Here is a 55,396-nt window from a genome sequence, read left to right on the forward strand (position 1 = left end):
AACGCTCGGCGCCCGCCAGGTACCGCTGCCACAGGTCGTCGTCGGAGGGTCTGGCGATGGCGACGGTGCATTCGGCGTCGGAGTCCCACCAGCTCATCAGTGCGCCGTCGACGTTGGTCGGGGCGAATGCGCGGGGCAGTTCGATGACTGTCATGGTGTCTCCCATCAGGCTGAAAACGTCACCGCTCCGGCGCTTCTGCTGCTCGCACAAACGCAAAGTGGTGCAGATTCAGCAATCTAACAAGCAAACCTCGATACCGCCAATGAACAGTAATAAGTACCGAGTAGCTAATATTTCGCGAAGATCTGAGCGACAATTCAACAGATCGGTGGTTAAGCCTGCTAATTACGCCTGCGGTCGCGGTCACGGCATCATCGCGTCATCCGTGCGCTAATCATGCGGGCCAGTGTGTTGACGGGCGTGGGCAACCTCGTCATCGAAGACGCCCCATGCCGTCGCCCGCCCACGTGACGGCGGACCTGCCGCCCTCAAGCCGGTCGTGATTCCGAACGCTTGACATTGACTCGAACATAGGTTCGAATTAATGGCATGCGGTGGGACGGTCAAGGCGTCAGCGTCGACGACGGCGCACTGCCCGGCCTGCAGCGCATCGGATTCGTCCGCAGCGTGCGCACGCCGCAATTCGAAGGCATCACCTTCCACGAAGTTCTGTGCAAGAGCGCGCTGAACAAGGTGCCCAACGCGTCCATGCTGCCGTTCCGGTACACCGTCAACGGCTACCGCGGGTGTTCGCATGCCTGCCGGTACTGCTTCGCCCGTCCCACCCATGAGTACCTCGACATGGACTGCGGCACGGACTTCGACTCCCAGGTCGTGGTCAAGACCAACGTCGTCGAGGTGCTCCGGCGTGAACTGCACCGGAAGTCGTGGCAGCGCGAGACCGTCGCGCTCGGCACCAACACCGATCCGTATCAACGCGCGGAAGGCCGCTACGCGCTGATGCCGGGAATCATCGAGGCGCTGGCGGACTCCGGCACACCGTTTTCCATTCTCACCAAGGGCACGCTGCTGAGGCGTGACCTTCCGCTGATCGCCGACGCGGCCAAGCGGGTCGACGTCAGTGTCGCGGTGTCGCTCGCGGTGGGAGACCCCGCGCTGCACAGGGACGTCGAGCCGGGAACGCCTACGCCGCAGGCGCGGCTGGGCCTGATCACCGCGATCCGCGATGCCGGCCTTGACTGCCATGTGATGGTCGCGCCGGTGCTGCCGAAGCTGACCGACACGGTCGAGCATCTCGACAATCTGCTCAACCAGATCGCCGCTGCGGGCGCGACCGGCGTGACGGTGTTCGGGCTGCATCTGCGGGGATCGACAAGGGGCTGGTTCATGTCGTGGCTGGCGCACTCGCACCCCGAGCTGGTCGCCGACTACCGGCACCTGTACCGGCGCGGCGCCTACCTGCCAGCCGAGTACCGAGACATGTTGCGCGACAGGGCGACCCCGCTCATCAACAAGCACGGTCTTGCGCCTGGCCGGCGATCGTTTCGAACGAGGGAGGCGTCCGCGGCCTTGACGGCCGACGTGGCTCAGCCCACTCTGTTCTGATTTCAGACTCGACGATCAGACTCGACGATGGAACTCAGCGCTTGTTGCGTTTGACCTCTTTGAACGGCACGCCGCGGTCGGCGGCCGCCTCGCGCGGGAACCCGAGCACCCGTTCACCGATGATGTTGCGGGCGATCTCGGTCGTGCCGCCACCGAGCGCGGCCGTCTGCCTCGACAGGTAGCGCTCACCGAACCGGAGCAGATCGTCGTCGCCTTCGACGACGCCGGCGCTGCCCGCAAGCGCGACCGCGGTGTCGAATCCCACCTGATGGGTCTCAGCGTGGGTTATCCGGATGATGGATCCCGCCGCCGGCGGCAACGAGCCGTCGAGCACGCCGTGGTAGACGTGGTCGATCAGGCGTTCCTGGACCGCCTTGTGCACGATCGCCCGACCGGCCCGCTCGCGGGCCCGCTCATTATCGGCCTGGCCCGTCGCCTCGAGAAGCCCGACCCAGTCGATCGGCACGTCGGTCTTGCCCTCGGCGCCGATCCCGCTGGCGAACTCCGAACCGCCGCCGACCGCGCGCCGCTCGTGATACAGCTGCCGGGACGCCACGTGCCAGCCCTCGTTGACTTCGCCGACGACGGCGTCGTCACCGAGTTCGAGGTTGTCGAAGAACTCCTCACAGAACTCGACCGAGCCGTTCACCTGTTTGATCCGGCGCAAGGTGATACCGGGACTGTTGATCGGAACCAGGAACATCGTCAGGCCCTCGTGCTTGGGCACGTCCCAATTGGTTCGGGCCAGCATCAGCCCGTAGTCGGCGGCGAAAGCACTTGTGCTCCAGGTCTTTGCGCCGTTGATCACCCATCTGTCGCCGTGTCGGTCGGCGCGGGTGATCACACCTGCAAGATCGGATCCGCCACTGGGCTCCGACAGAAGTTGCACGAGCACCTCGTCACCGCGCAGCGCGCCGGAGATGTGCTCTTTCTTCTGTTCTTCGCTGCCGGTGTCGAGAATCGTGGCGGCACAGATGGTGAACGTCGGTGTGTTGAGGATCATCGGCAGCTCGTAGGTCCGCGAGGCTTCGTCGAACGCCCGCTGATACTCGATGGGCAGTCCGAGCCCGCCGTATTCGCGCGGGAAACAGATGCCTGCGAACCCGCCGTCATAGAGCTTGCGTTGGAGTTCGCGGGCCCGCAGCCACGGCGCTTCCTCGCCGCGATCCGCGTCTGGCGGATCGGCCGGGTCGATGAGCGGCATGTTCTCGGCGAGCCAGATCCGTGCCCGATCGGCGAATTCACGGACGGATTCGGTTGTGGCGGGCGCCGACGTCGTCTCGGTCATGTCGGCTCCTCGCGCAAGCGCTCGTCGGTCATGTCGGCTCCTCGCGCAAGCGCTCGTCGGTCATCATGCGCTACTCGCGTCCGCGGTGAGCGCGTAGACGCGCAGATTGTGGTCCTCGGGTGTGCCGAACATCGAGCGGTCGAGCATGACCCGGCGCAAGTACAGATGCAGGTCGTGCTCCCAGGTGACGCCGATGCCGCCGTGCAACTGGACGCAGTCCTGCAGCATGGCCGGTGCATATTCGCCCACATAGGATTTCGCGACGCTGACGGCCATCTCCGCGTCGGGGGAGCGCCTGGCCACCTCCGCCACAGCTGCATTGGTGGCGGCCTTGCACGCCTCGAACCAGATCTTCAGGTCGGCGTAGCGGTGCTTGAGCACCTGATACGAGCCGAGCGGCCGGCCGAACGAGTGCCGGTCGAAGCCCCACTGGAGGGTGAACGTCAGCACGGCGTCGAGGATGCCGACGACCTCGGCGCACTGAAGTATCTGCGCGATCTGGGCCTGCCGGGAGATCATCTCCGCCGTCTGCTCCGCCGCGCCGACGGCCGCCGTGGCATCGATCTCGACGCCATCGAAATGCACACGGGCATAGCTCTTCACGAGGTCGACCGACCGCTGCGGTTCGACACGAACGCCTGGCGCATCCGTCGCCACGAGAAACTGCCTGACCGTGCCGTCGCAGTCCGCCACCACCAGAAGCACCGCGCTTTCGGCGGCCGCCTCGACGCGGTCCTTCGCGCCGTCGAGCCGGAATCCGGACTCGGTGGGCGTCGCTGTCACACCGGGATTCAACGGCGCCCATGGCTTGCCCGGTTCGTACACTGCCCACGATGCGACAAGCTCGCCGCTCACCAGCGATCCGATTGCGGCCTCGTGGTTTTCGGGCGCCTCGACGAGTCCGGCCAGCACGGTGCTGACCGGATGCAGCGGTCCTGGCGCGACGGTTCTGCCTGCGAGTTCGGCCACCACCGCCAGATCCTTCACGCCATTGCCCGACACGGAACCGCCGCCAAGCGATTCGGGTACGAGAAGGCTCGTCCAGCCGAGCTCGGCCGCCCGCCGCCACCAGGCGGCGTCGAAGGCGATACCGGCAGCGTGCAGTTCACGCAGCCGGCTCAGCGACGCTTCCTTCTCCAGGAACGACTGGGTGGTCGAGGCGAATAGCAGGACCTCGGGATTCGCGGCTTCGGTCACGGCTCGGTCAGGTCAGAACGAGGGCCGGCACGTCTGGCTTGTGAACGACCTCGTTCGGAATCTTGAAGAGGTCGATCATGTTGCCACCCATCACCTTTCGCTGACCCTCCTCGTCGAGGCCCTGCAGGTCGTCGACGAGCTTCGTCGGCTCCGCCAGGCCCTCGGGGTGGGGCCAGTCGGAACCGAAGATCACGCGGTCGACACCGCACAGGTCGGCCATCTGGGCGAAGTCGTCCTCCCAGAACGGCGCGACGTAGACGCAGCGACGGAAGGCCTCGATCGGATCCTCGAGGAAACCCTGCGGCATCTTCGAGTAGACACTCTTGAACTGCTTCAGCAGATAGGGCACCCAGTCCGCGCCGTTCTCGATCGACAGGATGCGCAGATCCGGGTTGCGGGTCAGCGCACCATGGCAAACCAGCGCCGCCATGGTGTCCTCGATGGGACGCTTGCCCATCGCGACCATCCGGAACGAGGTCGGCGCGAACGGCTTGAACTCATCGCCGGGCTCCCAGTCGTTCAGATACTCCGAATATCCGCTGTCTGAGGCGTGCATTGACACTGGGATCCCCGCATTGACGCAGGCGGCCCAGAACGGGTCGAACTCTTCCAGGCCCAGCGAGCGGGTGCCCCGGTAGCCGGGTACCGGCGCAGGCCGGACGAGCACGGTCTTGGCGCCGCGCTCCAGGCACCAGTCCAGTTCCTCGAGGGCGCGGTCGACGACGCCGAGGTTGATGACCGGCGTGGAGAAGATCCGGTTTTCGTAGTTGAACTGCCACGTCTCGTACATCCATTCGTTCAGCGCGTGAACGATGTCGAGGATCAGGTCGGGATCGTCTTTGAGGCGCTCCTCGACAAGGCTGGCCAGCGTCGGGAACATCAATGTGTAGTCGAGGCCGAGTGCGTCCAGGGCCTCCAGCCGCGCAGCGGGATCGCGGAATGCGGGGATCGCCTTCATCGGCTTGCCCATCACCTCGCGATAGCTCTTGCCGCCGCTGCCGTGCCGGAAATATTCCTCTTGAGCGCCGGGCCGGGCGACGACCTCGAACGTCGGGTTGGGGATGTAATCGCTGACCACGTTGCGGACCATGATCTTGGTGCGGCCACGGACGTCGATGTAGTCGATGACGCCCTTGCGGTGATCCGGCAGGAACTGCGTGAGCGCCTCTTTGGGCTCGTAGAAGTGGTTGTCGGCGTCGAACACCGGATACGGGAGCTGGCGGGCCGGCATATTCGCCTCCTGGAAGGCTCGTTGGGCTGGAGTGGTAATGACATTACCACTTTACGACCAGCGAAAACACTGCCCCTCGAGAAGGGCCCTTCTCGGCAGGTCAGGCGGGGTCGGCCGCGCCGAGGGCGGCCGCGCAGAAGTCGTAGATGTGGTCGGCTTCGACGGGAACGCCGCTCAGTTCGGCGCCGAGAAGGTGCAGGCGCATCGCACCGAGCGCCGACTGCATGATCAGGGCCGCCGTGGCGTCGACATCGACGTCCTTGCGAAACGACTCGTCGGCGATGCCGCGGTTGATGATGTCCTTGATCAGTTCGTGCACGGGGGAGAGCACGCGCGCGTACTCGCGCGGCAGCGCCTCGGCCAGGTGGTCGTTGTAGTAGGTGAGGCCGCGGTTGACCTTGTCCTGGGTTGTCGATTCCGCAGGCGTGCAAATCCGGTCGATCAGCATCCGCAGCGCGGCAACGGGCGGTAGGTCGGTGGTGTCCTCGCGCCATTTGCGCGTCGACTCGGACATGATCTTGTCGATCAGCGCGAGCAGCAACTCGTCCTTCGTGGAGAAGTGCTGGTAGAAGGACCGCAGCGACGTCTTCGAGCGTTCGACGACCTCGAGCACGGTGAAGTCGGTGCGGCCCGTTTCACCGAGGATCGCCAGCGCCGAGCGCATGAAGCGTCGCTCGCGGGGTTCGGTTTCGGCGCCGACCGCCTGACTCGGCCGCCCGCTGGACTTCGCCATGGTAATGACGTTACCGGTTCCGCGGGCGCTCGGTTACTGTTCCGTCCCATGACGACAGACTCAGCGCAGACGCAATGGACGGTGCAGGCACTGCTCGACCTGTTCGACGTGGCACCCGACGGTGAGAACCGCTTCATCGCCCAGACCGGTCCCGCAGGCGAAGACCAGCGTCAGGTCGTCGAGGGCACTCAGGTGCTTGCGCAGATGATCGTCGCCGCGGCCAAGCGATTCGCGGAAAAATCGGTGCGTTCTGTCTATGCGGTGTTCGGGCGCGCGGTGATAGTCGGAGCAGGGCCCCTCGAGTTGGAAATCGACGTTGTGGGTGAAGGCCGTTCGACCGCGACCGCGGTGCTGTCGGCGAAGCAGAACGGCAAGCGCTGCATCACCGCGACGATCCTCGCCGACGTGCCCACCGAAGACGTGATCCGGCATCACCTGCCCCGCCCCCAGGTGGCGGCACCCGCGGAGGCGAACGTTGCGGAGATGCCGATGGCGGGACGCCAATTGCGGTTGGTCGACGTCGTGGACGTGAACAGTCCCGACGAGGTGGGGCCGCCGGAGTTGTACGCCTGGCTGCACTACGACCCGATCCCGGACCGCGACGACCTCGCCAAGGCGCTGATCGCGTATTTCACTGGCCATCTTGGGATTTCGACGACGATGCGTGCGCACGAGGGCATCGGCACCAGCCAGGCACACCTGACGGTGTCGACCGCACCGATGACGGTGTCGGTCTCCTTTCACGAACCGGTCCGCTGGGACGGCTGGATCCTGTACACGCACGAGAGCACGCAGGTCGGCGCTGGCATGTCCTATGTCCGCGGCGCCGTGCACACCGAGGAGGGTGAGCTCATCGCGTCGTTCACCCAGGACGCGCTGATCCGGCCACTGCGTACCACGGACACCTCCATCAAGGAGCAGTCGCGGCTGTAACACGCGCAAAGCAGACCTTTACATATTCTCGTAGAAATGTCACGCTGTGGTGAGTCGCAGCCCGGACACCCGCTCGTCGAGATTGGACCCGCTATGTCGCCGCAGACTTACCGCACGCTCAAGCGCAACGATCCGAGATCGCAGTCGGCGCCACGGTCACCGGCGCGCGCCGGCACGGTGTTGCGGCACGAGATGACCGTCGTTGCATCCAGCGTCGCCGACGTCGTGACATCGGCAGGCGGTTGGCTGTACGACCGAAGGATGGCCGGCTGGCAGGTGAACGTTCTGGTCGCCGACCGCACCGGTGCACGCGCCCTGCAGATTCTCGGAGCGCAGGTGCTCGACCTTGGCGGAGACCTCGAGGCGATCACCGACGATCCCGACCGGGCCGCCACCGTCGCGGTCGCCGCCGACGTGTACTGCAGCGACGAACGGGTCCGGCGCTTCGTCACCACCTCGGACCGCCGTCGCGCCGAAGTGGCGCTGTGGGGCGACGCCGGGTCGCTCGGCGAGAACGTCAGCGCGGTCTCCTACCGGCTGACTACCGCCGCAAGGGTATTCAAGGCGCAGGCGTTGTTGGCCGCAGGCATCGGGGACGAACCGGTCTCGGCGACGGAACCGCTGTTCCGGTGCGGTGTCACCGCCCTGGCCCCCGTGGCCGCTAGATCTTGAGATAGCCCTTCTCCGCGGGGATTTGCGCCGCGGTCACCAGCGACGAGGCGTCGCTGGCCAGCCATACCACGATTTCGGAAACGAGATCCGGTGCTGCCAGCGAGTCGGTGGGCAGCGCGCCGGGCGAGAAGCTGTGGATGAAGTTCGGATGGTCGGCGAACATCTGCCACATCGACGCATCGTTGCCCATCGGGGTGTCGGTGCCGTACGGGTGCACCGAGTTGACCCGGATTGCGAACTCGCCCAACTCAACCGCGAGCGAGTTGGTCAGCCCGACGACGCCGAACTTGCTGGCGCAGTAGTGCCCGCAGCCGGGCACGGCCTTGACACCCGCAGCGGAGCTGATCGTGATGATGGACCCGCCGTTGCCAGCCTCGATCATCGGCGGCACCACCGCTTTGACGGTGTTCCACAACCCGGTCAGGTTGACGTCGATGACGTCCTGCCACTGCTGCGCTGAAATCTCCCACAGCCGACCCCAATTGAGCACACCGGCGTTGGCGACCACGATGTCGAGACGGCCGAACTGTTCGATTGCGCCGGAAACCACCCGCTGCTGGCCGGCGAGATCGCGGATGTCGACCTCCTCGGCGCGAACCTTGCGGCCTTCGCCCTCGACGAGGTTCACCGTCTCGGCGAGGTCGGCCGGTTCGGCAGGCGGGTAGCCGTTGTGCTCGGCGACCGGGCCGCAGGCGTCGACCGCGATGATGTCGGCGCCGGCACGGGCGAGCCGCACGCAATGAGAACGTCCCTGCCCGCGGGCGGCACCGGTCACATAGGCGACCTTCCCCGCCAGCGGCTTGTGTTCAGCCATGGTCGACATCGTGCGCGTGGTGAACGATGTCGTGCAAGTGGTAGACCGCGATCGACGCGACTGTGAACTGACTGCCGTTGCTTCGAAGTCCGCGCCGCGACCATGCGTCGAAGGGAACATGATCGTAGGTGTCCGCCACGGCCGCCGCCGCATCGGCGAGTTCCGATGTGACGACGGCCGGGTCTTGCGAGCGGTAGTCGTCCTCGATCGCGGTCGCGTCCTGATCCCAGTTGGCAAAACGCGGCTCGTCCTCGGTGAGCATGAGCCGGACGCGATCGTGAAAGATCCGGTGCACATCGCGGATGTGGCAGCCGTACTCCAGCGCCGACCACACCTCTGGCCGTGGCCGCACTCCGACATCGGCAGCGCTGAGCCGCCGCCGCCATTCGCCCGCGTCGGCGCGAATGCGGCCTGCGACATCGGTGTGGCTGACCAGCGAGGTGTCGAATCCGCATTCGGGACACTGGCGCGTGATGACCCAGGTCCAGTCCTTGGTATCGGGCTCGATCATGGCGTCAGTGTGACAGCCGCCTCACGGATCCGATCACCCGCGCCGGTGTCGATGGGGTCGCCGTGCCCGAAGCACGCCGTCGCAACGTCCAGCGCCGCCAAGCGCTTGAACGATGCGACCGCGCGCGCCCGATCCTGGTTGAAAACCCCGAGCAGAACCGATCCGACGTTGGCGATGGTGTCGCCCGCGAACAGCACCCCGTGTTCGGGTAAGTGCACCGCGATGCTGCCCTCGGTGTGCCCGGGTATCGCGAGGACGTGTGCACCGCCACCGAAGTCCAGCACGTCGCCGTCATTCAGCTCCAGGTCTACCGGGACGGGAGGAGCGACGGCAGGCAGGTCCGCCGAAACCCGTTCGTGGACGGGGACTTCCCAGTCTTCGAACGCGGGTGGCGGCATGGCGGCTTCGCCGCGGATGACGGCAGCATCTCCTGTGCCAGCCATCACAAGTGCCCCGGTCGACTCACGCAGTTCTGCGGCCGAACCGGTGTGGTCGACGTGGCCGTGCGTCAACACGATTCGGTCGATGCCGGGCACGGCGGCCGCGATTTCGGTGCCAGAGCCAGGCGCTCCGGTGTCGATCAGCGTGGCATTGTCGCCGTCGCGCCAGACGTACAGCTGCCAGCCGTTGACGCGCAGCATGGTCAGGTTCGCGGTGACGGTAAGTGATTCCATCTCTCAACGCTAGGTCAAGGGAACACACTGGGTCGGCGACTTCGCCCTCGGCGAACTTCGCTGTTGCAAAACAGATTTCGGCACCGACGTCTCTGCGAGCAAAATGCGCATAAGTCGGTGAATAGCGGTTATGCGGGTTGTGCGCACAAGCGAGCCACCGCGCCGTGAGAACCATAGCTTCGGTGCTACCAGTAACAGACACACACAGGAGCACACAGGAGCTTTAAATGAACACCAACACATCTCGTGGCCTTATCGGCTTCGTCGCCGCCCCCGTCACCGCCGCGGCCGTCATGGCGGGCGCATTGGGATTCGCCAATGTCGCCCATGCCGGCGTCACACCCGGCCTCAATGTGCACGCGTCCCGGATGATGCTGTCGCGGGAGTCCCTTGCGCAGCAGAAGCAGGTGCACGGTAAGAGCGCGGCTCCGTTGGATCAGCAGAGGCAGCAGGAGGAAAAGCAGTCCGATAGTCCCGCCAAGCAGGAAGCTTCCGAACTCAAGGGCGATCCGAAGGCTGAGCAGGTGAAGCAGACGGCGCTCAAGACGGTCGAGTCGCTGGCGAATGTCCAGCCGGCCGAGCCCAAGGCGCATACGTATGCGCTGAAGTCTCCGATCCACAAGCCGGTGAGTCTGATGCGCGCCGGCTTCTCACAGATGGCTCGATGAGAGCGCGCGACTCAGGTTTCCGACAGCGCCGCCCTGAGCACGTCGAGCGGCAGGCCGCCCAGATCCAATGCGCGGCGGTGGAACTCCTTCAACGAGGTTCCGCGACCTACCAAGTCGTCACGCAGCTGTTGCCAGATCCGCTGGCCGACCGCATATGACGGCGCCTGGCCCGGCCAGCCGAGGTAGCGGTCCAGCTCGAAGCGGAGGTTGGCCTCCTTCATCGCACTGTGCGCCTGCAGGAACACCCATGCCTTGTCGGCGTCCCATGTGCCACCGTCGGGGGCGGTCATACCGCAGTGCACGCCGATGTCGATGACCACGCGGGCGGCGCGGAATCGTTGAGCGTCAAGCATTCCCATGCGGTTGCCTGCGTCGTCGAGCCAGCCGAGCTCCGCCATCAGCCGCTCCGCATACAACGCCCAACCCTCGCCATGACCCGACACCCAGCAGCCCAGCCGACGCCAGCGGTTCAGCTGGTCGGCCAGCACGACGGCACGACCGATCTGCAGGTGATGGCCGGGAACGCCTTCATGGAAGACCGTGGTGGTTTCCTGCCAGGTGTGGAAGGTGTCGACGCCCGGCGGAACCGACCACCACATCCGTCCCGGCCGGATGAGGTCCTCTGACGGGCCGGTGTAGTAGATACCGCCGGTGTGGGTCGGTGCGATCATGCACTCGAGATTGCGCAGCGGCTCAGCGATCTCGAAGTGCGTGTGGGCCAGCGCATCGACGACGCGATCGGACAGTTCCTGCATCCACGCCTTCAGTGTGTCGGTACCCTCCACGACGTACCGCGGTTCCTCGTCGAGTCGGCTCAGCGCCTCGGCCACCGACGAACCGGGGTAGAGCCGATGGGCGATCGACTCTTGTTCGGCCACAATCGCTTCCAGCTGGCGCAGGCCCCATTCGTAGGTCTCGTCGAAATCCACCGCCGCGCCGAGATAGAGCCGGGAGTACAGCCGGTAGGCGTCGCGGCCGAACGCATCCTCGCCACGGGCATGCGGGCCGACGTCGTCGCGCAGCACGGCCGCGAGCCTGCTGTACGCGTCGGCGGCCGCCGACGCCCGCGCTTGCAGGTCGGCGTGCAGGACCTCGTTGCCGGGCGCCGCCTCGGCCACCATGTCGCAGAACAGCTGCTGGATCTGGCCCGCCTGCTGGATACCTCGGCCCACCTGTCGAACTGCGGGCGAATGGCCGGCCGCGACCGCTGCGCGAAGCGACTCGGCATAGCCCGCAACGCGATCGGGCACCCGGGACAGCCGCTCGGCGATCACCCTCCAATCGTCCTCGGTGTCAGTGGGCATCAGGTCGAACACGTCCCGCATCGACTGCAGCGGCGACGCGATCACGTTCAACTCACCGATGTCGAGGCCCGCATCGTGCAATTCGAGCTGGACTCCGAGTCGCTCCCGCATCGCGGCGAGTGTCACGACGTCGACGTCGTCATCCGCCGTGACGCCATCGAGCTCACGCAGTGCGCTGCGGGCGGCATCGGCACGCGCCGTCACACCGTCGGGGGAGTAGTCGGTGATGTCGGTCTCGTAGTTGACGTCGTGGCCGACGATACCCATTTCCGTTGCCGCGCAGGGATCCAGCGCGGCATACGTCGCGAGATAGCGCTCAGCTACATCGTCGACTGCGGTAGTGCGCCTACCCAAGGTCGGCGGTGGCGAAAGTGTCGCAGTTGTTCGGATCGCCGGTCTGATATCCCACGGTAAACCAATGCTGCCGCTGCTCGGATGATCCGTGTGTCCATGACTCGGGGTTGACACGTCCGGTGGCCTGCTTCTGGATCCGGTCGTCGCCGACCGATGATGCGGCGGACAGCGCGTCGGCAATGTCCTTGTCGCTCAACGGCTCCAAGAACGGGACGTCAGTGCCCTCCTGCTTGGTTATCGACGCGTAATGCGCCCAGACGCCCGCGTAGCAGTCGGCCTGCAGTTCTGTGCGGACGCCGTTTCCCGTGGCTCCCTGTGCGCCCTGCTGGGCGCGGCCTAGCGTGCCCTGCAGATTCTGCACGTGGTGGCCGAATTCGTGGGCGACGACATACTCCTGGGCGAACGGTCCACCGCTGGAACCGAACTGGGTGCGCAGCACCTCGAAGAAGTCGGTGTCGAAATACGCCGTCTTGTCGACCGGGCAGTAGAAGGGTCCGACGTCGCTCGTCGCCGGACCGCAGCCCGTATTGGTTGAACCGCTGAACAACTGCACGCGTGGGCGTGTGTAGCCCTTCAGCAGTTGCTGCCACACCGCGTCGACGGAGTTGCCCGTCGCGACCACCCGGCACTGCACGATGTTGTTGGCGTCTTCGCCAGTGCGACACTGGTTCAGGTCGAAGCCGGGGGCGTCGTATCCCTGGTCGGCATACTGCCCTTGTTGCTGCGGGATCACCTCGCTGGGATTGACCCCGAGGAGCAGCGCGACAACAACGATCAGAAGGCCACCGAAACCGCCTCCGATCGCGATTCCACGGCCGGGACCGCGACCTCCTCCGCTGCTCGACGTGGTGCTGGTGTCGATCTGCATACCCTCGTTGAAGGTCATGGCTGCAAGCTTTGCACACTACGATTCGGGTGTGGCAGTTGTTGCCGGACATTACACCGTCGTGCACACCGAATCCGGTGCTCTGCGCGGCACGACAGAGGCCGCGGACGCGAGGAGCGCAAGAGGTCGGCGTGTCGCGGTGTGGCGTGGCGTCCCGTACGCCGAGCAACCGGTCGACGAACGACGGTTCCTGGCGCCTGCCCCGCTTCGGCCGTGGTCGGGAGTGCGCGATGCCGTCGAACACGGGCCGCTGCCTCCGCAGAGCAAGTCGTTCGTCGGCGGCGGCCGCGACGACCCGAAGGTGCGCGACGAGGCATGCCTGACGTTGACGGTGTGGTCGCCCGATACCAGCGCCTCGCTACCGGTGATGGTGTGGATCCCCGGCGGCGCCTTCGTGTTCGGTGCGGGTCAGTTCCAGCTGTACAACGGGTCACGGTTGGCGGCGAACGGCAACGTCGTCGTCGTCAACATCACCTACCGGATAGGCGTTTTCGGTGGGCTCGAACTCAGCGACCTCGGCGAAGGGTTCGACGACAACCTCGCCCTTCGGGACCAGATGGCCGCGCTGCGCTGGATCAAGGCGAACATCGCGGCCTTCGGCGGCGACGCCGAGCGGGTGACGGTGTTCGGCGAGTCAGCGGGCGGCACCTCCGTTCTGGCGCTGCTGGCCAGTCCGGCCGCTGACGGTCTGTTCCGCCGTGCGATCGCGCAGAGCCCCGCGCTGCCGCTGATCGCCGACCGCGAATTACGGGCGAAGCGTGCGCACGAGTTCCTGCAGCGGCTCGGGGTGAGCGCCGACAAGGTCAAGGCGCTGCCGCAGCGGCAACTGCGCCGGGCCGCAGGCCGGCTGCAGATGCAGAGCGCAGCCACCACGCCGACTCTGGCCTACGGGCTGACCTACGGGGTAGACCTGCTGCCCGCGCACCCGGTGGATGCGGCGCGCGCAGGCGCGCTGGCCAAGGTTCCGCTGATCATCGGCACCAACAGCCACGAGGCGTCGATGTTCGCCTGGACCAAGCCGCCGATGCTGCCGACGACGGCGGCGTCGATCGACGCGTACATCGAGCGGGCCGCGCCCGGCGCGCGGCAGCGACTGCTGGCGGCCTATCCCGCGTATCCGCGGCGACGGGAATTGATCGCGTTCGGCTCCGACGTGATGTTCGGCGCTCCGGCGTGGGCGTTCGCCGACGCCTACAGCGCGTACGCGCCGACCCACATGTATCGCTTCGACCACTTCGGCTTCAGCCTGCGGCTGCTCGGGCTCGGCGCCACCCACGGCAGCGAGATCGTGCACATTCAGCACAGCTACAGCTCGTTTCTCGGCCGCAAGATGCATCCGCTCGGACGGCGGCTGGCGCCCGCGGTCGGCAGACGCATGCAGCGGGCATGGCTCGACTTCTCGGCTCAAGGTTGGGAGACGGGTGAGATCGACTGGTCGAGCGGCCAGGACTGGCCGGTATACGACAGCGAGCGACGGTTGACCCGGATCATCCAGTCCTCCCGCGACCGGGTGGTCGCCGACCCCGATGGCGACCGCCGCGCGGCCTGGGCCGGCCTTTACTAGGCCGCCGCCGGGTATCGTTTGGATGCGTAGTCACGCAGGTTGTAGAGGAATTTCTCCGAACAGCCCCGACATCACCGGCCGGCCGAGGCTCATGCCAAGCAGCGCCGCCACACCCTGGGGCTTCATCGCCATCACCCAGGTCAGCCGGCAACCGGCGGCCGTGGGCTCAAGGCGGTAGTGTCGGCGAACGCCGCGATGCTTCCGCTCGACGCTTCGTTGAACCGAAACGCCGTGTGCGGGTTTGACGGAGACGCCGGTGTCCCGCAACAGATTCGCCAGCCGGTGTGCACCGGCCGACTCGGGCAACACCAGTCGAACGTCGGTGCGCAGCCGAACCCAGCCGTCGGGATGTGGCTCCGCCGAGAACCACACGACGGCGGGCACCACTTCCGACGACGGGCACAGCGGACCCACGCGCTCGATCTGCTCGACGCCGTTCTGCAGTGCGCACACCACCGTGCGGTCGTCGCAGAGCCGCGCCAGCCATCCCGACGCGTTTCGGTTCTGGGTGTCCTTGACCGCCAGCAACACCACGTCGACGGGTCCGTCGACGTCGGCGGGGTCGGTGTGCACTGGACCGGGTATGACGATCGGGTCCTTGTCGTCGGGCCTGACCTCCACCCGATCGCGCGGTGTGTGGCCGCACAGCAGCACATGATGACCTGCCGCGTGCAGTAGAGCCGCCATCGTCGAGCCGATCGCCCCCGGGGCCGACGACCGCAACGCTGGTACCCACAAGGCCAAGCTACCGGCGGATTCGCTGCCACTACACTGTTGCAGTCGTCTCGTCAGGCCATTCCCAGGGAGATTTCTCGTGCTGCGCAGCCATGCCGCCGGTTCGCTACGGGCCACCGATGCCGGTCAGAAGGTGACGTTGGCCGGCTGGGTTGCCCGGCGCCGCGACCACGGCGGCGTGATCTTCATCGACCTGCGCGACGCCTCCGGCGTTTCGCAGGTGGTCTTCCGCGAGGCCGACGTCCTGCAGGCGGCGCATCGGCTGCGCGCCGAGTTCTGCATCGCCGTCGAGGGCATCGTCGAGACCCGGCCCGAGGGCAATGCGAACCCGGAGATCGCCACCGGTGACATCGAGGTCAACGCGACGTCGCTGACCGTGCTGGGGGAGAGCGCGCCGCTGCCCTTCCAGCTCGACGAGACGGCGGGCGAGGAGGCCCGGCTGAAGTACCGCTACCTCGACCTGCGCCGCGAGGGTCCAGGTAATGCAATCCGGTTGCGGTCCAAGGTCAACGCGGCCGCGCGCGCTGTACTGGCTGCGCACGATTTCGTCGAGATCGAAACGCCGACAATGACCCGGTCCACCCCTGAGGGTGCCCGCGACTTCCTGGTCCCCGCCCGCCTGCAGCCGGGGTCGTTCTACGCGCTGCCGCAGAGCCCGCAGCTGTTCAAGCAGCTGCTGATGGTGGCAGGCATGGAGCGCTACTACCAGATCGCGCGGTGCTACCGCGACGAGGACTTCCGCGCCGACCGTCAGCCGGAATTCACCCAGCTCGACATGGAGATGAGCTTCGTCAGCACCGAGGACGTCATCGCGATCTCCGAAGAGATCATCACCGCGTTGTGGGCGCTGATCGGGTATGACGTGCCCACCCCTCTGCCACGGATGACCTACGCCGATGCGATGCGCCGCTTCGGCTCCGACAAGCCTGACCTCCGATTCGGCCTGGAACTCGTCGAGTGCACGGACTTCTTCGCCGACACGCCGTTCCGGGTGTTTCAGGCGCCCTACGTCGGCGCGGTCGTCATGCCGGGAGGGGCGTCGCAGCCACGCCGCACGCTCGACGCCTGGCAGGACTTCGCCAAACAGCGTGGACACCGCGGACTGGCCTACGTATTGGTGGGCGACGACGGGACGCTCGGCGGACCCGTCGCCAAGAACCTCTCGGATGCCGAACGCGACGGTCTCGCAGCACATGTCGGCGCATCACCCGGCGACTGCATCTTCTTCTCAGCGGGTCCGGCGAAGCCTTCGCGGGCCCTGCTCGGCGCCGTGCGCATCGAGGTCGCCAAGCGGCTGGACTTGATCGATCCCAACGCGTGGGCGTTCACGTGGGTGGTCGACCCGCCGCTGTTCGAGCCGGCCGACGAGGCGACCGCCGCGGGCGACGTCGCTGTGGGATCGGGTGCATGGACCGCCGTCCACCATGCGTTCACCGCACCCAAGCCGGAGTACGAGGCCGCTATCGACAGCGATCCGGGCAGCATCCTGGCCGACGCCTACGACATCGTGTGCAACGGCAACGAGATCGGCGGTGGGTCGATCCGTATCCATCGTCGCGACGTCCAGGAGCGGGTGTTCGCGGTGATGGGCCTCGATAAGGCGCAGGCCGAGGAGAAGTTCGGATTCCTGTTGGAGGCGTTCACCTTTGGCGCTCCGCCGCACGGCGGCATCGCGTTCGGCTGGGATCGCATCACCGCCCTGCTGGCCGGGATGGACTCGATCCGGGAGGTGATCGCCTTCCCCAAGTCCGGCGGCGGCGTCGACCCACTGACCGGCGCGCCCGCCCCGATCACGCCGCAGCAGCGCAAGGAATCCGGAATAGATGCCAAGCCGGAGAAGCTGGACAAGGCATGAGCGAAACCCCTGACGCTGACTTCATGCGGGAATTCAACAAGAACCTCATCGACGACTTTCGCGCCAACGGCGGCAAGGTCGGCGGCCCATTCGCCGACGCCGATCTGCTGTTGCTGACCACCACGGGAGCCAAGTCGGGTCAGCCGCGGCTGGCGCCGTTGGCGTACTTCACGGTCGACGGCAAGCTGATCATCATCGGTTCCAAAGCGGGCGCCGATACCAATCCCGACTGGGTGCACAATCTGCGGGCCAACCCGCAGGCGCACATCGAGGTCGGCACGGATGCCTACGACGTCACCAGTCGCGAGTTACCGCGTGCCGAGCGCGACGAACTCTTCGACAAGGTGGTTGCCGCTGCACCCGGTTTCGCCGAATACCAGTCGAAGACGTCGCGCATCATTCCGCTGTTCGAGCTGACCCGGGTCTGAAGATTGCACTCAGGGTCGTGAAAGGCACGGGATCACGACCATGAGTGCAATCGCAGGGGACAAGCCTTACAACCGCTCGATGATGGTGGCGTTGGCCATGCCGCCCGCCTCACACATCGTCTGAAGCGCATAGCGCCCGCCGCGCTGCTCCAACGCGTTGACCATCGTGGTCATGATCCGCACGCCGCTGGCGCCGAGCGGATGGCCGATCGCGATCGCGCCTCCGTTGACGTTCGTCTTCGCCAGATCGGCGCCGGTGTCGTGAGCCCACGCCAGCACCACCGGAGCGAATGCCTCGTTGACCTCGAACAGGTCGATGTCGGCGAGGGCGAGCGCGGCGCGCTGCAGCACCTTCTCGGTGGCCGGGATGACGCCGGTCAGCATGTACAGCGGGTCCGACCCGACCACGGTGGCCGTGTGGATGCGGGCCAGCGGACGCAGGCCCAGGCGCTTGGCGACCTCCGACGTCGTGATGAGCACCGCAGCGCTGCCGTCCGACAACGGTGACGAGTTTCCCGCGGTGATCGACCAAGTGATCTGCGGGAATCGCGCCTCGTAGGCCGGGTTGTAGAACGCCGGTTTGAGGGCCGCCAGCGTCTCGACCGTCGTACCGGGACGGATGATTTCGTCGGTCGCGAGCCCGGCGATGGGTGTCAGCTCGTTGTCGAACCGCCCCTCTTTGGTTGCCGTTGCGGCCTTTTCGTGACTGCCTGCCGAGAATTCGTCGAGCTGCTGCCTCGAGAATCCCCACTTTGCCGCGATCAGTTCCGCGCTGATGCCCTGCGGCACAAGGCCGTCGGGATAGCGCTGCGCCATCGCGCCGAACGGATCGCTACCCGGCAAGACGCTGGAGCCCATCGGGACCCGGCCCATCGACTCCACGCCCGCGGCGACCACGATGTCATACGCGCCGGAAACCACGCCCTGGGCGGCGAAGCTGATAGCCTGCTGGCTGCTGCCGCACTGGCGGTCGACGGTCGTCCCCGGTACCGATTCAGGAAAACCGGCGCCCAGCAATGCATTACGGGCGATGTTGACCGCCTGGTCGCCGACCTGCGTGACGGCGCCCGCGATCACGTCGTCGATCTCCGAAGGGCCGATGCCCGTTCGATCCAGGAGCTCCTTCAGGCTGTGGGCGAGCAGGTCGACCGGCAGCACGTCGTGCAGTGCGCCGCTGGCCTTGCCCTTCCCGATAGGGGTGCGTACCGCTCCGACGATGACCGCGTCCCGGCCTACATAACCGGCCATTTCTGCCTCCTGCGACTCGACGCTAAGTAAAGCTGTCTATACCCAGCTATACCACCTGGGTATACTTAGAACAACTCAGAAGCGAGGTGAATTCCATGACAGTGCTGCAAGGCAGGCTGGCCGATCGAGACGCCTGGTCAGCGGTGGGCGAATGTCCGATCGAGAAGACGATGACGCTGCTCGGCACCAAGTCGGCGATGCTGATCCTGCGGGAGGCGTACTACGGCACAACGCGGTTCGACGACTTCTGCACCCGGGTCGGCATCACCAAGGCGGCGGCCTCCGCCCGGCTCAACGAGCTGGTGGACGCCGGGCTGATGACCAAACGGCCCTACCGCGAGCCGGGCCAGCGAGCCCGCGAGGAATACGTGCTGACGTCCTCGGGCGCCGAGTTCATGCCGGTGGTGTGGGCGATGTTCGAGTGGGGTCGCAAGCACCTGCCGAACCGAACGCCGCTGCGGCTGGCGCACGCGGGCTGCGGCGCCGAAGCCGGCGTCGAGATCCGCTGCGCTAAGGGGCATCACGTACCGGCCGATGAGCTCGTCGTGCGCGCAGGCGGCCGATGACGATCAGGTGGTGAAGCAGTACGAGTCGCTCGACGCGTCACCGCCCTGCAGCCGGGTCTGGTGCACGCGAAGTCCGCGGAAGTCGTCTCCGTGCGGGAAGAACCCGACGTCGGTGTCGAGCCCACCGCTCGCGACGTCGGCGTCGAGCTTGGCCATCCACGAGCCGACGCCGTCGGGGTAGAAGACCTCGTCCCAGGACGCGTAGAGGGAGTTGGTGACATAGACGCGCTTGCCGTCGCGGCTGATCTCGACCATCTGCGGACCGCCGCCCAGGGGTTGGCCCGGAAATGCAGGGTGAGCTTCGCGCCTGACTATCCCGCCAAGCCTCACCGACGCCGTCTCCCGCGGGTGAAACGGATCGCTGACGTCAAATTGTTTGAGTTCTCCTGTGCCCCAACATGATATGTACAGCCACCGGTCGTCGACAGACAAGTCGATGTCGCTGACCAGCGGCGGTACCGCGCCGAACCCCTTCAGGAGGGGCGGCAGGTCGGCGGCGTCGGCGGGCTCAGCCGGGATGACGATCACCTTCTGGACCGCCCACTGATCGCCGTCCCTGTGCCACAACCAGATCGATGCCGACAGATCCTCGACACTGATGACGACGCTTGCAAACCCGTAGGACTTGGACGGGTCATGGGCCGGGCGCAGCTCCAACACCATTTGATGCTCGTCGCCGAGGTCTATTCGCTGGCTGAGCTTTCGCTCCGACATGCTCCAGAAGTTCAGGTGGTGGCCGAATCTGCGGCCCAGCAGATTTTCGGGGTCTAGACCATTCTCGATCATCGACGGCGACGCCCATTCGGAGGTCACCACAGTGTCCTGCTGTAGGTGCCACCAGAAGTCGTAGGCGAAGAACTGTTCCCCCCGGTCTTTCTCCCACGGTTCGAGCACTTCAAACGTGTCGTGGTCGAGGAGCGCGATGCCGCCGGGCCCGTCCTCGCCGTTCGCGCCACCCAGAGCAGACATGAAGATGCCCCCGGGCCCGCAATGCACGGTGTGCGGACGGGAATAGCCCGCCTTGGCTGCCAGCTCACCGGCCTCAATGGTGTGCTTCAACACCGGATTACATGGATCGGGCTTGGTATCGAGGACATAGGTGGTCGACGACCTGATTCCCGGCACGAGAAGGTAGCGCCGCTCCAGACCGTTGTGATGGTCATGGCCTTCGTGGCACAACGCGCTCGAGCATGCGTTCCAACCGAAATGATGAAGCTCGTTTCCGGCCGTCGGCAATTCGCTCCATCCGACCACGCCGCCGTAGCCGGCCGAGGCGGGGTCGCAATCAACCACCGCTATCGCGTCCTTGACCCGGCCGGCGGCGTCGAAGGCGGCAACGTAGGCGAGTTCCTCGGGGGCGGCGGTCGCGGCGGCGCCCGGTGTGCGGTAAAAGGTGGGGTCTGTCGCAGGCATGGTTCAAATGATCCTCCGGCGCGGAGTCAGGAGGTTCTGTTCGCCAGAAACGCCTTGACGAGTGTCTTCGGCGACTGCGCCGGCCACGCGTCGGCGACGATGCGGGCCACGTCCGGGAAGGACGCCACGTCTCAGCAGCTGGTGGTGATGTCGAACGTCGCCGTCGTGCTCTGGTTGGGCTTGTCGGCGAAGGCGCCTTGGGCCTCACCACTGATGGAGAACTTGTTCTGGCTCACCTTCGCCTGGGCCTTGCCGAGATTGTCGTCCCAGTAGATGCCGGTGAAATTACCCAGGTTTCGGATGTCGACCGCCTGAGCGGTCACCGTGTCACCCAGCCGGATCGTCGCCGTGAATCCCGGCTCCTTGTCGAGTGTCTCGATGGTGTAGCTCTGGCCGGTCTGGTAGCAGGTCACCGGTTGCGGCGCGTTGGTGGCCTTACCGTCGATGATCACCTTGGCGTCACGGGTGCCCAGTGCCGCGGGAGGACTCGAGCAGCCCGCCACGCCGACTGCGACGAAGAGTGCGGCTGCTAGGGGAAACCGGCGCTTCATGAAAGTGACATTAGAGCAGCGGCCGTCGGCGAAGGGCTAGTGTCGCTGAAAATGCTGCATTTACGGGTCATCACACCGGCTGCGTTGCGCGATGCCGTGATCGATGCGCTGACCGACAATCCCGGCGTGGCACACATTGTGGTCCATCGCGACGCCGCGCTGGACCCCCCAGGTGACGAGATCACCGCCGACATCGCGCGGGAATCCGCCAACGACGTCATCGAGGCCCTGAAGGCCCTGGGAGTAAAGGAGCGCGGGGCGATCACGCTGGACGTCGTCGACACCGTGCTGTCGACACGGGCCTACCGCGCCGAGGAGGAAGCGGCCGGTGATCCGGCCGATGCGGTGGTTTGGGACGAGTTGGCCGGACGAACCCGGGAAGAGTCCACACTCAACGTCACGTTCTTGACGTTCCTCTGCCTGGCGTGCCTGATCGCGGCGGTCGGTGTGGTGACCGACTCGCCCGTCACCGTCGTCGGCGCGATGGTGGTCGGCCCCGAGTTCGGGCCGTTGGCGGCGCTGGCCGTGGCTTTGGTGCGACGCAAGACGTATCTGGCGCGTCGGGCGGCGCTCGCGCTGCTGGTCGGTTTCCCGGTTGCGATGGCCGTCACCGCGATCGGCGTATTCGCAGGTGAGGCGGTGGGCTGGATCGAAGTCACCAGCCTCCGCCAGCTGGAACAAGTGGATTTCATCTTCCGCGTCGGCCCTCTGTCGTTCGTCGTGGCGCTGTTCGCAGGCGCCGCGGGAATGCTGTCGTTGGTCTCCGCGAAGTCAGCAGCCCTGGTCGGGGTGTTCATCTCGGTGACGACCGTGCCCGCGGCCGGCTTCGCCGTGGTCGCCGCGACGGTGGGTGACTGGGACGTCGCCGCCGAGTCCGCCGTCCAACTCGTTGTCAACCTGGTCGGTATCGTGCTCGCCGGAATTCTGGTGCTGTGGTTGCGAGGGGTCGCCGATCGACGGCACTGGCACACCGTCAGCTGAGGCCTGAACTGCGCGGTTCCGTCCGTTGTGATGGGATCAGCGGATGGGCATCAAGGTGGCGCTGGAGCATCGCACCAGCTACACATTCGACCGGCTGGTGGAGGTGTTTCCGCATGTCGTCCGCTTGCGCCCGGCACCGCACTCGCGCACCCCGATCGAGGCCTACTCGCTGCAGGTCGAGCCGGCCGACCACTTCGTCAACTGGCAGCAGGACGCGTTCGGCAACTTCCTGGCCCGGCTCGTCTTCCCGGATCGTGCGCGCAGCTTGACGATCACGGTAGGGCTGATCGCGGACCTGAAGGTCGTCAACCCGTTCGACTTCTTCATCGAGGACTGGGCCGAGCAGATCGGTTTCGCGTACCCCAAGGCGCTCGCCGAAGACCTCGAGCCGTATCTGCGGCCCGTCGACGAAGCCGATGAGGGCACGGGACCCGGCGATCTCACCGCGGAGTGGGTGCGAAATTTCGCCGTCGCGCCCGACACCCGCACCATCGATTTCCTGGTCGCGCTGAACCGCGCGGTGAACGCCGACGTCGGATACAGCGTGCGGATGGAACCGGGGGTCCAGACACCGGATCACACCCTGCGCACCGGGATCGGCTCGTGCCGGGACTCGGCGTGGCTACTGGTGTCGATTCTGCGGCAGCTCGGCTTGGCGGCCCGCTTCGTGTCGGGCTACCTGGTGCAGCTGACCTCCGACGTGGAAGCGCTCGACGGGCCGTCCGGACCGGCCGCCGACTTCACGGATCTGCACGCGTGGACCGAGGTCTACATCCCCGGCGCGGGGTGGATCGGCCTCGACCCGACGTCGGGCCTGTTCGCGGGTGAAGGGCACATCCCGCTGTCGGCGACGCCGCATCCGAACTCGGCTGCCCCGATCACCGGATCGACGGAGCCCTGCGAGACGACCCTCGAGTTCTCCAACGTCGTCACCCGGATGCACGAGGACCCACGGGTGACGCTGCCCTACACCGAGGCGGCGTGGGGTGCGATCAATGCACTCGGCGGCCGCGTCGACGATCGGCTGGCCGCTGGTGACGTGCGGCTCACCGTCGGCGGCGAACCCACGTTCGTCTCGATCGACAACCAGGTCGACCCCGAATGGACCACTGACGCCGACGGGCCGCACAAGCGCCAGCGGGCGTCGGCCCTTGCGGCACGGTTGAAGCGGATGTGGGCGCCGGGCGGGCTGCTTCAGTACAGCCAGGGTAAGTGGTATCCGGGAGAACGGTTGCCGCGCTGGCAGATTGGGCTTTACTGGCGCACCGACGGCGAGCCGCTGTGGTCTGAAGGCGCGTTGCTCGCCGACCCGTGGCCCACGCGACCGCAGGCGATTGCGGTGGCACCCGACGCCGGAGCGCAGCTGCTCGACGCCGTCGCCGGCGGCCTCGGCCTGCCGTCATCCCAGGTGCGGGCCGCCTACGAGGATCCGCTGAGCCGGCTGATTTCGGCCGTGCGACGGCCTGCGGGTGACCCCGTCGCGGCCGGCGACGATCTGGAGGCCGACACCGCCGACCGCCGCGCCGCACTGCTGGCCGGCCTCGACCAGTCGGTCACCGAGCCGGCCGCCCACGTGCTCCCTCTGCACCGCCGCGACGACGACTCCGGCTGGGCCAGCGCCGACTGGCAGTTGCGGCGCGGCCGCATCGTGCTACTCCCGGGTGACTCACCCGCGGGCCTGCGGCTGCCGCTCGACTCGATCAGCTGGCGGCCGCCGCGAACTACGCATCCGGCCGACCCGCTGGCACGCCGAGGCGAATTGCCCGCCGACGCGGAACCCGACGCGGTCGTCGAGGACGACGACTCCGCACCCACGTCGGCACTTGTCGCCGAGATTCGCGATGGGCTGCTGCGGGTATTCCTGCCTCCCACCGACGAACTCGAGCACTTCGTCGATCTGGTCAGCCGTATTCAGGCCGCGGCTGCCAAGGTCGACTGCCCGGTGGTGATCGAGGGTTACGGCCCGCCGTCGGACCCACGCATCACGTCCATGAATATCACGCCCGACCCCGGAGTGATCGAGGTCAACGTGGCCCCGACAGTGAGCTTCGCCGAGCAGCGGGACCAACTTCGCACGCTGTACGACGAGGCGCGGCAGGCCCGGTTGTCGACCGAGTCGTTCGACGTCGACGGCACCCACGGCGGAACCGGTGGGGGCAACCACATCACGCTGGGCGGCCTCACGCCCGCCGACTCGCCCCTGCTGCGCAGGCCCGATCTGCTGGTCTCGATGCTGACCTACTGGCAGCGTCATCCATCGCTGTCCTTTCTGTTCGCTGGGCGCTTCATCGGCACCACATCGCAGGCGCCGCGGGTCGACGAGGGCCGTGCCGAGGCGCTCTACGAGCTCGAGATCGCGTTCGCCGAGATCGCCCGACTGGCAGCCGGCGCGGGTTCTGCCAAGCCGTGGGTGACCGACCGCGCGCTGCGGCACCTGCTGACCGACATCACCGGCAACACCCACCGCGCCGAGTTCTGCATCGACAAGCTCTACAGCCCTGACAGCGCGCGCGGCAGGCTCGGCCTGCTGGAACTGCGCGGCTTCGAGATGCCGCCGCATTTCCAGATGGCGATGGTCCAGTCGCTGCTGGTGCGCTCGCTGGTCGCGTGGTTCTGGGACGAACCGCTTCGCGCGCCGCTCATCCGTCACGGTGCCAACCTGCACGGCCGGTACCTGTTGCCGCACTTTCTTATTCACGACATCGCCGACGTCGCCGCCGATCTCCGCGCCCATGAAATCAACTTCGACACCAGCTGGCTCGACCCATTCACCGAGTTCCGATTCCCGCGCATCGGCACCGCGGTGTTCGACGGCGTCGAGATCGAATTGCGTGGCGCCATCGAGCCGTGGAACGTGCTCGGCGAGGAGTCCACCGCGGGCGGCATGACGCGCTATGTGGACTCGTCGGTCGAGCGCATCCAGGTGCGCACTATCGGCGCCGACCGGCAGCGTTACGTCGTGACGGTCAACGGCTATCCGCTGCCGCTGCTGGCCACCGACAACCCGGACGTGCAGGTCGGCGGCGTGCGGTTCCGCGCGTGGCAGCCGCCGAGCGCGCTGCACCCGACCATCACCGTCGACGGACCGCTTCGCTTCGAGCTCGTCGACATGGCCACCGGTACCTCCCGCGGCGGCTGCACCTATCACGTCTCCCACCCCGGCGGCCGGTCCTACGACACGCCGCCCGTCAACGCGGTCGAGGCGGAGTCCCGCCGCGGCCGACGGTTTGAGGCGACCGGGTTCACCCCCGGTCGCGTCGACACCTCCGACATCCGGGAGAAGCAGGCGCGGCAATCCACCGACGTAGGCGCGCCGGGCATCCTGGATCTGCGCCGGGTGCGTACCGTTCTGCACTGATGGCACTCCCGACGGCGAATCCGCACGACATCGACAACCTGCTGGCCGGCTATCGCACGGCGCGGGCGCAGCAGGCGCTGTTCGACCCGCGTGGTGGCGCCGTCACCGGATACGACGAATTCGTCGATGCGGCAGGCAATGTCCGGCCGTCCTGGCTCGAGCTGGCCGAATGCGTCGGCGAACGCGGGCGCGGCGGCCTCGAGCAACTGCGCGCCGTGGTGCGCAACCTCGTCGACAACGACGGCATCACCTATATCCAGCTCGACACGTCGGGTGAAGCCGTCGTCAACGGTGACGGCGGCGCTGCGCCGGGGCCCTGGCATCTCGACGCCCTGCCGCTGGTGATCTCGGCGACCGACTGGGACACGCTGGAGTCCGGACTTGTGCAGCGCTCGCGGCTGCTCGACGCGGTCCTTGCCGACCTGTACGGCGCGCGCCGCTGCGTCACCGGCGGCGTGTTTCCCGCGCAACTGCTGTTCGCCCATCCCGGCTACATCCGGGCCGCACAGGGGATCGAGGTGCCGGGCAGACATCAGCTGTTCATGCATGCCTGCGACGTCAGCCGTGCCGTCGGCGGCGCCTTCAATGTCAACGCCGACTGGACGCAGGCGCCGTCGGGCGCGGGCTACGCACTGGCCGATCGCCGCGTCGTCGCACACGCCGTCCCGGATCTCTACGAGCGCATCGGACCCCGCCCGGCGTCGCCGTGGGCCCAGGCGTTGCGGCTGGCGTTGATCGACGCCGCGCCGGAGTCGGCCGAGGAGCCGGTGGTGGTGGTGCTCAGCCCGGGCATCCACTCCCAGACCGCGTTCGACCAGGCTTACCTGGCCGGCGTGCTCGGATTCCCGTTGGTGGAGAGTGCCGACCTGGTGGTCCGTGACGGCAAGCTGTGGATGCGGTCGCTCGGCACCCTCAAGCGGGTCGACGTGGTGCTGCGGCGGGTGGACGCCGACTACGCCGATCCTCTTGACCTGCGTGCGGACTCGCGGCTGGGTGTGGTGGGACTGGTCGAGGTGTTGCGCAGGGGGGCGGTGACGGTGGTGAACACACTCGGCAGCGGAATCCTGGAAAGCCCTGGGCTGCTTCGTTTTCTGCCGGAAGTCGCTGCGGCGTTGCTCGGCGAGACGCCGCTGCTGGACACGGCGCCGGTGTACTGGGGCGGCATCAATGTCGAGCGTTCACACCTGCTGACCAAGCTGGGGTCGCTGTTGATCAAGCCGGCGACCGGTGGGGCCACCATCGTGGGGCCGGCACTGACGGCGACGCAGCGCAAGGATCTCGGTGCCCGCATCGAGGCCGATCCGTGGCAGTGGGTCGGCCAGGAGCTGCCGCAGTTCTCTTCGGCCCCGAGCGACTTGCAGCCGGGCGGACTTTCCTCGGCCAGCGTGGGTATGAGGCTGTTCACGGTGGCCCAGCGGGGCGGCTATGCACCGATGGTCGGCGGCCTCGGTTATCTGCTGGCACCGGGTAACGCTGCCTATACGATGAAAACCGTAGCGGCCAAAGATGTCTGGGTCCGTACGCCGACACGCGTCACCGCCGAGCGGATTCTGACGTCGCCGCCTGTCGAGCTTCCGGTGATGACGCCAAGTCCAACCCGCGCCGTCAGCTCGCCGCGTGTGCTGTCCGACTTGTTCTGGATGGGGCGCTACGCCGAGCGTGCGGAGAACACCGCGAGGCTGTTGATCGTCACCCGTGAGCGGTATCACGAGTTTCGGTACCGGCAGGACATGGAGGGCAGCGAGTGTGTGCCGGTGCTGCTTTCCGCGCTGGGCCGGATCACCGGAACCGACACCGGCGAAACCGGTGACTCTCACGAGATGATCGCGATCGCTCCGACGACGCTGTGGTCGCTGACGGCCGACCGGCAACGCCCCGGCGCGCTGGCGCAATCGGTCGAGCGGCTCGGGCTGGTGGCCCGCGCGGTGCGCGACCAGATGTCCAACGACACCTGGATGGTGTTGGCCGCGGTGGAACGTGCGGTGCTCCAGCGTGGCGGGTTGCTGCCGGAGTCGCATACCGAAGGTGAGGCGTATCTGGTTGCCGCACATCGCGGAACGCTGGCCGGGATGCTGGCGCTGTCGGGACTGGCAGCCGAATCCATGGTGCAGGACGTCGGCTGGACGATGATGGACATCGGCAAACGGATCGAGCGCGGGCTCGCCCTTACGGCACTGCTCAGCGCGACGCTGACGACGGTGCGCAGCCCGGACGCCGAACAGACCGTCACCGAATCAACGTTGGTGGCCTGCGAGTCCTCGGTCATCTTCCGCAGGCGCAACCTCGGCGCGGTGAACATCTCCGCGGTGGCGGACCTGTTGCTGCTGGACGCCGAGAACCCGCGGTCGCTGGTCTATCAGTTCGAGCGCCTCCGCGCTGACCTCAAGGCGCTCGGCTTGGCACGGCCGGAGCGAATGGTCGACGAGATCGGCACCAGGCTGCGCCGAATCGACCCGGACGACCTCGAGGCCGTCGGCGCCGACGGCAGGCGACGCGAACTTGCCGAACTGCTCGACGGGCTGCACGCCGATCTGCGTGAGCTGTCCGGTGTGATCACCGCAACGCATCTGTCGCTGCCCGGCGGCATGCAGCCGCTGTGGGGGCCCGATGAGCGCAGGGAGATGCCGTGAGTACCCGAAGGCGAGCGCCGCAGCGAAGCGAGCGAACGGAAGCCGAGGCATGAGTAGTCGCCGATATCACGTATCTCACCGCACGATTTACGGGTACTCCGACGTGGTGACCAGCTCCTACGGCCGTGGTTTCCTCACGCCCCGCAACACCGACCGGCAGCGCTGCCTCTCTCATGCGCTGCACATCGACCCCGAACCGACCGACAGTTCCACGAGCCGGGACGCGTATGGAAACGTCAGCTCGTACTTCCACGTGACCGAACGCCACCGCGAACTGTCGATCACCAGCGAGTCCATCGTCGAGGTGGATCCACCGCCACCGGATGAATGTGGCTCCGGGTCCGCGCTCGCGCCGTGGGAGATTGCGCGTCCGGTCGGCCCCGACGGCGCGTTGGCGACCGAATTCATCCTCGACCTGCAACCGCCGGAGATCACCGACGAGGTGCGGGATTACGCCGCGCCGAGTTTTGTGCCGGGCCGACCGCTGATCGAGGTGCTACGAAACCTCACGTCGCGGATCTATGAGGACTTCACCTACCGGTCGGGGTCGACGACGGTCTCCACCGGAGTCAACGACGTACTGGCCGCCGGAGAAGGGGTCTGCCAAGACTTCGCCCGGCTGGGGATCGCCTGCCTGCGTGCCAACGGCCTTGCCGCAAGCTACGTTTCCGGCTATCTGGCCACCGACCCGCCGCCCGGTAAGCAACGAATGGTCGGCGTCGACGCCACCCACGCCTGGGCGTCGGTGTGGACGCCGCAGAACCAATGGCTCGGTCTGGATCCGACCAACGACCAGATGGTGGACGAGCGCTACATCGTCGTGGCCTGGGGTAGGGACTATGCCGATGTGCCGCCGCTGCGCGGCATCATCTACACCGACTCCGAGAGCAGCGTCATCGACGTGTCGGTCGACGTGGCGCCATTCGAAGGAGAAGTGGTTCATGCGTGACTTCATCTGCCCGAAGTGTGGTCAGCACCTGGCATTCGAGAACTCGGTGTGCCTGTCGTGCGACAGCCCGTTGGGTTTCTCGCTGGACGACATGGCGCTGTTGGTCATCGCATCGGGGGAGGAGAGCTCGCAGCCGGGCTTCGTCGACGCCGACAAGTACGAGCTGTGCGCCAATCTGCATCTGGCGGAATGCAACTGGCTCGTCGAGAAAGAGCCGATCAGGAAGCTGTGCACGTCGTGCACGCTGACCCGCACCAGGCCCAACGACGCCGACATCAAAGCGCTGGCGGCCTTCGCCGAGTCGGAGAAGGCCAAACGCCGGTTGATCGCAGAACTACACGAGCTGAAGTTGCCGATCGTAGGCCGCGACGAAGACCCCGACTACGGGTTGGCGTTCGACCTGCTTTCCAGTGAGAACGAGAAGGTGTTCACCGGCCACGACAACGGCGTGATCACGCTGGACCTCGCCGAGGGCGACGACGTGCACCGCGAGCAGTTGCGCATATCGATGGACGAGCCGTATCGCACCTTGCTCGGCCATTTCCGCCACGAGATCGGCCACTACTACTACTACCGGCTCGTCGACTCGGTGCCGGCCTACAAGAAGACGTTCCAGGGACTGTTCGGCGATCCCGACGCCGACTATCAGGAGGCGCTGGACCGTCACTACCAGGACGGCCCACCGGCGGACTGGGAAGAGAACTACGTGTCGTCCTACGCCACGATGCACGCTGCCGAAGATTGGGCGGAGACCTTCGCGCACTATCTGCACATCCGCGACACCTTGGACACGGCCGCATCGTTCAGCTTCGCCCCGGCTGCAGCCACGTTCGAACGAAAACTACTCGGCCCCAGCGGTTTCGACCAGATCATCGATATGTGGCTGCCGTTGTCGTGGTCGCTCAATATGATCAACAGGTCGATGGGCAAGCAGGACCTGTACCCGTTTGTGCTGCCGCCGGCGGTGCTGGAGAAAATGCGGTTCATCCACACCGTCGTCGAGGAAACGACCAACTGATCACTTACCGGCGTACATCAATCGTTCAGCCGTGATCGCGACGGCGAGGGTGATCAGTTGCTTCGGGTCGTTGACGTTGATGTCGAGCAACCTGGATATCTGGTCGAGTCGGTAGTACAGGGATTGGCGCCGCACATGGAGGCGCTTCGCGGCTTCGGCTTTGCTGCCTCCGCAGGCCGCCAGCACCTCGAGGGTGTGTGAAAGTTGGCTGTTCTTCGCGGAATCGGCTCTTGTGAGGGCGCCGATCTGATCCTCCACGAACTGCCGGGTGGCGTCCGGGTCGCCGTGCGTGGCCAGCAGGCGCTCGAGAGCGAGCGCCTGGACGCTGATCACCGCTTCGTTCATGTGAAGCTCTTGTCCGAGACCGAGCGTGGCACGCGTCTCCGACATGGCCCTTCCCAAGTCTGCGATGTCGCGAACCGTGCGGCTGACCGTTGCGCACAGACGTGACTGTGACCCCAGTTCGGCCAAAGCCGTGTGGCGGGCCAGCTGTGCGAGGTTCGGTGTCGTGGTGGAGGCCGGCCCGGCCACCACACCGCACAGCACTCCGTCGATGAGGCCGAAAACCCCGCTGCCCGCCCGACGCACGATCACGTCCACGATGTGCGCCGCCGACTCGACGCGCGTGGGGTCCACCGCGATGCAGGCGTACTGGTGATCCGCCACGGCGACACCCGCGGCGCGCAGTTGGGCCTCGAGGACGGTCCGGTCAGCGCGATCGTTGTCGACGAGGTGGTGAAGGAGGACCTGTTGTGCGCGCAGACCGCCCGCGACGTCCTTCTGTTCACGGATCAGGCAGAGACCGAGCACCGTCGGAGCCCGATCCATGATCGCCTCGACGAGGACGCGTGGGATTCCGGTCGTGCCCACGGTCAGCCGACCCCATGCCACGCCCTCGACCAGGACGGGCGCCTCCGAAGTCGGCGCTTCCTCATCGAGGACCGGCTGGCCTGCGTCCACGACGATCCTGCCTGCGTAATCGCTGAGGCGGGCCCAGGTGCCGAGCGTGGCGGCGACCCGTTCGATCAGCTCGGTCAACGACGCGCCGCGGGCAAGCGCCTCGGAGAGGGCACGCGAGATCTCGTCGGCATGGCGCAGCCGGGCCACCGACCTGTCGATGAGCTCACTGTTGACCGCCTCGGCCACCTCGGTGAAGCGAAGCACCGGCTGCAACTCGACGATGGGCAGGCCCACGTCGACGGCTTCCTCGACCATCTCCGTCGGCACTTCGGCGAACGTCCTGCCGACCTCGAAACACAGCCCGGCGACGCCACTTTCGGCAAGTCGGCGGACGTAGAGCCGACGTGCGGTCTCATCGACACCGATCAGGCCGACGCCGTTGGTCAGCAGCATCTCGTCGCCGCGCAAAAGTGGCGCGATGTCGTAGAGGTCGGCGCTGTGCACCCACCGGACGGCGTGATCGAGGTGATCGTGGCCGCTGAGTACCGAGGGCTGCGCGCGGCGCAACAGCGGATGTTCGAGCACATGCCGCAGGATCAAGCTCATGGGACATTGTGACTCATAAAAAGTGTCAAACACCTGACATTGCGTCTGTTGCCGCAGGCGACGAGCGGTTGCATTCTGAGTCGACGCCGACCCTCGAGGAGCGCACATGACCACTTTGGTGACGGGTGGGCGCGGATTCGTCGGGCGCCACCTGGTGGATCAACTGATCACCGAAGGCGGCAAGGTCGTCAGCTACAACCGCGACTTCTCGGCCGATGAGCGCGACGGCCTGACCGTCGTTCAAGGCGAGCTGTTCGACATCCCGCGCCTGATAGAGACGCTGCGCCGGTACAACGTCGACCGGATCATCCACACTGCGGGCCAAAGCCATCCCGGTGTGTCCATCGAACTGCCGTGGACGACGTTCAAGGCGAACGCCGAGGGCACCCTCGCCGTGTATGAAGCCGCGCGCGCCACGGGTGTGCGCCGGGTCGTCAACTTCTCGTCCGAATGCGCAGTCGGCAACACGCCGCTCGGCGCCAAGGCGACCGAGAATGTCACGCCGGGTCCCACAACGCCCTACGGGGTGACGAAGGTGGCAGGCGAGCTGTTCGGAACCGTCTACAACTCGCTCTACGACATGGAGGTCGTCTCCCTGCGCATCACGGAGGTGTACGGGCCCGGCCTTTGGATGCCGAGTCTGCTCGGTGACATGATCCGCGCCGGATTGCGCGGCGACCCTTTCGTTCTCGAGACCGGTGGCGAGCACCCGTTCCAATTCGTCTATGTCGACGACGTCGCTACCGCGGCCCGGTTGGCGTCCACCTCGACGACGCTGTCCCAGCCGGTCTACAACGTGTCGGGCGGACGCCAGGTCACCGTCAACGAGACCGCGCGGTTGCTCGAGCAGCACATCCCCGGCAGCCGCTACGCGATCGGGCCGGGTCTGCTGCCGAACTGGGACAGTCAGGGGCCCTACGATTTGACGGCGTCGAGGCGGGACCTCGGCTACACGCCTGCCTGGAGCCTGGAGTTGGGCATCGTGAAGCAGATCGACTGGCTCAGGAACGACCATGCCTGAGATGGGCGGTCGCACCGCGTTGGTGACGGGTGCGGCCTCGGGGATCGGATTGGCCAGCGCGGAAGCGCTTGCCCGAGAGGGCGCCCACGTGGCGCTTCTGTCCCGGCCCGATGACGACCTGGACGCCGCGGCGCATCGGGTGCGCGCGCACGGAGGCAAGGTGATGACGGTCGGTGCCGACGTCGCGGACTCGGCCGCGGTTATCGATGCATTCCAGCGCGTCGAATCCGAACTGGGCCCGCTCGACGCCGTCCACAACAATGCCGGCATTTCGATCGTCAGCCCGCTGGCGGACACCACCGACGAGGTCTTCCGGCGGCTGGTGGACGTCAACCTCGCCGGGTCGTTCTACGTCCTGCGGGAGGCCGCGCGCGTCATGCAACCCCGTCGCACGGGCGCGATCGTCAACACCGCCTCGGAATTGGCGATCATCGGCCAAGCCGGCTACGTCGCCTACACGGCCACCAAGGGCGCGATCCTGGCCATGACCCGAAGCGCGGCCGCCGAACTCGCGTCGTGGGGCATCCGCGTCAACGCCGTCTGTCCGGGCACCACGAAGACACCGATGTTCCTCGCGGAGTTCGACGGCGCCGCCGACCCGGCGGCCGAACTGGCAGACAACGCGGCCAGCGTGGCCATGCAGCGCATCGCCGAGCCCTCCGAGATCGCCGAAGCCGTCGTGTTCCTGCTGTCGGACCGCGCCGGCTACATCACCGGCACACACCTGATCGCCGACGGAGGCCGCACCGCCTGTGTGGCCGCCGGATCCATCGGCGTCGCAACACCATCGCCCACCACCACCGGAGGACTCCCATGACCGAACCCGTGTCAGCGCCGCCTTCGCAGTCCCGTCTCGAACAGCTCGGCTACTCCCAGCAACTCGTGCGGCGGCTGAACATCCCCGAAGTGGTCGGTCTCGCCATGGCCGACGTGTCGCCGACCATGGCGGTGCTGTTTCTGTCCGCCGGAGTGTTCGTCATCGGCGGCACGTTCTCGATCGGGGCCGGCCTGATCCTTTCGGTCGTCGTGGTGCTCATCTCGCTGTGCCTGGCCGAGCTGGCGGGCATGTTCCCGATCGCAGGCGGCATGTACTCGCTGGTGCGCCAGGTTCTACCGGGGCCGTTCTCCTGGATCACGATGTTCAACTACCTGATCCAGGGCATCGTGATTCCGGCCAGCATCGCGCTGGGCATGGTCGGGTTTCTCCGAGATCTGTTCCCGGGCCTCGGTTTTCCCGACACCGTGATCGCGATCGTGTTGCTGGCGCTGGCCACCGGTATCGCACTGACGAAGATCGAGGTCGGCGCGTGGGCCACCGCCACGATGGTGATCGTCGAGTGCATCGTGCTCGGCATCGTGACGGTCGCGGCGTTGGCGCATCCGCACCAGAACCTGGCGGAGGTCACCTTTCATCCCACGGTCCTGAGCAACGGCGAACTGGTCGCGGTCGGTTTCGCGGTGATGCTCGCGACGCTGGCCCCCGCATTCAACGTCATCAACGGCTATGACGCGGCGCTGGGTTTCTCCGAAGAGCTCAAGGGCGGCGAGCGCAATATCGCCAAGGCGGTCATCATCTCCGCGGTGCTTGCGTGTGTGCTGATCATGGTTCCCCTCATCTCGGCGGTGGTCGCCGCACCCGACCTGAAGGAGTTCTTCTCCGATCCTGCTCCCGTCGTCTACTCAGTGCAGGCATCGCTGGGCGACAAGGCCCGCGTCATCGTCGACGTCGGCGTGAGCATCGCGCTGTTCAACGCGATGCTGTCGCTGTTGATGTACTTCGGGCGCGGCGTCTACACCACCGGCCGCGACGGCATGTGGCCCGCGGCGGTGAACCGGGCCGTCGGCTCCATCAACAGGTTTCGGGTCCCGGGTGTCGGCATTCTGTGCCTTGCCGTGCCCGCGGCTGTGCTGGTGTTCACGTCCGCGCTGAACTTCCTCATCATCTTCGCGGGCACGGTGATCGCCGCGGTGTATTTCTGTATCGGCTTGGCGGCATTCTGGAGTCGCAGGTCGATGCCCGACGAGCCAAGGCCATACAAGATGCCGCTGTGGCCGTTGCCGCCACTGGTGGTGATCGTCTTCACCGGCATCGCGCTCGCCACCCAGGAAACGCAGTACCTGGTCGCCGAAGTGATTCTGATCGTCCTCGCGTTGTTGGCATGGGCGGGTTCCAAGAAGTGGTCTCCGCGGCCCGCGCCATCGGGTTCGGAGGAACCCGGGACACGACCGCTCGACCCGATCTCCTGAGCGCTACCGAAGGGTCGACCTTTCATGTACGCCGACTACCGTCTGCGGCGCGGGACCTGATGGACACGTGGCGGGTTCCCGTCGTCGTCGAGATCTTCGACGGCTCCCAAAGCCGGTCACAGGAGGGAAGTTTGGTATGAGCACCGACACCGACCCGCGGGTCTATCAGGACATGACCTGGGAAGAGATCTCGGCCGCCGCGAGAAACGACGTCCCGATCGTGATACCCATCGGCGCCACCGAGCAGCACGGCCGCCACCTGCCGGTGTGCACCGATTGGGTGCTGCCTCAGCGGGTGCTCTGCGACGCCGCCCGTGTCCGCGACATCGTGGTCGGGCCATTCCTGCCCTTCGGGTACCGCAGCCGACCGGGCAGCGGCGGCGGGCAGCACTTCCCCGGCACGGTGTCGCTGCGGGCGACCACCTTCATGAGTGTGCTCGAGGACGTCCTGAGCGAACTCAAGCGTGGCGGCTTCCGCAACATCGTGCTGTACAACTGGCACTACGAGAACAGCGGATTCATCTACGAGCCGGCTTTTCTTGTCTCCGAACACAATCCCGAGCTCAAGATCGTCGTCGTCGAGGACGTCTTTCCCGAGTTCACCGACGAGCGAAAGAAGGCGATCTGGCCGGCCGGCTTTCCCGGCCTTGCGCTCGAACACGCCGCGGTGATCGAGACGTCGCTGTGGATGTACCACGACGAATCGGCGGTGCGGACCGATCGGATGGCGCCCGACGCGCCGCAGCGCGTGGTCAACCACGATGTCGTGCCGATCGACACCCGCATGTCAACGGCGAGCGGTTCCCTGTCTTCGCCGATGGCAGCAAGCGCCGAGGTGGGGAAGCTGCTGAACGAGTGGCTGGTGCAACGAGTGGTTGCCATCGTCGATGACGAGTTCTCGCAACGGCAATCAGCTCGGGACGGCCAGCAGGTCTCTCGCGCGTAGCGCCAGCCAGAACTCGGCGAGCGTCGCGGTGTCGGTCACCTTGCGACCAGTGATCTCCTCGACGCGCTGTATCCGGTAGACCACCGTCTGCCGGTGAATGCCGAGTTCCCTCGCCGTCCGCAGCCACGACCGTTCACACCGCAGATAGGCATCGAGCGTCGAAACCATGTTGCCGGAATGCGTTTCGTCGTAGGCGATGAGCCGGCCCAGCACCCTGTCGACCACGACACGCGCCTCTTCGGGATCGCGCAACACCGAGAACATCGTCGCGTCCGCGAACCGGGCGGTCCGGCGCGAGGTCGTGACGGCGACGCGCGCCGCCCACGTCGCCTCGCGCACCGCACCCGGCGCGCGCGACGGCCGCGACAGCGGCTCGCTGATGCCCAGCGTGGCCTGGCTGCCCAGCCGCTGACCGAGCACATCGAGAGCCCACTCCGTCACTGGCATGAGGGCATAGAGCAGCGTCGCCCGGCGCAACAGCAGGTGTGGCACCGAACGCCTGCCGAGACCGAGGTGCAGTTGACGCTCGCTCGCCGCCGATACGCCGTCCGCCGCCACCACGCAGCAGGTCGCCGCAATTAACCCGCGCTCGCCGAGCTCCCTGTCGCCTTCGCGGTCACTCATCCGGCCGTCGCACAACTGGCCCATCACCTCGGCTCCGATGCGCCGCTCGTGCTCGCGGCGCGCATTCTGCTGTGCCAGCAGCACGGCGACCGCGGACGCCAGGTGCTGTAGATGAACCACATCGGTCGTCGGCCCACGGAACGCGTATGTCGCGAGCACCGTCGGCTCTTCGTCGGGCACCTCGACGACGAGCGCCCTCTGGGCCCCGGTTGACACATGCAGCACTCCAGGAATCGCACCCCGCCTGCCGGAGATCTCGGTGGTGATGACGCGGCGCAGCTCCTCCGGCGGCGGGTCGGACGCCTCCAGTGCCACCGTGCCGGTGGACGCGTCGAGGACAGCGATCCGGCACGACAGGTCGCGTTCCAGTTGGGCGAGGACGTTGGCCGGTCCGGGAGTGGTCACCGACTGCCGGATGACGTTGTACACCCGCTCGGTCACCGCAACGCGCCCGCTGCCGGCGGCATCGGCAACGGCGCGACCGATCACGGAGAAGCCAACGGAGTAGGGGACCACCATGATGGGGAAGCCCAGGGTGTCGGCGATATCGAGCGCGGCCGGAGTGAGCGCAGGGGTGGCCGCGTCCAACCCGATCACCATGCCGCACATGCCGTTCTCCGCAACGCCGCGGATCAGTGCGGTCTGACCGCGCGCCGACTCCGGCAGTGTCTGTCCGTTCTTCATCAGCAGTTCGCCGCCCGCCAGATAGGACCACGGCTCTTGGAGGTCGGACGTCTGCGCCCAGGTCACCGGCTTGTCCAGGCCTTGGCTGCCGCCTTTCAGGGTCAGCCGAAGGTGGGGTGTTTCCAGGAGGTCGCGGACCCGATACGCCATCAGTCACCTGTTCGAAACACGTGGTTACACCGCTGCCTTGCGACGGCGGCCGGCCTAAAGCGGCAGTTCCCGGCCATCAGGGCGTGCGCCTCGCCATCCGATTCCTTCCCGACACGGCTCGACCCTAGATGATCGTACGAATCAACGCATCAAGTTCAGATGTTGGGCGTATTCCGTTTTGCCGACCGCCGGGACGACAGTTGCCCCTGGTGAGACCTCCAGCGACGGGAGCCGACATGGCCGAATCGATCGACACCAGCACCGTTTCCGAACCCGCTCCGGAGCGGCTGCAGCGTGGCTTCAGCTTTCGCTCGGCGCTGTCGCTGGCCTTCGCCGACGTGTCACCGATCGCCGCGGTGTACGCGATCTTCACGCTCGGGCTGTTCGCCGCGGGGCCGAAGTTCTTCTGGGCGTTCCCGATCGTGCTCATCGGACAGCTGATGGTGGCGGCGGTGTTCGGCGAGCTGGCATCGCGCTGGCCGTACGCCGGCAGCGTCTACCAGTGGTCGCGTCACGTCCAGGGCACCACGTGGGGCTGGGTGGCCGCATGGGCCTACATGTGGGGGCTGACGCTCGCGCTCGGCACGCTGTCGTATGCGGCCGCCGGCTTCCTGCTCAACATCTTCGGCGTCGGCGAACCCAACCGTTGGCAGATCGCGTCGGTCGCGATCGCGATCGTCCTTGTCGGCACCGCGGTGAACATGGTGGGCCGGAGAGTCTTGAAGATCATGGTGGCCATCAGCATCACGTGCGAGGTCGTCGGCTCGCTGGGCCTCGGTCTGGTGCTGCTGCTGTTCTACCGGGAGAACCCGTTCTCGGTGCTGTTCTCCAGCGCGGGTATACCCGACGCCGCCTCGTGGGCGTCCGGCCCGATGCTGCTGGCCATCGCGTACGTCGGCTGGTCGTTTCTCGGGTTCGAGGCGGCCGGATCGGTGGCCGAGGAGGTCGACGAGCCGGAACGCAATGTGCCCAAGGCGATCATCCTTGCGCTGCTCCTCGTCGGGCTCGTGGTGATGTTCTCCGCTGCGGCGCTTATCCTTTCGATTCCCGACCTGCCCGGTGTCGTCGCCGCGCAGTCCGGCGACGTCGTGGCCGACACCCTCACCACGCATCTCGGCGAGGGCGTGACCAAACCGCTACTCGCCATGTTCGTGATCGGCTTCGTGTCGAGCTTCCTTGCCGTGCAGGCGGCGGTATCCCGGTGCATCTGGGGTGCGGCGCGCGATCGCAGCCTGCCGGGCTCGAAGGTGCTTGGCGGACTGGCCGGACCCGAGCGGTTGCCGGTCAACGCCATCGCGCTGACGGCAATCGTCGCGATCGTGTTCGTTCTGCTGGCGGGCACGCAGTTCTACAGCATCCTGGTGAACTTCAACATCATCGGCTTCTACATCGCCTTCGGCGTGCCGGTGATCGGCGCCGCCCTCGCCCGCCTGACCGGCAAATGGCGACCCGGACCGTTCAACCTCCGTCGGTGGGGTGCACCGATCACCTACATCGCCTCTCTGTGGATCATCTTCGAGACGGTCAACGTCGCATGGCCGCGCACCCAACCCGACCAGCCCTGGTTCATCAACTGGGCCAGCGTGCTGACGACCGTGGCGCTGGCGGTGGTCGGCGGCCTGATCTACCTGTCGGTGCGCCGCGGCATTCAGGCGCCGATCGCCGAACGCCTCGCCGGCACACCGCCTCCGCAATGACCGGCGTCGCCGTAGTCACCGGATCGTCGTCGGGCATCGGTGCTGCCATCGCCGCGGTGCTCGAGCAGGACGGCTACCGCGTTGCGGGACTTGATCTCAACGATGCCGCACCGTATGTCGTCGACATCGCCGACCCCGCCGCCGTCGCTGCGGCCCTGCAGAAGATCGCAGGAGACCTCGGCCCCGTCGACGTGGCGGTCAGTGCGGCGGGACATTACGAGACCACGCCGATAGCCGACATCACGCACGAGCAACTGCACCGCATGCTGCGGGTACACGTCGGTGGCCTCCGCAATGTCGCGACTGCCGTACTGCCGTCGATGATCGCGCGCCGCCGCGGATCCATCGTCGCCGTCACCTCCGAGTTGGCCGTGGGCGGTGGCGAAGGCGGGGCTCACTACGCCGCCGCCAAGGGCGCCATCATCGGAGTCGTGCGCAGCCTCGCCGTCGAAGTCGCCGAGCACGGCATCCGGGTAAACGCCGTCGCACCGGGACCCACCGACACGCCGCTGCTCGCACCCGACTCACCATGGCGGGCAGCCGATTACCTGGCGACGCTGCCTGCACGGCGGCTGGCGCGGCCCGGCGAGATCGCAGAAGTGGTGCGCTATCTGGTCAGTGACGACGCAGGGTTCTGCACCGGCGAGGTGCTGTCGCCGAACAGCGGCGCGGTGATCTGACATGCCGCAAGGACACCATGGCGGACGCATCGCCTTGGTCACCGGCGCGACCCAGGGCATCGGCGCGGCCATCGCCGAGAGGTTGGCCGACGAGGGCGCGGCCGTCGGAGTCAACGGACGGGTCCGCGATCACAGGATGGATGGGGTGGTCGCCGCCACAGGCGGATTCCCCGCTGCGGCAGACGTTTCGGATCCCGACGCCGTCGCCGGCATGGTTGCCGACGTCGAGCGCACCCGCGGGCCGGTGGACATCCTGGTGTGCAATGCGGCCTACATGACCATGGCGCCGTTCACCGATCACGCCGACGAGGACTGGTGGAAGATCCTCGACACCAACCTGTCCGGCACGGTTTACCTGGTGCAGGCCGTTCTCGCCGGCATGCGGCAGCGAGGTGGTGGCAACATCGTCATCATCGCATCCGAATGGGGTGTGGTCGGGTGGCCGAATGCCACCGCGTACGCCGGGTCCAAGGCCGGTCTGATCGCGTTGACGAAATCACTCGGGCGCGAGCTGGCGCCCGAGCACATCACGGTCAACGGAATCGCCCCCGGGATCGTCGACACCCCGCAGCTTCAGGTCGACGCCGACGACGCGGGTCTCACCCTCGCCGAGATGCACAGGGAGTACGAGCGCGCGATACCGCTCGGCCGCATCGGGAAGCCGAAGGAGATCGCCGCGGCGGTCTCCCTGTTGGCCCGCCGAGACCTCGGTGCGTTCGTCGGCCAGACCATCCAGATCAACGGAGGGACGACACGATGTCGGGCATGAGCGACAATCAGCCGGTCCAGCCGGTCGACGGCACCGTCGTTCCGCGCTATGCCGGCTTCTCCACGTTCGCGCGGCTGCCCCGCATCGGCGACGTGCCGAGCTACGACGTCGCGGTCGTCGGAGTTCCGTTCGACACAGGTGTCAGCTACCGGCCGGGTGCGCGGTTCGGCCCGGCCCATGTCCGGCAGTGCTCACGCGTGCTGCGGCCATACCACCCCCAGATGCAGGTTTCGCCGTTCGCCACCCAGCAGGTGGTCGACGCGGGCGACATCGCTTGTACGCCATACGACATCGCCAAGGCGGTCCAGCAGGTCGAGGAGCAGGCGTCGGCACTGATGGCCGACGGCGCACGCCTCATCACGATCGGTGGCGATCATACGATCGCGTATCCCCTGCTGCGGGCACATCATCGCAGCTACGGTCCGGTGGCACTCGTGCACTTCGACGCGCACCTCGACACCTGGGACACCTACTTCGATGCGCCGCTCACACACGGCACACCGTTCCGCCGCGCCGCGGAGGAGGGTCTCTTCGTATCGGGGCACAGCGCGCACGTCGGCATCCGCGGTTCTCTCTATTCGCCCGACGACCTGTCGTCCGACGCCGAACTCGGGTTCACCATCATCCATTGCCGCGAGTTCCAAACACGTACTGTCGCAGATGTGGTCGCGCAGCTGAGGGACGCCATCGGCGATCATCCGCTCTACGTGTCGATCGACATCGACGTGCTCGACCCGGCCCATGCCCCCGGCACCGGCACACCCGAGATCGGCGGCCTGACCAGCCGTGAACTCCTCGAAGTGGTACGCGGGTTCGAGGGCCTCAACCTCGTCGGGGCCGACATCGTCGAGGTGGCGCCCGCCTACGACCACGCGGAGCTGACCGGTATCGCCGCCGCGTACCTGGCATACGAGTTCCTCGCTCTGCTGGCCGGTGCGCGGAGGCGGTCGTGAGCGTGCCACCGGTTCCGTGGCCGAACGGCGCCCGTTGCGCGGCGTCGTTCTCGTTCGACGTCGACGCGGAGTCGGCGTTGCTGGGTGTCGATGCCTCACACGCCGACCGGATGTCCGCGATCAGCCACCAGGCCTACGGTCCGCTCACCGGGGTGCCCAGGCTGCTGAAAGTCCTTGCCAAGCATGACGTCACGTCGACGTTCTTCGTTCCCGGCTACACCGCCGTGCGCTATCCGGACGTGATCCGCTCGATCGTCCACCACGGCCACGAGATCGCGCACCATGGTTACCTGCACGAGCCCATGCGCGGCAAGACCGAGCAGGAGGAGGCGGTCATCCTCGACCGGGCCTCAGAGGTGCTGGAGTCGGTGACCGGCTCGCGTCCGACGGGCTATCGTGCGCCGATGTGGGAGTTGAACTGGCACTCGCCGAAGTTGCTGCGCGACAGGGGATTTCTCTACGACAGCAGCCTGATGGATACCGACCACCCCTATGAGCTGGAGGTCGCCGGCGGCGGGCCGCTGGTGGAGATTCCGATTCAGTGGGCGCTCGACGACTGGGAACAGTACTGCTACGTGCCCGAGTTCAGCGGCAGCGGCCTGATCGAAAGCCCTGTCAAGGCAATCGAGATGTGGAAGCTGGAGTTCGACGCGATGCGCGCCGAGGGCGGCGCGTATGTGCTGACCAATCATCCGTTTCTGTCGGGGCGGCCGTCGAGGGCACAGGCTCTGGATTCGCTCATCGAGTATGTGTGTTCGCACGACGACGTGTGGGTCACCGGCCTGGGAATGATCGCGACGCATGTGCGGGGTCTCGGTCTGACGCCGCGCTCGGTTGCCCGGCCGAACCCCGCGGACTTCTAGGACGCGTCCAGATATGCGCGGCCGCGCGGTGAGATTCGGTACCCGACGTCGAGGCTGATGGTCAGGCCGAGCCCCTTGAGCTGGCGCACCCTGCGCTTGAACCGCGCTGTCTCCAAGCCGACGCGGGAGGCCAGTTCGGGAGCGCGAACCGCTTCGTTGGCGGCGATGAGCTCGAGATACATCCGCGTCCACGGTGCTTCACCGGCGGCGTCCCATCGCTGCAGGCGCGCGCTGATGGTGTCGACGTCGGACTCGCTGAGGCGGTCATCGGCGGCCAGTTGCGGGCGTTCGTCGGGCGCGAGGTAGGACACCTCGATCGCGTAGGTGTGCCGCGCGGTCCTGCGGTCGAGATCTGCCTGTGCGGATTTCGCATCGGGATAGCCTGCCGCGCGCGCCTGCGCGGCGGTCACCCGATGGGAGCCCGGGTATTCGGTGACGGCGTCGATGCAGATCGTGCCCGCCGGTGTCCGTTGTGTGCCACCGGGCTTGGCGCGCGCAGCATCCCAGCGGCGCAACACAAGCGTGACCTTTCCGTTGGCGATTCCCTCGGCCGTGTCGCGGTTCAGCAGCACGGGTGTGACCCTACGATCACCCGGTGGCTGACCGCTATGGCACGGATGTCCTCGCCGACAACCCGCACAGAAAACCCCGATCCACCGAGGTGCCTCTCGAGATGGGCATGGTGGTGGAGGACGCGCAGACCGGCTATGTGGGCGCGGTGGTCCGTATCGAGTACGGCCGAATCGAACTCGAGGACAGGCGCGGTCGCCGCAAGCCGTTTCCCGTCGGTCCCGGTTACCTGATCGACGGCAAGCCGGTGATCCTGGCCGCGCCGCAGCGGGCGGCGGCGGCGTCGAGCACCCGCACGGCGTCCGGATCGGTTGCGGTGCCGGGCGCAAAGGCGAGGGTGGCGCTGTCGAGCCGCATCCACGTCGAGGGCCGACATGACGCTGAACTGGTCGAGCAGGTATGGGGAGACGATCTGCGGATAGAGGGCGTGGTCGTCGAATACCTCGGCGGGGTCGACGATCTGGCTGGCATCGTCGAGGAGTTCCGACCAGGGCCGGCGCGCAGGCTGGGCGTGCTGGTCGATCACTTGGTCCCCGGCTCCAAGGAGGCGCGCATCGCCGACGCGGTGCGGCGGAGCTCAGGGGGTCCGCACACGCTCGTCGTAGGCCACCCGTTCATCGATATCTGGCAGGCGGTCAAGCCGGACAGGCTCGGCATCGCGGCGTGGCCGTCGATCCCTCGCGGTGTGGACTGGAAGCACGGGGTGTGCGATGCACTCGGCTGGCCGCATGCCCAACAGGCGGACATCGCCAGGGCATGGAAGCGGATCCGCGGCCAGGTGCGCGACTGGAATGACCTGGAACCCGTGCTCATCGGCCGCGTCGAGGAACTGATCGACTTCGTCACGCAATGCGAGTCGTAGCGGCGTGGTAAGCAGAGAGCGTGTCCGACGGTCTGTTTGACGTCCCAGGCGAGCCGACCTCGACGGGAACCGCGTTGGGGCCCGTGGGTGCGTCGAGCCCGCTGGCGGTGCGGATGCGCCCTGCCTCGCTCGACGAAGTCCTCGGCCAGGATCACCTGCTGCAGCCGAACTCGCCGATGCGCCGCCTGGTAGAGGGATCGGGCGCGGCGTCGGTCATCCTCTACGGCCCGCCCGGCACCGGCAAGACCACGCTGGCGTCGCTGATCTCGCAGTCGACGGGCCGCCGGTTCGAGGCGCTCTCCGCGCTGTCGGCCGGGGTGAAGGAAGTCCGCGCCGTGATAGAAAAGGCACGCGTCGCGCTCCTCCGGCACGGCGAGCAGACGGTGTTGTTCATCGACGAGGTGCACCGATTCTCCAAGACCCAGCAGGACGCGCTGCTGTCGGCCGTCGAGAACCGGGTGGTGCTGCTGGTCGCCGCCACCACGGAGAACCCTTCGTTCTCGGTCGTCGCTCCGTTGCTGTCGCGGTCGCTGATCCTTCAGTTGCAGCCCCTGACCCCCGACGATGTCCGGGTATTGGTCACCCGTGCCATCGAGGATCCCCGCGGGCTCGGCGGAAAGGTCAAGGTCACCGACGAGGCGGTGGAACTGCTGGTGCAGCTGTCGGCTGGCGATGCCAGGAGAGCGCTGACCGCGCTCGAGGTTGCGTCGGAGGCGGGGGAACAGGTCACCGTCGAGACAATCGAGCAGTCGCTCGACAAGGCCGCGGTTCGCTACGACCGTGACGGCGATCAGCACTACGACGTGATCAGCGCGTTCATCAAATCCGTCCGCGGGTCCGACGTCGACGCCGCGCTGCACTATCTGGCCCGGATGCTGGTCGCGGGGGAGGATCCGCGGTTCGTCGCCCGCAGGCTGATGATCTTGGCCAGCGAGGACATCGGGATGGCGGATCCGACGGCACTGCAGACCGCCGTCGCCGCCGCGCAGACGGTGGCGCTGATCGGTATGCCGGAAGCGCAACTCACGCTCGCGCACGCCACCGTTCATCTCGCGACGGCGCCGAAGTCCAACGCCGTGACCACGGCGCTCGGCGCGGCGATGAGCGACGTCAGGCAGGGCAAGGCAGGGCTGGTTCCGCCGCATCTGCGCGACGGGCACTACTCCGGCGCCGAGGCCCTCGGCAACGCGGTCGGTTACAAGTACGCACATGACGACCCAGATGGCGTTGTGCCGCAACAGTATCCGCCCGACGAGCTGATTGGCGCGAACTACTACCGGCCGACCAACCACGGCGCCGAACGGGAGATCGCGGGCCGCCTGGACAAGCTACGGGCGATCATCCGCCGCAAGCGCTGACCACTGGCTCTTCAGCGAAAACCGACTTCTGTAGCGCGTTACTCGCACTTTCCCTGCAAATGTCGGATCCGTCGCGAGGCGACCCCTTGACATCGCACATGCCGACTTCTATTTTGTAATCAACCAATTCATTGATAAAGCAGAAGGTTGATAAGTGCGGAGCGACGGAGATGCCGACGCACGGATGGACCGCGCCTTCATGGCGCTTGCCGATCCGGTCAGACGCGCCATCGTTGCGCGACTGTCCCGCGGGCCTGCCACCGTCAATGAGTTGGCCGAACCGTTCGAAATCACGAAACAAGCGGTGTCCAAACACATTCAGGTGCTCGAGCAGGCCGGGCTGGTCACCAGGACCCGCGATGCGCAGCGCCGTCCGGTCCATCTCGACGCGGCAGCGCTGGAGGAGCTGACGGCATGGATCGACCGATATCGGCTTGACGCCGAACGCAATTACCGCCGGCTTGACGCTCTGCTGGCGGACCTCACCGAACCGCGAAAGAAGGAGAGAAAGCAATGACGAACGCACTCATTCTGCAAGCCCCGGTCGACACCTTGGCGATGGAATTCACCCGCGAGTTCGACGCCCCGGTGCAGGCGCTGTACCGCGCGCACGCCGAATCGGATCTGGTCAAACAGTGGCTTGGTCCACACGATCTGCAGATGCGGATCGAGGAGTGGGACTTCAGAACCCATGGCGGCTACCGCTACGTCCACTCGAACGAACATGGCGACTTTCGCTTCAACGGAACGTTTCACACCGTGCGCGAGAACGCTCTCATCATCCAGACCTTCGAATTCGACGGCGCACCCGACATGGTGAACATCGAGTTCATGTGGTTCGAGGACCTCGGCGATGGCCGTAGCCGGTTGCGTGGTCGGTCCGTCTGCCCGAACACCGAGGCTCGCGACGCGCTGCTGTCCTCGGGCATGGAGGGCGGCATGACCGAGGGTTACGACAAGCTCGACGAACTACTGAGAACTCTGTGAACGCACGCGAGCCCGGCAGCCGGGGGAAGCCGCCGGGCTCGTGACAGGAAATGCGGTTACCGGAACAAGCTGGAACGCCTGCGCCCTCCCGTGACGCCGGTACGCCTGCGTCCCATCATCGCCGAGACCAGTGCGACACCGAGGGCTGCGACGATCACCTGCACCAGCAGCTCCAACCAGTCGATGCCGTTGGTCACAGTGGGGATGCCGAGTGCTCGGGCGATGGCCGTACCGAGGAAGGCGCCGACGATGCCGATCAGAACCGTCACGAGCATGCCGATGGGCTGCCTGCCCGGTACCAGCAGCCGGCCGAGCACGCCGACTACGATGCCGATGAGTATTGCGGTGATAACGCCGGTGATGGTCATCTCTACTCCTCCAGGGCGGTAAGTGGTGCAGAGGAAATACCCTCGGCCTCGGAGAAATAAACGCCAGCGTCAATCCACCGGCGAGTTGGTTTGGTGGTCATGTCGGCGGGTAGCCCCGCGCGCATGACGGATGCAAAGCTTGCCCTGATCACCGGTGCCTCCAGTGGAATTGGGCTCGAACTGGCCAAACTGTTCGCAGAGAACGGCTACGACCTGGTCGTCGCGGCCGAAGACGACGGAATCCTCGGCGTGCCGCAGAAGCTGTCTGAGTTCAGCGCGGAGATTCATCCCGTGCAGGTGGACCTGCGGACCTCCGAGGGCGTCGACCACCTCTATCAGAGCACCATCGAGGGCGGACGGGCGATCGACGTGGCCGCCCTCAACGCCGGAGTGGGGAAGGGAGGGATGTTCCTCGAAACCGAGCTTTCCGACGATCTGGCTGTTGTCGACCTGAACGTTCGCTCGACGGTTCATCTTGCCAAGTTGGTGTTGCGTGACATGGCCAACCGCGAACAGGGCAAGGTGTTGTTCACTTCATCGGTGGCATCGATGATGCCCGGCTCGTACCAGACCGTTTACAACGCGTCGAAGTCGTTCATCCAGTCGTTCGCCGAAGCGCTGCAGGACGAACTGCGCGATACCGCCATCACAATCACGTCTTTGATGCCGGGTCCCACCGACACGAACTTCTTCGCGCGCGCCGGAATGTTGAACACGCTCGTCGGCAAGATGCCCAAGGACGACCCGGCACAGGTTGCGCGTCAGGGATTCGAGGCGTTGATGAGCGGCGACAAGAACGTTGTCGGTGGATCCGTGTCGTCGAAGGTCATCGGGACTGTGAGCCGCGTGCTGCCCGACACGGTGAAGGCAGTCGGCAGCCGGTTGATCTCCATGCCTCGCGGCAGCTAACGCCTACCCGTCGGCGTCAGCGGTGGCCAGCAGATCAGAACGTTCTGATGATCATTCCGACTAGTGCCAGCAGCGCGTCGATAGCGAAGAAAATCGGCACGATGGCAGGGTCATAAAAGAACTGGTCGAGCGTGAACAACATACGCAATGATCCCAACTCAGCACACTTCAGACAAGCCCTTTCAACGTGTCTAACTGAGGAAACCCTAGACGTGGGGTATTCGAGTTACATTTCGCTTCGGCAGCGGAGTTCGTCGCAGCGAGTGCCTGATGCGGTCGGAAAGCGTGGCGCCGGTAGAGCACATCGCGGCACCCTCGCCGTTTCGTGAGAGCTGACCGGCGCGCGGCATACTGAGAACGAAGCTGTACGTTTGCTGAAGATTGAATTCGTTTCGTGGATGACCGGCTGGTGGTGCAATTTCGGTCAATCCTCGTCGCCGCCTGACCCGCAATATGTGCAGTTGCGCTGGCATTTCGTTGGAAATGGACCTCACCGCCGCCAATTTTTATTTGTCCCGTGAAGTAACTGGCGCAAGTTTGCCATCGAGATCTGCGCCGTAGCTGTCCGTCCATTTACGCTCGGCTCACCACGAAGGTGCTGAGAGCGGCCTGTGCACCGGGCGCGCGCTCAGCCGACACCATCCGGAAGGACCACATGAGCAAAGAAACGACACCCTCCCCGAAGGCCAAACGCGCCGTCGCCGCGGTTGGTATCGGCGCCGCCGCGCTCGGCGCCGTCGCGCTCGGGATCGTCAGTGCGCCGACAGCCGCGGCCAGCGCCCTGCCCCGTCGTCTGTCGAAGCCGACTACATCGGTCTCCTCGACGCCAATGGCATGCACATCCACGGGCAGGACGCGAACGAGCTGAAGCTTGGCTACCTGCTCTGTGCGCTGAGCCAGCGCAATGGGATACCACCTGCCGGCGCCGCGGCGTACATGACCGCCGCGAGAAACTCCAAACTCTGCTACTACGTGTCGACTACCGGCGGACCGACCGGAGCTGAAGTTCAGCAGGGTCTTGACTTATGGCAGCAACAGCAGAATCAGCCGGGTATCGACGCCTGGAACGACACCGATCAGGACAACGACGGCATCAGCGATGCCGACGACAACGCCGAATATGACCCCGGTCACTACTGAGAAGCCGAAGTACCACAGGTTTTTCGTGGATCGAGCGACCACCGCCTAACCGTCGAGCGGGTTGGCCGCCATTCGCGGGAACTCCTCTGGCCGCCCGCCGAAGACGTCCCAGCCGGTAGCTCGTCGTCAAGGTGCGTGCAGAGATTCAAGATTGCTAGGTCAACCGGTTCCGGCACGGACTCCATCACTCAGACCCCTGGCGGACTCCTGCTCGTACGCTCGAATTCATGGAAACCGATCTACTCGACGTCGACACCGCGAAGCGGCGCATCGTCGACCTGACCGACCAAGTCCGTTCTTTCTGCGCTGGTCACCGGGATGGCCTCTGCAACGTCTTCGTGCCGCATGCCACCGCAGGCGTGGCGATCATCGAAACCGGCGCGGGCTCCGACGACGACCTCGTCGAAACTCTGGAGAACCTGCTGCCCCGCGATGACCGTTACCGCCACGCCCACGGCTCGCCAGGCCACGGCGCCGACCATGTGCTGCCCGCTCTTGTGGCGCCCTCGGTGACGGTGCCGGTGCAGGGCGGCCAACCTCTGCTGGGAACTTGGCAGAGCGTCGTTCTCGTTGACTTGAACAGGGACAACCCGCGCCGATCCGTACGGTTGAGCTTCATAAACGGCTGATGAAGGCGCGACAAAACTGACCGGTACTGTAGTGCGGTCGGTTGATCTCATGGACATGAGCGAGTACCACACCCAAAACACAGAGGACAGCGGGAAGTGCAGACACACGAGATCAGGAAGCGATTCCTCGATCACTTCGTGAACGCGGGTCACACGGAGGTGCCCAGCGCCTCTGTGATCCTCGACGATCCCAACCTGCTGTTCGTCAACGCGGGCATGGTGCAGTTCGTGCCGTACTTCCTCGGCCAGCGCACCGCACCGTGGAAGCGTGCGACCAGTATTCAGAAGTGCATCCGCACGCCCGACATCGACGAGGTCGGCATCACCACCCGACACAACACGTTCTTTCAGATGGCGGGGAACTTCTCGTTCGGCGACTACTTCAAGAAGGGCGCCATCGAACTGGCTTGGACGCTGCTGACGAACCCCGTCGACCAGGGTGGCTATGGCTTTGATCCCGAAAAGATCTGGGCCACGGTCTATCTCGACGATGACGAGGCTGCCGATCTGTGGCAGGAGGTCGCCGGCATACCGGCCGAGCGGATCCAGCGACGCGGAATGGCGGACAACTATTGGTCGATGGGCATCCCGGGACCGTGCGGCCCGTCGTCTGAGATTTATTACGACCGCGGCCCCGAGTACGGCATCGAGGGTGGCCCGGCGGCCAACGAGGACCGCTACATCGAGATCTGGAATCTCGTGTTCATGCAGAACGTGCGCGGTGAGGGCACCTCGAAGGACAACTTCGAGATCCTCGGACCGCTGCCGCGCAAGAACATCGACACCGGCATGGGCATCGAACGCGTCGCCTGCCTGCTTCAGGGCGTCGACAACGTCTACGAGACGGACCTGCTGCGGCCGGTGATAGACCTCGTCGCGGGCAAGGCGCCGCGTGGATACGGCGAGGGCAGTCACGACGACGACGTCCGCTACCGGATCATCGCCGACCACAGCCGCACCGCGGCGATCATCATCGCCGACGGCGTGAGCCCCGGCAACGACGGTCGCGGCTATGTGCTGCGCCGCCTGCTGCGCCGCGTGATCAGGTCCGCCAAGCTGCTTGGCATCAACGAGCCGATCGTCGGCGACATCATGGTCACGGTGCGCGACGCGATGGGGTCGTCCTATCCGGAACTGGTCAACGACTTCGACCGGATCCAGCGCATCGCGGTGGCTGAGGAGACGGCGTTCAACCGCACGCTGGCATCGGGTTCACGGCTCTTCGACGACGCCGCCCGTGCGACGAAGCAGGCGGGTACCGCCGTGCTGTCCGGAACCGATGCGTTCACCTTGCACGACACGTACGGCTTTCCGCTCGAGCTGACCCTCGAGATGGCCGCCGAAGCCGGCCTGAGCGTCGACGAAGAGGGCTTCCGCGGCCTGATGGCGCAGCAGCGGCAGCGCGCGAAGGCCGACGCCGCTGCCCGCAAGCAGGCGCACACCGACCTGTCGGCCTACCGCGAGCTGGTCGACGCCGGCCCGACCGAGTTCACCGGGTTCGACGAATTGACAACCGAGGCAAGAATTCTCGGCATCTTCGTCGACGGCAGACGGGTGCCGGTCGTGTCGCACGACTGCCACCAGGCCGAGCGCGTCGAGCTGATCCTCGACCGCACGCCGTTCTACGCCGAGTCCGGCGGCCAGATCGCCGACGAGGGCAGCATCACCGGTACGGCCGCATCCGGCACGGCGAAGGCGGCCGTCACCGACGTGCAGAAGATCGCCAAGACACTGTGGGCGCATCGCATCAACATGGAGTCAGGGGAGTTCGTCGAGGGTGACACGGTCGTCGCCACCGTGGACCCGCGATGGCGGCATGGCGCCACCCAGGGCCACTCCGGCACCCACATGGTGCATGCCGCGCTGCGACAAGTGCTGGGCCCCAACGCTGTTCAGGCCGGCTCGCTGAACCGTCCCGGATACCTGCGGTTCGACTTCAACTGGCAGGGTTCGTTGTCCGAGGATCAGCGCACCCAGATCGAAGAGGTCACCAACGAGGCCGTCGAAGCCGACTTCGAAGTGCACAGTTTCACCACCGACCTCGAGAAGGCCAAGGCGATGGGCGCGATGGCGCTGTTCGGCGAGGCCTATCCCGACGAGGTGCGGGTGGTCGAGATCGGCGGCCCGTTCTCGCTCGAGCTGTGCGGCGGCACGCACGTCCGCAACTCCGCGCAGATCGGCCCCGTCACGATCCTCGGTGAATCGTCGGTCGGCTCGGGTGTGCGGCGAGTGGAGGCCTACGTCGGCCTCGACTCGTTCCGCCATCTCGCCAAGGAACGAGCATTGATGGCGGGCCTGGCGTCGTCGCTGAAGGTGCCCTCGGAAGAGGTGCCCGCACGGGTGGCCCAGCTGGTGGATCGGTTGAAGACCGCCGAGAAGGAACTCGACAAGATGCGGCTGGCCGGTGCGAGGGCAGCCGCAGTGAATGCCGCAGCGGGAGCCGAGCGGATCGGTCGGGTCCGTGTCGTGGCGCAGCGGATGGCCGGTGGCACATCGGCAGGGGACCTGCGCAGTCTCGTCGGCGACATCCGCGGCAAGATCGGCTCCGAGCCTGCGGTGATCGCGCTGATCGCGGAGGGCGACAACGACGCCGTGCCGTTCGTGGTGGCCGTCAACCCGGCCGCCCAGGACCTCGGGCTGAAGGCCAACGAGCTGGTCAAGGAGCTGGGTGCGGCGGTGAACGGCCGCGGCGGCGGCAAGGCGGACCTGGCTCAGGGCTCCGGCAAGGGAGCCGCAGGCATCGACGCCGCGCTCGCCGCGCTGCGCGCGGAGATAGGCCGGAGCTAACCACGTGCCGAACCCAGAAAACCGTCCGCCGGATCGGCCTGGAGGCGATGATCCCGGACGGGGACGACGGGTGGGTATCGACGTCGGAAGTGTTCGGATCGGCGTCGCGGTGAGCGACCCTGACTGCATCCTCGCCACACCGGTGGAGACCGTCCGCCGTGACAGAACGGACCGCCATATGCGACGGCTGACCCAACTCGTCAACGAATTGGACGCTGTTGAAGTGGTGGTCGGACTGCCGCGCACACTCGCCGATCGGACCGGTCCGTCGGCCGAAGACGCCATCTCTCTCGCGGAGGATCTGGCGCGTCGCGTTTCGCCCACTCCGGTGCGGATGGCCGACGAACGGCTGACCACTGTCAGCGCGCAACGCTCACTGCGGGAAGCCGGTGTCCGGGCCAGGGGACAGAAGGCGATGATCGACCAGGCCGCAGCGGTCGGAATACTGCAGAGCTGGCTGGATCAGCGGCGGGTCGCACTCAACGAGGTCGGCAATGCCTGACGCCTGGGAGCGCGAACGTCCGCAGCCGGTAGCGGTGGGCCCGCCGCGGCGTCGAATGAGCCGCGCCGACCGGATGCGCGAAGCCCGGCGTCGCCGCAGACATCGGTTGGTCCGCAGTGTCACGCTCTGCGTGCTCATCGTCATCGTGATCGGCGCCGTTTTCCTCGGCTCCCGGTTGTGGCACAACGTCTTCGGGGCAAGCTCCGACTATTCCGGCGAAGGCAGGTCGGACGTCGTCATCCAGGTCCACGAGGGTGACTCGACCACGACCATCGGCAAGACGCTCGAAGACCAGAAGGTGGTCGCGACATCGCGGGCATTCGTCAACGCCGCTCAGGACAACGCCGCGATCCAGGCCATCCAGCCCGGTTTCTACAAGCTGCGCACCGAGATACCCGCGTCGGGCGCCGTTGCCCGGTTGGCGGATCCGCAGAACCGCGTCGGCAAACTGGTCATTCCCGAAGGCCGCCAGCTCGACGACATCCAGGACGTCAAGACCAACGATGTCACCGACGGTATCTTCACCCTGATTTCCAACGCGACCTGTGTGGACCTCGACGGAGACCGGCGCTGTGTTTCGGCCGACGACCTTCGCGACGCGGCGGCCTCCGCATCGCTGTCGGAGTTGGCTGTGCCGGACTGGGCGACCAAGCCGGTGCAAGCCATGGGTGAGGACCATCGCAGGCTGGAAGGCTTGATTGCGCCGGGGTCGTGGGACGTCGATCCCTCCGCGTCGCCGAAGGACATCCTGTCGACGCTCGTCGGCCAAAGCGCCTATCAATACGCGCAGGGTGGGCTGCTGGATACCGCGAAGTCGTTGAGCATGACGCCGTATCAGATTCTGACCGTCGCTTCGTTGGTGCAGCGGGAAGCCAAACCGCAGGACTTCGACAAGGTGGCGCGCGTCATCTACAACCGCTTGGTTGCACCGGATCACCGCAGGCTGGAGTTCGACTCCACGGTGAACTACTCGCTGGACCGCCAGGAGGTCGCGACCACCGACGCCGACCGCGCGAAAGCGACCCCGTGGAACACCTATGTGCGCGACGGGCTTCCAGCCACGCCGATCTGCTCGCCGGGCTCGGAAGCGCTGGCCGCCGCCGAACGCCCCGCGGACGGGGATTGGCTGTACTTCGTCACCATCGATCTGCAGGGCACGACGCTCTTCACCCGGGATTATCCGCAGCACCTGGCGAACATCGAACTCGCGAAGCGCAACGGTGTCCTCGACAGCGCCCGATAGCGCACGCAAGGCGGGCGTACTTGGCTCGCCGATCGCCCACTCACGCTCGCCGCAGTTGCATATGGCGGCCTACCGGGCCTTGGGTCTCGACGACTGGACGTACGACCGCATCGATTGCACGGCGGACGAATTGCCTTCGGTCGTAAACGGTTTCGGCCCGGAATGGATCGGCGTGTCGGTGACGATGCCGGGTAAGTTCGCGGCGCTGCGGTTTGCCGACGAGCGCACCGGGCGCGCGGAGCTGGTCGGCGCGGCGAACACCCTCGTCCGTACGCCGACGGGATGGCGCGCCGACAACACCGATGTCGACGGGGTGACCGGCGCGCTGGGCGAAGCGTCGGGCCATGCCGTCGTGGTCGGTTCCGGCGGAACAGCGCCGGCCGTGGTGGTTGGATTGGCGGAGCTCGGCGTGCACCGGATCACCGTGGCCGCGCGAAACCGCGAGAAAGCGGCCGCTGTCGTGGATCTCGCAACCCGGCTGGGCGCCGAGACGGGCTGGCTCGACATCGATGGGCCCGAGCTGCCTTCCGTCGTCGCTGCGGTGTCCGTCGTCGTGAGCACGATTCCGGCCGAGGCGGCCGAGCGTTACGCTGCGGCGCTGTCGGGAACGCCGGTACTGCTCGACGCGATCTACGAACCGTGGCCGACGCCGCTTGCATCGGCAGTCGAGGCACAAGGCGGCAGAGTCATCAGCGGACTGCAGATGCTGCTGTACCAGGCCTATGCACAGGTCGAGCAGTTCACCGGGCTGCCGGCCCCGAAAGAGGCGATGAGAGCGGCAGTTCGGGGCGATTAGCATCATTGAATGGGGGCGAGGGCGGCCGGCGCCTGCGTGGTCGCATGGCTTGTGGTGCTGAGCGTGTACGACATCCGCGAGCGTCGCCTGCCGAACTGGCTGACGATGCCGGGCGCGCTGGCGATACTCGCAGCGGCCACCTCTGCGGGACGAGGCGTGCCCGCGTTGGTCGGAGCGATCAGTCTGGCGGTCCTGTATCTCGTCGTGCACGTGATCGCTCCCGCGGCGATGGGTGCCGGTGATGTGAAACTCGCCGTGGGGCTCGGTGGCCTGACGGGCGCCTTCGGATACGACGTGTGGGTGTTGGCAGCCATCGCTGCACCGCTGCTGACCGCCGCGTTGGCATGCGTCTCGGTGGTCTGTCGGCGCCCCGACGACACCGTGCCGCACGGCCCGTCGATGTGTGTGGCGACGCTGGTCGCAACGGCGCTCGTCATCGCTTAGCCGTCAGTTCGTAGAGTTCGGCGAGTAGTTCGTCCGGCCGATGTGCGAGGTTGATTTGGGGTGGGCCGGTGCCGTCGGTCCAGGCGAGTGTGCCGGTGTGCCAGGTAGTGGATTGAGTTGGCGGCGATCCGGATCAGGTCACGCATCGGGAGGGAACTCCCGCCGCCGATGTGGGCGGGCGGCGGCATGGCAACTACAGACCGAACGGGTGACGCTCCATACCGGGGATGCGCGGATTTCCGCAGGCAGACTGCGACGTGGGAAGATGGGACGCGTGTTGCGTTGGACCACTGCTGGTGAATCCCACGGCCGCGCGCTGGTGGCCGTGGTCGAGGGTATGGTTGCCGGCGTCGAAATCACCTCTGCGGAGATAGGCCGTCAGCTCGGCCGCCGCAGGCTGGGCTACGGCCGCGGCGCCCGGATGAAGTTCGAACAAGACGATGTCACCCTCCTGGCCGGGGTGCGGCACGGCATGACGCTCGGCGGGCCGATCGCGATCGAGATCGGCAACACCGAATGGCCCAAGTGGGAGA

At 66.4% G+C, this 55,396-nt stretch carries 52 protein-coding genes and 1 pseudogene; 35 read left to right on the plus strand and 18 right to left on the minus strand.

Translation table 11 applies throughout. The features are described from left to right. Positions 1-550: 550 nt before the first annotated feature. The gene (locus tag QOC76_RS04035) at positions 551-1,567 is read left to right on the plus strand and encodes an Rv2578c family radical SAM protein (RefSeq protein ID WP_526354422.1); all 1,017 of its coding nucleotides are present in this window, start codon (positions 551-553) and stop codon (positions 1,565-1,567) included. A 34-nt stretch (positions 1,568-1,601) separates the two neighbouring features. Here the strand turns inward: QOC76_RS04035 and QOC76_RS04040 are convergent, their stop codons facing one another. The 4 genes from QOC76_RS04040 to QOC76_RS04055 all read right to left on the minus strand — a co-directional run bounded on the left by QOC76_RS04040 (position 1,602) and on the right by QOC76_RS04055 (position 6,016). Next, positions 1,602-2,855 (minus strand): acyl-CoA dehydrogenase family protein, encoded by a 1,254-nt coding sequence (locus QOC76_RS04040; protein ID WP_526354424.1) that lies wholly within the window; start codon positions 2,853-2,855, stop codon positions 1,602-1,604. Positions 2,856-2,918: 63 nt separating this feature from the next. Next, a complete protein-coding gene (locus tag QOC76_RS04045) occupies positions 2,919-4,052 on the minus strand; it encodes an acyl-CoA dehydrogenase family protein (protein WP_526354426.1) in 1,134 nt (377 codons plus the stop codon). Positions 4,053-4,059: 7 nt separating this feature from the next. Next, the gene (locus tag QOC76_RS04050; protein WP_526354428.1) at positions 4,060-5,283 is read right to left on the minus strand and encodes an amidohydrolase family protein; all 1,224 of its coding nucleotides are present in this window, start codon (positions 5,281-5,283) and stop codon (positions 4,060-4,062) included. Positions 5,284-5,383: 100 nt separating this feature from the next. Further along, positions 5,384-6,016 carry a TetR/AcrR family transcriptional regulator gene (locus QOC76_RS04055; protein ID WP_526354430.1) on the minus strand — a complete coding sequence of 211 codons (633 nt, stop codon included), beginning with the start codon at positions 6,014-6,016 and terminating at the stop codon, positions 5,384-5,386. Positions 6,017-6,064: 48 nt separating this feature from the next. Between QOC76_RS04055 and QOC76_RS04060 the strand changes: the two genes are divergently transcribed. Then, complete coding sequence (locus QOC76_RS04060; RefSeq protein ID WP_526354432.1) at positions 6,065-6,949, plus strand: acyl-CoA thioesterase; 885 nt, start codon at positions 6,065-6,067, stop codon at positions 6,947-6,949. A gap of 93 nt (positions 6,950-7,042) precedes the next feature. Further along, on the plus strand, positions 7,043-7,621 hold the full coding sequence (locus tag QOC76_RS04065; RefSeq protein ID WP_526354434.1) for a hypothetical protein: 579 nt from the start codon (positions 7,043-7,045) through the stop codon (positions 7,619-7,621). On the opposite strand, the gene QOC76_RS04070 is transcribed toward QOC76_RS04065, so the two are convergent. From QOC76_RS04070 to QOC76_RS04080, 3 genes are read right to left on the minus strand one after another with little or no spacing between them, the layout of a single operon-like run. Further along, a complete protein-coding gene (locus QOC76_RS04070; protein ID WP_526354436.1) occupies positions 7,611-8,444 on the minus strand; it encodes a mycofactocin-coupled SDR family oxidoreductase in 834 nt (277 codons plus the stop codon). The genes QOC76_RS04065 and QOC76_RS04070 overlap by 11 nt on opposite strands. Then, a complete protein-coding gene (locus tag QOC76_RS04075) occupies positions 8,428-8,946 on the minus strand; it encodes a DinB family protein (protein ID WP_526354438.1) in 519 nt (172 codons plus the stop codon). The genes QOC76_RS04070 and QOC76_RS04075 overlap by 17 nt, the downstream gene beginning before the upstream one ends. Beyond that, positions 8,943-9,620 carry an MBL fold metallo-hydrolase gene (locus QOC76_RS04080; RefSeq protein WP_526354440.1) on the minus strand — a complete coding sequence of 226 codons (678 nt, stop codon included), beginning with the start codon at positions 9,618-9,620 and terminating at the stop codon, positions 8,943-8,945. Before QOC76_RS04080 ends, QOC76_RS04075 begins: the two co-directional genes overlap by 4 nt. Positions 9,621-9,847: 227 nt before the next feature. Between QOC76_RS04080 and QOC76_RS04085 the strand changes: the two genes are divergently transcribed. After that, positions 9,848-10,288: a hypothetical protein gene (locus QOC76_RS04085; protein ID WP_526354442.1), complete on the plus strand. Its 441-nt coding sequence runs from the start codon at positions 9,848-9,850 to the stop codon at positions 10,286-10,288. An 11-nt stretch (positions 10,289-10,299) separates the two neighbouring features. Here the strand turns inward: QOC76_RS04085 and QOC76_RS04090 are convergent, their stop codons facing one another. Together QOC76_RS04090 and ypfJ are read right to left on the minus strand one after the other, a co-directional pair. Further along, positions 10,300-11,946 (minus strand): DUF885 family protein, encoded by a 1,647-nt coding sequence (locus QOC76_RS04090; RefSeq protein WP_526354444.1) that lies wholly within the window; start codon positions 11,944-11,946, stop codon positions 10,300-10,302. After that, on the minus strand, positions 11,939-12,832 hold the full coding sequence (gene ypfJ, locus QOC76_RS04095) for a KPN_02809 family neutral zinc metallopeptidase (RefSeq protein WP_526354446.1): 894 nt from the start codon (positions 12,830-12,832) through the stop codon (positions 11,939-11,941). The genes QOC76_RS04090 and ypfJ overlap by 8 nt, the downstream gene beginning before the upstream one ends. A gap of 31 nt (positions 12,833-12,863) precedes the next feature. Here ypfJ and QOC76_RS04100 point away from each other — a divergent pair, with 31 nt between their 5' ends. Beyond that, positions 12,864-14,396 carry a carboxylesterase/lipase family protein gene (locus QOC76_RS04100; protein ID WP_526354448.1) on the plus strand — a complete coding sequence of 511 codons (1,533 nt, stop codon included), beginning with the start codon at positions 12,864-12,866 and terminating at the stop codon, positions 14,394-14,396. Positions 14,397-14,639: 243 nt separating this feature from the next. On the opposite strand, the pseudogene QOC76_RS04105 reads toward QOC76_RS04100, so the two are convergent. Continuing rightward, positions 14,640-15,132: pseudogene (locus QOC76_RS04105) on the minus strand (ketopantoate reductase family protein); the annotation flags it as partial. Between the two features lie 78 nt (positions 15,133-15,210). Here QOC76_RS04105 and aspS point away from each other — a divergent pair. After that, complete coding sequence (gene aspS / locus QOC76_RS04110) at positions 15,211-16,986, plus strand: aspartate--tRNA ligase (protein WP_526354450.1); 1,776 nt, start codon at positions 15,211-15,213, stop codon at positions 16,984-16,986. Further along, positions 16,983-17,414 (plus strand): nitroreductase family deazaflavin-dependent oxidoreductase, encoded by a 432-nt coding sequence (locus tag QOC76_RS04115; protein WP_526354452.1) that lies wholly within the window; start codon positions 16,983-16,985, stop codon positions 17,412-17,414. Before aspS ends, QOC76_RS04115 begins: the two co-directional genes overlap by 4 nt. A gap of 66 nt (positions 17,415-17,480) precedes the next feature. Here the strand turns inward: QOC76_RS04115 and QOC76_RS04120 are convergent, their stop codons facing one another. After that, on the minus strand, positions 17,481-18,662 hold the full coding sequence (locus QOC76_RS04120) for a thiolase family protein (protein ID WP_526354454.1): 1,182 nt from the start codon (positions 18,660-18,662) through the stop codon (positions 17,481-17,483). 95 nt (positions 18,663-18,757) lie between these two features. On the opposite strand from QOC76_RS04120, the gene QOC76_RS04125 reads away from it, so the two are divergent. After that, positions 18,758-19,228, plus strand: a complete 471-nt coding sequence (locus QOC76_RS04125) for a winged helix-turn-helix transcriptional regulator (RefSeq protein ID WP_526354456.1) — start codon at positions 18,758-18,760, stop codon at positions 19,226-19,228. Positions 19,229-19,231: 3 nt separating this feature from the next. Here QOC76_RS04125 and QOC76_RS04130 read toward each other — a convergent pair whose 3' ends face one another. Continuing rightward, positions 19,232-20,641: a YncE family protein gene (locus QOC76_RS04130; protein WP_526354458.1), complete on the minus strand. Its 1,410-nt coding sequence runs from the start codon at positions 20,639-20,641 to the stop codon at positions 19,232-19,234. A 131-nt stretch (positions 20,642-20,772) separates the two neighbouring features. After that, a complete protein-coding gene (locus QOC76_RS04135) occupies positions 20,773-21,192 on the minus strand; it encodes a lipoprotein LpqH (RefSeq protein WP_526354460.1) in 420 nt (139 codons plus the stop codon). A 51-nt stretch (positions 21,193-21,243) separates the two neighbouring features. On the opposite strand from QOC76_RS04135, the gene QOC76_RS04140 reads away from it, so the two are divergent. From QOC76_RS04140 to QOC76_RS04160, 5 genes are read left to right on the plus strand one after another with little or no spacing between them, the layout of a single operon-like run. Further along, positions 21,244-22,173, plus strand: coding sequence for a DUF389 domain-containing protein (locus QOC76_RS04140; RefSeq protein ID WP_526354463.1), 930 nt, complete (start codon positions 21,244-21,246; stop codon positions 22,171-22,173). Between the two features lie 43 nt (positions 22,174-22,216). Next, positions 22,217-25,531, plus strand: coding sequence for a transglutaminase family protein (locus QOC76_RS04145; RefSeq protein WP_526354465.1), 3,315 nt, complete (start codon positions 22,217-22,219; stop codon positions 25,529-25,531). Then, complete coding sequence (locus QOC76_RS04150; protein WP_526354467.1) at positions 25,531-28,161, plus strand: circularly permuted type 2 ATP-grasp protein; 2,631 nt, start codon at positions 25,531-25,533, stop codon at positions 28,159-28,161. The genes QOC76_RS04145 and QOC76_RS04150 overlap by 1 nt, the downstream gene beginning before the upstream one ends. A 49-nt stretch (positions 28,162-28,210) precedes the next feature. Further along, positions 28,211-29,110 (plus strand): transglutaminase-like domain-containing protein, encoded by a 900-nt coding sequence (locus QOC76_RS04155; protein WP_526354469.1) that lies wholly within the window; start codon positions 28,211-28,213, stop codon positions 29,108-29,110. Beyond that, the gene (locus QOC76_RS04160) at positions 29,103-30,128 is read left to right on the plus strand and encodes a zinc-binding metallopeptidase family protein (RefSeq protein WP_526354471.1); all 1,026 of its coding nucleotides are present in this window, start codon (positions 29,103-29,105) and stop codon (positions 30,126-30,128) included. The genes QOC76_RS04155 and QOC76_RS04160 overlap by 8 nt, the downstream gene beginning before the upstream one ends. Here QOC76_RS04160 and QOC76_RS04165 read toward each other — a convergent pair whose 3' ends face one another. Continuing rightward, positions 30,129-31,634 carry a PucR family transcriptional regulator gene (locus QOC76_RS04165; protein WP_526354473.1) on the minus strand — a complete coding sequence of 502 codons (1,506 nt, stop codon included), beginning with the start codon at positions 31,632-31,634 and terminating at the stop codon, positions 30,129-30,131. 106 nt (positions 31,635-31,740) lie between these two features. Between QOC76_RS04165 and QOC76_RS04170 the strand changes: the two genes are divergently transcribed. The 4 genes from QOC76_RS04170 (at position 31,741) to QOC76_RS04185 (ending at position 35,848) form a co-directional block, all read left to right on the plus strand. Beyond that, entirely contained in the window at positions 31,741-32,655 is a 915-nt protein-coding gene (locus QOC76_RS04170; protein ID WP_526354475.1) for an NAD-dependent epimerase/dehydratase family protein, read from the plus strand. Further along, positions 32,648-33,472, plus strand: a complete 825-nt coding sequence (locus QOC76_RS04175) for an SDR family NAD(P)-dependent oxidoreductase (protein ID WP_526354477.1) — start codon at positions 32,648-32,650, stop codon at positions 33,470-33,472. Before QOC76_RS04170 ends, QOC76_RS04175 begins: the two co-directional genes overlap by 8 nt. Next, entirely contained in the window at positions 33,469-34,902 is a 1,434-nt protein-coding gene (locus QOC76_RS04180; protein WP_526354479.1) for an amino acid permease, read from the plus strand. The genes QOC76_RS04175 and QOC76_RS04180 overlap by 4 nt, the downstream gene beginning before the upstream one ends. Positions 34,903-35,038: 136 nt before the next feature. Continuing rightward, the gene (locus QOC76_RS04185; RefSeq protein WP_526354481.1) at positions 35,039-35,848 is read left to right on the plus strand and encodes a creatininase; all 810 of its coding nucleotides are present in this window, start codon (positions 35,039-35,041) and stop codon (positions 35,846-35,848) included. Here the strand turns inward: QOC76_RS04185 and QOC76_RS04190 are convergent. Beyond that, the gene (locus tag QOC76_RS04190) at positions 35,813-37,306 is read right to left on the minus strand and encodes a PucR family transcriptional regulator (RefSeq protein ID WP_526354483.1); all 1,494 of its coding nucleotides are present in this window, start codon (positions 37,304-37,306) and stop codon (positions 35,813-35,815) included. The two genes, QOC76_RS04185 and QOC76_RS04190, sit on opposite strands and share 36 nt — an antisense overlap. Before the next feature lie 236 nt (positions 37,307-37,542). On the opposite strand from QOC76_RS04190, the gene QOC76_RS04195 reads away from it, so the two are divergent. Genes QOC76_RS04195 through QOC76_RS04215 form a run of 5 tightly spaced genes read left to right on the plus strand, consistent with a single transcriptional unit; the run spans position 37,543 to position 42,268 of the window. After that, entirely contained in the window at positions 37,543-39,003 is a 1,461-nt protein-coding gene (locus QOC76_RS04195) for an amino acid permease (RefSeq protein ID WP_526354485.1), read from the plus strand. Then, positions 39,000-39,683 (plus strand): SDR family NAD(P)-dependent oxidoreductase, encoded by a 684-nt coding sequence (locus QOC76_RS04200; protein ID WP_526354487.1) that lies wholly within the window; start codon positions 39,000-39,002, stop codon positions 39,681-39,683. The genes QOC76_RS04195 and QOC76_RS04200 overlap by 4 nt, the downstream gene beginning before the upstream one ends. 1 nt (position 39,684) lies before the next feature. Beyond that, entirely contained in the window at positions 39,685-40,452 is a 768-nt protein-coding gene (locus QOC76_RS04205) for an SDR family NAD(P)-dependent oxidoreductase (protein ID WP_526354489.1), read from the plus strand. Further along, a complete protein-coding gene (gene speB, locus QOC76_RS04210; protein ID WP_526354491.1) occupies positions 40,449-41,405 on the plus strand; it encodes an agmatinase in 957 nt (318 codons plus the stop codon). Before QOC76_RS04205 ends, speB begins: the two co-directional genes overlap by 4 nt. Then, the gene (locus QOC76_RS04215) at positions 41,402-42,268 is read left to right on the plus strand and encodes a polysaccharide deacetylase family protein (protein ID WP_526354493.1); all 867 of its coding nucleotides are present in this window, start codon (positions 41,402-41,404) and stop codon (positions 42,266-42,268) included. The genes speB and QOC76_RS04215 overlap by 4 nt, the downstream gene beginning before the upstream one ends. Here the strand turns inward: QOC76_RS04215 and QOC76_RS04220 are convergent. Continuing rightward, entirely contained in the window at positions 42,265-42,840 is a 576-nt protein-coding gene (locus tag QOC76_RS04220; protein WP_526354495.1) for a hypothetical protein, read from the minus strand. The two genes, QOC76_RS04215 and QOC76_RS04220, sit on opposite strands and share 4 nt — an antisense overlap. A 23-nt stretch (positions 42,841-42,863) precedes the next feature. Here QOC76_RS04220 and QOC76_RS04225 point away from each other — a divergent pair, with 23 nt between their 5' ends. The 4 genes from QOC76_RS04225 to QOC76_RS04240 all read left to right on the plus strand — a co-directional run bounded on the left by QOC76_RS04225 (position 42,864) and on the right by QOC76_RS04240 (position 46,045). Next, the gene (locus QOC76_RS04225; RefSeq protein WP_526354497.1) at positions 42,864-43,700 is read left to right on the plus strand and encodes a DUF3097 family protein; all 837 of its coding nucleotides are present in this window, start codon (positions 42,864-42,866) and stop codon (positions 43,698-43,700) included. A 20-nt stretch (positions 43,701-43,720) separates the two neighbouring features. Further along, the gene (locus QOC76_RS04230; RefSeq protein ID WP_526354499.1) at positions 43,721-45,058 is read left to right on the plus strand and encodes a replication-associated recombination protein A; all 1,338 of its coding nucleotides are present in this window, start codon (positions 43,721-43,723) and stop codon (positions 45,056-45,058) included. Between the two features lie 184 nt (positions 45,059-45,242). Then, on the plus strand, positions 45,243-45,575 hold the full coding sequence (locus tag QOC76_RS04235; RefSeq protein WP_526354523.1) for an ArsR/SmtB family transcription factor: 333 nt from the start codon (positions 45,243-45,245) through the stop codon (positions 45,573-45,575). Then, positions 45,572-46,045, plus strand: a complete 474-nt coding sequence (locus QOC76_RS04240; protein ID WP_526354501.1) for an SRPBCC family protein — start codon at positions 45,572-45,574, stop codon at positions 46,043-46,045. The genes QOC76_RS04235 and QOC76_RS04240 overlap by 4 nt, the downstream gene beginning before the upstream one ends. A gap of 56 nt (positions 46,046-46,101) precedes the next feature. Here the strand turns inward: QOC76_RS04240 and QOC76_RS04245 are convergent, their stop codons facing one another. Further along, positions 46,102-46,413: a GlsB/YeaQ/YmgE family stress response membrane protein gene (locus tag QOC76_RS04245; protein WP_526354503.1), complete on the minus strand. Its 312-nt coding sequence runs from the start codon at positions 46,411-46,413 to the stop codon at positions 46,102-46,104. 123 nt (positions 46,414-46,536) lie between these two features. Here QOC76_RS04245 and QOC76_RS04250 point away from each other — a divergent pair, with 123 nt between their 5' ends. Continuing rightward, positions 46,537-47,322 (plus strand): SDR family NAD(P)-dependent oxidoreductase, encoded by a 786-nt coding sequence (locus QOC76_RS04250; RefSeq protein WP_526354505.1) that lies wholly within the window; start codon positions 46,537-46,539, stop codon positions 47,320-47,322. Positions 47,323-47,895: 573 nt separating this feature from the next. Here the strand turns inward: QOC76_RS04250 and QOC76_RS04255 are convergent. Continuing rightward, a complete protein-coding gene (locus tag QOC76_RS04255; RefSeq protein WP_526354507.1) occupies positions 47,896-48,168 on the minus strand; it encodes a hypothetical protein in 273 nt (90 codons plus the stop codon). Here QOC76_RS04255 and QOC76_RS04260 point away from each other — a divergent pair. The 8 genes from QOC76_RS04260 to QOC76_RS04295 all read left to right on the plus strand — a co-directional run. Continuing rightward, entirely contained in the window at positions 48,157-48,462 is a 306-nt protein-coding gene (locus tag QOC76_RS04260; protein WP_526354509.1) for a hypothetical protein, read from the plus strand. The genes QOC76_RS04255 and QOC76_RS04260 overlap by 12 nt on opposite strands. Before the next feature lie 227 nt (positions 48,463-48,689). Then, the gene (locus QOC76_RS04265; RefSeq protein WP_526354511.1) at positions 48,690-49,091 is read left to right on the plus strand and encodes a secondary thiamine-phosphate synthase enzyme YjbQ; all 402 of its coding nucleotides are present in this window, start codon (positions 48,690-48,692) and stop codon (positions 49,089-49,091) included. Between the two features lie 96 nt (positions 49,092-49,187). After that, the gene (alaS, locus tag QOC76_RS04270; protein WP_526354513.1) at positions 49,188-51,878 is read left to right on the plus strand and encodes an alanine--tRNA ligase; all 2,691 of its coding nucleotides are present in this window, start codon (positions 49,188-49,190) and stop codon (positions 51,876-51,878) included. 4 nt (positions 51,879-51,882) lie between these two features. Further along, complete coding sequence (gene ruvX / locus QOC76_RS04275) at positions 51,883-52,380, plus strand: Holliday junction resolvase RuvX (protein ID WP_526354515.1); 498 nt, start codon at positions 51,883-51,885, stop codon at positions 52,378-52,380. Beyond that, positions 52,373-53,623: an endolytic transglycosylase MltG gene (gene mltG, locus QOC76_RS04280; protein WP_526354517.1), complete on the plus strand. Its 1,251-nt coding sequence runs from the start codon at positions 52,373-52,375 to the stop codon at positions 53,621-53,623. Before ruvX ends, mltG begins: the two co-directional genes overlap by 8 nt. After that, positions 53,601-54,419, plus strand: a complete 819-nt coding sequence (locus QOC76_RS04285; RefSeq protein ID WP_526354519.1) for a shikimate dehydrogenase — start codon at positions 53,601-53,603, stop codon at positions 54,417-54,419. The genes mltG and QOC76_RS04285 overlap by 23 nt, the downstream gene beginning before the upstream one ends. 9 nt (positions 54,420-54,428) lie before the next feature. Continuing rightward, a complete protein-coding gene (locus QOC76_RS04290) occupies positions 54,429-54,863 on the plus strand; it encodes a prepilin peptidase (RefSeq protein ID WP_526354521.1) in 435 nt (144 codons plus the stop codon). A 274-nt stretch (positions 54,864-55,137) separates the two neighbouring features. Further along, positions 55,138-55,396: chorismate synthase (locus tag QOC76_RS04295; RefSeq protein WP_526354525.1), on the plus strand; the 259-nt coding region annotated here is incomplete at its 3' end.

It is taken from the genome of Mycobacterium sp. (genome assembly GCF_032159565.1).
Taxonomy (GTDB): Bacteria; Actinomycetota; Actinomycetes; order Mycobacteriales; family Mycobacteriaceae; genus Mycobacterium.

Coding starts and splice junctions, on each gene's coding strand:
- QOC76_RS04130 (WP_526354458.1), bottom strand. CDS start 20,641: ATGCCTGCGACAGACCCCACCTTTTACCGCACACCGGGCGCCGCCGCG.
- QOC76_RS04040 (WP_526354424.1), bottom strand. CDS start 2,855: ATGACCGAGACGACGTCGGCGCCCGCCACAACCGAATCCGTCCGTGAA.
- QOC76_RS04115 (WP_526354452.1), top strand. CDS start 16,983: ATGAGCGAAACCCCTGACGCTGACTTCATGCGGGAATTCAACAAGAAC.
- QOC76_RS04070 (WP_526354436.1), bottom strand. CDS start 8,444: ATGTCGACCATGGCTGAACACAAGCCGCTGGCGGGGAAGGTCGCCTAT.
- QOC76_RS04235 (WP_526354523.1), top strand. CDS start 45,243: ATGGACCGCGCCTTCATGGCGCTTGCCGATCCGGTCAGACGCGCCATC.
- QOC76_RS04155 (WP_526354469.1), top strand. CDS start 28,211: ATGAGTAGTCGCCGATATCACGTATCTCACCGCACGATTTACGGGTAC.
- QOC76_RS04085 (WP_526354442.1), top strand. CDS start 9,848: ATGAACACCAACACATCTCGTGGCCTTATCGGCTTCGTCGCCGCCCCC.
- QOC76_RS04180 (WP_526354479.1), top strand. CDS start 33,469: ATGACCGAACCCGTGTCAGCGCCGCCTTCGCAGTCCCGTCTCGAACAG.
- QOC76_RS04260 (WP_526354509.1), top strand. CDS start 48,157: ATGCACATCCACGGGCAGGACGCGAACGAGCTGAAGCTTGGCTACCTG.
- ypfJ (WP_526354446.1), bottom strand. CDS start 12,832: ATGACCTTCAACGAGGGTATGCAGATCGACACCAGCACCACGTCGAGC.
- QOC76_RS04185 (WP_526354481.1), top strand. CDS start 35,039: ATGAGCACCGACACCGACCCGCGGGTCTATCAGGACATGACCTGGGAA.
- speB (WP_526354491.1), top strand. CDS start 40,449: ATGAGCGACAATCAGCCGGTCCAGCCGGTCGACGGCACCGTCGTTCCG.
- mltG (WP_526354517.1), top strand. CDS start 52,373: ATGCCTGACGCCTGGGAGCGCGAACGTCCGCAGCCGGTAGCGGTGGGC.
- QOC76_RS04140 (WP_526354463.1), top strand. CDS start 21,244: ATGCTGCATTTACGGGTCATCACACCGGCTGCGTTGCGCGATGCCGTG.
- QOC76_RS04075 (WP_526354438.1), bottom strand. CDS start 8,946: ATGATCGAGCCCGATACCAAGGACTGGACCTGGGTCATCACGCGCCAG.
- QOC76_RS04125 (WP_526354456.1), top strand. CDS start 18,758: ATGACAGTGCTGCAAGGCAGGCTGGCCGATCGAGACGCCTGGTCAGCG.
- QOC76_RS04160 (WP_526354471.1), top strand. CDS start 29,103: ATGCGTGACTTCATCTGCCCGAAGTGTGGTCAGCACCTGGCATTCGAG.
- QOC76_RS04035 (WP_526354422.1), top strand. CDS start 551: ATGCGGTGGGACGGTCAAGGCGTCAGCGTCGACGACGGCGCACTGCCC.
- QOC76_RS04165 (WP_526354473.1), bottom strand. CDS start 31,634: ATGAGCTTGATCCTGCGGCATGTGCTCGAACATCCGCTGTTGCGCCGC.
- QOC76_RS04265 (WP_526354511.1), top strand. CDS start 48,690: ATGGAAACCGATCTACTCGACGTCGACACCGCGAAGCGGCGCATCGTC.
- QOC76_RS04250 (WP_526354505.1), top strand. CDS start 46,537: ATGACGGATGCAAAGCTTGCCCTGATCACCGGTGCCTCCAGTGGAATT.
- QOC76_RS04290 (WP_526354521.1), top strand. CDS start 54,429: ATGGGGGCGAGGGCGGCCGGCGCCTGCGTGGTCGCATGGCTTGTGGTG.
- QOC76_RS04055 (WP_526354430.1), bottom strand. CDS start 6,016: ATGGCGAAGTCCAGCGGGCGGCCGAGTCAGGCGGTCGGCGCCGAAACC.
- QOC76_RS04065 (WP_526354434.1), top strand. CDS start 7,043: ATGTCGCCGCAGACTTACCGCACGCTCAAGCGCAACGATCCGAGATCG.
- QOC76_RS04245 (WP_526354503.1), bottom strand. CDS start 46,413: ATGACCATCACCGGCGTTATCACCGCAATACTCATCGGCATCGTAGTC.
- QOC76_RS04120 (WP_526354454.1), bottom strand. CDS start 18,662: ATGGCCGGTTATGTAGGCCGGGACGCGGTCATCGTCGGAGCGGTACGC.
- QOC76_RS04190 (WP_526354483.1), bottom strand. CDS start 37,306: ATGGCGTATCGGGTCCGCGACCTCCTGGAAACACCCCACCTTCGGCTG.
- QOC76_RS04050 (WP_526354428.1), bottom strand. CDS start 5,283: ATGCCGGCCCGCCAGCTCCCGTATCCGGTGTTCGACGCCGACAACCAC.
- QOC76_RS04135 (WP_526354460.1), bottom strand. CDS start 21,192: ATGAAGCGCCGGTTTCCCCTAGCAGCCGCACTCTTCGTCGCAGTCGGC.
- QOC76_RS04205 (WP_526354489.1), top strand. CDS start 39,685: ATGCCGCAAGGACACCATGGCGGACGCATCGCCTTGGTCACCGGCGCG.
- QOC76_RS04170 (WP_526354475.1), top strand. CDS start 31,741: ATGACCACTTTGGTGACGGGTGGGCGCGGATTCGTCGGGCGCCACCTG.
- QOC76_RS04080 (WP_526354440.1), bottom strand. CDS start 9,620: ATGGAATCACTTACCGTCACCGCGAACCTGACCATGCTGCGCGTCAAC.
- QOC76_RS04200 (WP_526354487.1), top strand. CDS start 39,000: ATGACCGGCGTCGCCGTAGTCACCGGATCGTCGTCGGGCATCGGTGCT.
- QOC76_RS04145 (WP_526354465.1), top strand. CDS start 22,217: ATGGGCATCAAGGTGGCGCTGGAGCATCGCACCAGCTACACATTCGAC.
- QOC76_RS04150 (WP_526354467.1), top strand. CDS start 25,531: ATGGCACTCCCGACGGCGAATCCGCACGACATCGACAACCTGCTGGCC.
- QOC76_RS04195 (WP_526354485.1), top strand. CDS start 37,543: ATGGCCGAATCGATCGACACCAGCACCGTTTCCGAACCCGCTCCGGAG.
- QOC76_RS04175 (WP_526354477.1), top strand. CDS start 32,648: ATGCCTGAGATGGGCGGTCGCACCGCGTTGGTGACGGGTGCGGCCTCG.
- QOC76_RS04240 (WP_526354501.1), top strand. CDS start 45,572: ATGACGAACGCACTCATTCTGCAAGCCCCGGTCGACACCTTGGCGATG.
- QOC76_RS04060 (WP_526354432.1), top strand. CDS start 6,065: ATGACGACAGACTCAGCGCAGACGCAATGGACGGTGCAGGCACTGCTC.